This window comes from Halarsenatibacter silvermanii (genome assembly GCF_900103135.1).
Taxonomy (GTDB): Bacteria; Bacillota; Halanaerobiia; order Halanaerobiales; family Halarsenatibacteraceae; genus Halarsenatibacter; species Halarsenatibacter silvermanii.
Window position 1 is genome coordinate 57,672 of the sequence record NZ_FNGO01000002.1, and the last position, 57,671, is coordinate 115,342.

Genomic DNA, 57,671 nt, shown 5'->3' on the forward strand with positions numbered 1-57,671 from the left:
TGATCGACGGGCACCGCTTCAAAACTAGCTCCATTATGGGATACCAGATTTCCTTCGCTAAAACGATTATCGAGGGCGGGCTTAAAAACTCTGATCTGCTGATCGGCAAAACTGACTCTGCGAAGCCGGCGAATCAACTCCTCGCTCTTGCCGCAGTACATAGGTCCGGTTATGATTTCTATCCAGCCGCTGTTGCTGATCTCATACATTGAATCCCTGATCCTCCTCAAATAATATACGGTCCTGAAATAAACTCTCCCCTGCTGGTGCAGGGGAATAAAATATCAATAGGTGATAAATCTCAGGATACAAATACTGCCGTTAATATCGATTCAATTCCATAAAAAAAGCAGAGCCCCTCAAGGAAGCCCTGCCGCCATCAGTGAGCTTTTTATTCTTCTGCTTCTTCGGATGCTTCCATTTCGTTTTGATCGGTTTCTCCGGATTCTTCCTCGCTGCTGTCCCTTCCGTATTTGCGGTTGAACTGCTCAACCCGACTGCCCCGGGCTGTCTGCCGCTGCTTGCCTGTGTAGAAGGGATGACAGTTAGAGCACACCTCAACCCTCATATCATCACCGGTGGATTCAGTCTGATATTCTTCACCACAGGCACAGGTTATGACGGTATCGGTAGTCTCCGGATGTATTTCCTCCTTCACTGCGATCACCTCTTTCTATGTCGATAATTTTATTCGTTTAGTCAAATTTTTCAGCACTCATCCAGTCATTCAGATTATATCACAGCGATATTGCTCTTGCAAACAGCTCAATCCGAGAAGATTTGCTCCAGAACTTCCAGAAGCTCCTGATTATCATCGGTATTGTTTATTTGCGTGATCATCGTCTGCAAAACTTCAGCCTTGTCCATCGACTTGGTTTGACGGCGGAGCTTCCAGATGACCTCAAGCTCCTGCTCATTCAGAAGAAGTTCCTCCTTGCGGGTGCCGGAAAGGTGAATATCGATGGCCGGAAATATTCGCTGCTGGGCCAGCCTTCTATCCAGATGCAGCTCCATATTGCCCGTACCTTTAAATTCCTCGTAAATAACATCATCCATCCGGCTTCCAGTATCTATAAGTGCTGTTGCCAGCACAGTCAGGCTGCCCCCTTCTTCGATATTGCGGCCTGCTCCAAAAAAGCTTTTGGGGAAATGCATGGCGGTAGGATCCAGTCCCCCGGACAAGGTGCGGCCGCTGGGAGAAGTGGTTACATTGGCTGCCCGGGCCAGCCGGGTTATGCTGTCCAGAAGCACCACCACATCATGATTTTGTTCCACCAGGCGTTTGGCCTTGGCCAGGGCCAGCTGGGCAACCTGGATATGATCATCTGCAGGACGGTCAAAGGTTGAACTTATCACCTCAGCGTCAACAGAACGATCCATATCGGTTACTTCTTCCGGCCTCTCATCGATGAGCAAAATCATCATCCGGGCTGCGGGGTGGTTGTTGCTGACGCTGTTGGCTATCTTTTTTAACAGCACGGTCTTACCGGCTTTTGGCGGAGAAACTATCAATCCGCGCTGACCCAGCCCCACGGGAGCTATCAGATCCAGAAGTCGGGTGGAGACATCGCTGGAGCTGCGCTCAAGTTTGATCTTCTTTTGAGGATAGAGCGGGGTTAGATCTTCAAAATAAGCCCTATCGCGGGCTCTTTCCGGGTTTTGATAGTTGATGGCCTCAATCCTTAAAAGTGCAAAATACCTCTCGTTGTTTTTCGGCTCACGAACCTGGCCTGAAACTACATCGCCGGTTCTGAGGTCAAATCTGCGAATCTGCGAAGCCGAGATATAGATATCATCGCTGGAAGGAAGATATTTGGAGGGCCGGATGAAACCATAACCCTCATTTTCGATAACTTCTAACACCCCTTCCGCAAAGATATTCCCCCCTTTTTCCGTCTCCTGCTCGAGCAGGGCGAAGATGAGATCCTTCTTTCGCATGCTGGAATAACCCTCTATTGATTTTTCCTTGGCAAGCTCATGCAGCTCGGATATAGTCATATTTTCCAGTTCAGAAATATGCAAGCCTGAACGCCTCCTTAAATTTTTCATGATTCAAAGATAAAGCAGCAGCCAGAGAGTTCCTACATAAAGAATCAAAATCAGAGCTGGAGAGAACCCTATATGTAATAAACTGTGCCGGGTACGATAAAACAAACCAGACAAAAGCAGAACCGTCATGATTACGGTGACAAAAATCAAAATGAGATTGTGGAACGGGTCAGCTGCCAGCATACTCGAATAATAAAATCCATCTACAACAGCTGGTAAAACCAGATTGATCATACTGCTGCCCATAATTATCGCCGCCGCCATTTCGGGATGATCGCGTCCAGCCGCAGAAGCTGACGCGCTGAGCTCGGGGAGCGAAGTTATTACCGCAACCAGGCCGGCTCCTATAAAGGTGCTGCCCATACCGGTCATCAATACCAGCCGATCGCTCAAATATCCGAGCCTGATGCCCGACAATATGATTACAGCTGCCGAAGTCAGCAGGATCATATACTGTCCCACAGAAGATTCTCTCTCCCGGGCGGCCGCGCCCTCCCCGGGGAAAGGAACAATATTTTCCATTTCCTCGAAATCAATATCAAAATTTTCAACTTTATTTTCATTATTGATGCTTTTTTCAAAATTATATATCATTTTCAGGCCGGACAAAAATATCGCGAAGAGCACAAAACTTTCGGGAGCAAAGCGAAATTGTAGGGGAATAGCTGCGGTGAGCAAATACAATGTGAAGAATATTCCCAGCGAGCTGCTCATCATAATTGATATGAAACCGACGAGCAGGTGCGAAAAAGACAGGCTGAGAAGCAGAAAGCCAGGCCCCTGCCCAAGGTCGAGAAGAGCCAGCAGGGTAAAATTGAAAAGATTACTGCCCAAAAGGCCGGCCAGTCCAGATTCTATAGCTTCGAGCCTCACCGCTGTGACCGTGGTTGCCAGCTCAGGCAGCGAGGTAACAGCTGCCAGAATTATCATACAGGTCAACATCTGGCTGAATCCGACTTTATCAGCAATATTTTCCACCGATAAGACCAGATAATGACCCGACAGAGCAATCAGCAGAATCACAACCAGAAGTTCAACAGTTAACAGCAAATAAATCACCTGCAGGACCGATAAATTTCCACCGGCCTCCCGAATTTAATCCGGAAGGCCGGCGGTTTATTTACTGATCAATCACCAAAATGATAGATTATCTGTCAGGCTTTGTTCTGGCTGCCGAAAGTATGGATTTTTTCTTTAACTTTTTCAGCCATGGCATCCCGGGCCGGACCACAGTATTTGCGTGGATCGTAAAGATCGGGATCCTCATCAAAAAGCTCTCTGACCCTGGCGGTGAAAGCCTGCTGGAAAGCGGTATTAACATTTACCTTGCGGATCCCCAGATCTATTGATTTTTCGACATCGGCGCTGGGAACTCCCGATGCTCCATGTAAGACCAGAGGTATATCGACATTGTTATTGATTTTCTCCAGCCTCTCAAAATCGAGATCAGGTTCTCCTTTATAAACTCCATGGGCGGTTCCTATAGCCACAGCCAGACAATCGACACCGGTACGTTCGACAAATTCGGCTGCCTCTTCGGGGTCAGTCATGGCCGCCTCTTTTTCCGTAACTGTGACATCGTCTTCAGTTCCCACCAGTTTACCGAGTTCAGCCTCGACGCTGACTCCTACGCTGTGAGCAGCTTTAACCACTTCTTTTGTTTGAGCTATATTCTCCTCAAAAGGTTCTTTAGAAGCATCTATCATCACTGAAGACCATCCTTTTCTAATGCAGCGCATAGCGGCTTCGAAACTGCCTCCATGATCCAGATGCAGAGCTGCCGGCAGCCCGGTATTTTTCAGAAAACCTTCGACCATACCCACCACGTGATCGATCCCCATATAACTTATGGCACCTTCACTCGTGGCCAAAATGAGAGGAGAATTTTCTTCCTCGGCCGCTTTTACTATGGCCTGAAGTGATTCGAGATTGTTAACATTAAACCCCCCGACTGCATAACCCTCTTCATCGGCTGCTTCCAGAATTTCTGCCATCGGTACCAGCTGTGAAAGCATATTAACACACTCCTGTTATCAATTTTATTATTTCAGATAAGGTTCTTCTTATTAGCAGTTGATAGTTATCGTGTGAGATCATAATGGCTGGAAGACAATTCCAGGTCCTCCTGATTCCTGAGCCAGCTGACATCGGCCTCGCCGGCAGCAGGGACGCTCAACAGAGCTCCACAAAAACTGCAGGTCAGAGTTACCCGTTCAGAGTCCAGTTCGATATTTATGTCAAAATTACCGCACTCACAGATAATGCGACCGGCGGCGGCAAAATCGTGCAGTACATCGAGCACAGTCAGCATGGCTTCGGGATTTTCAAAATCGTCGAACCCGAGTCCATCGGCCAAAAGCTCAAGCTCCTGCTGCTGACGATCGACCCTGTGCTTGAGTTTGACATAACTGCCGCAGCATCCCAGCTGCAGACCCGAACGAGGACAGCTCAAATCTCTGGCTCCTTCTCTGCCCCAAAAAGACTGCTCGGGAATTTCCAGCCTGTGACGACAGTCGCAGACCAGACAGTAAGGCAGAAGTATTATCGAGCCGCCCTCCCGACTGATACTGATCTTTTCGACCCCGCACTGGCAGCGGTACTTAAGCTTTCGGTTTCCGGAAAGCTGAAAAATATTGACCTGGTTTATCTCCAATCTGCCGCAGGAAGAACAGCGTATGAGGAGTGATGATTTCTTTTCTATAAGCATAATTTTTTAGAATCTGCAGCGGGTTCAAAACCGATTGTTAAATCACCTGGCATTCAGGCAGATTCCGCACCTCCCCTATACCTAATTATTCTGCACAGAGGGTAAAATTCCTCTGTTCCAGCGGCAAATTAACTGCCGTCAGCAAAATTTAATCGTAGACGTAAAATCCCTGACCGCTTTTACGTCCCAGCTGCCCGGCCCTAACCTTTTTCTTTATCAGCGGGCAGGGCCGATATTTATCATCGCCAAATTCTTCGTGCAGAGTCTCCATGATCGAAAGACATACATCGAGGCCGATCAAATCCCCCAGCGCCAGCGGGCCCATGGGATGGTTGGCTCCCTTGCGCATGGCTTTATCGATATCGGCTGCTTCCGCCACCTGATTTTGCAGCATAAAAGCGGCCTCATTGATCATAGGGATTAAAATTCTATTTACTATAAATCCGGGAGACTCACGCACTTCCACAACTTCCTTGCCTGTGTCACTCATAAAACTGCAGACCCTGGAAAAAACACTGTCTTCAGTGGTAAGGCCCTCTACACATTCAACCAGTTCCATGATGGGAACCGGATTGAAAAAATGAACTCCCATCATTTTTTCCGGTCGATCAGTCATAGATGCCAGCTCGGTTATACTGAGAGCTGAGGTATTGGATGCTAAAATGGTTTCAGGGGGACAGATGGTGTCCAGATCCTGAAAAATTTTCTCTTTGATATCTTTCTTCTCAGAAGCAGCTTCGATGATAAGCTCTCTATCCTTCATGAGTTTGAGATCGGTTGTGGTCTCTATTGAATCAAGAATCTCATCCTTATTTTCAGAGCTCAGACGATCTTTTTCCACCAGCTTGTTCAAAGATTGTTCGATGTGCTCTCCGGCATCTTCCAGAAATTGCATCTTGATATCATGCAGCACCACATCACAGCCGGCCGCAGCCAGATGCTGAGCTATACCGCTGCCCATCGTCCCGGCTCCCACAACTCCAATCCTGCTCATTTCCATAATTTAATCACCCCTGCTAAGTTTTTTGGCGAAAGCTGTCAGTCTTTCCCCCAGCCTTTCAGCCAGCTTGCGGGCTTCCTCGTCATCGGAAATTTTTCGAAAGTTCCCGTCATCTTTCTTTCTCGTACCGACAACCCATCCCGGCTCGGTCACAGGATTATTTTTACCGCCTACGACCACCATGCCGTGCAGAAGGGCAAAACGATGAAGAAATTCTATAACATGCTCCCCCCCACCCTGTTTTAGGCCGGAACTGGCCAGAGCGGCGAAGGGTTTGTCGGCAAGTTTGTGTCCATCCATCTTGAGATAGCGGGTGCGGTCCAGAAAAGCTTTGAAATTTGCAGGAATAGAAGCAAAGTAGCTGGGAGCAGCAAGAATTAGACCATCGGCTGACTCCATACTGCTGGCTGCCCGGTGAAGATCATCCTCTATGACACACTGCTTTTCCCTCAAACAGCTGTCACAACCCCGGCAGTGCTCGATGGTGTAATCTGTCAGATCCAGCAGGGCGCTGTCAGCCCCCTGACTGCGAACTCCTTTAAGAGCACCCTCGAGCAGAAAATGGGTGCCTCTTTGAACCGGACTCCCCTGAATACCGAGTATTTTCATCTGTAAATCTCCCCTCTGAAAAAATATCCGGAAATATCTCCGGGATTATTTATTTCACGATAATATGATATTTCTGTCTGTTTGATCGGTTGATCGGTTGATTTTGGAGCTCAACTCTAAATATTTTCGTCAATGAAGCCCTTGGAATCTCTGATATTTTCTGGATAGTCCTCGCGGGCAAAGCAGGTACCGAAAGCTTCAGTTTCGTAACTGCTGCCGGAGAGATGCCCCTCGCGAATGCCGTGATTTATGGCCGACTTTATAAGCCCTACAGCTTCAGGAACATGATTGGCTATCTGTCTGCCCAGCTTGCGGGAGGAACGAAGAAGATCTCTGGGAGTGACCAGTCTGTTTATAAGCCCCACTTCATAAGCCTCGCTGGCATCAATTATTTTGCCGGTGAACATAAGCTCTTTGGCCAGTCCCATACCGACCATGCGGGGCAGCCGCTGGGTACCATCAAAACCCGGCACAAGCCCCAGTTTCACCTCCGGCTGACCGAATCTGGCCCGACTGGAAGCTAATCTCAAATCACAGGCCAGCGCCAGTTCAAGTCCTCCCCCCAGAGCATAACCATTGATCGCGGCCAGGACTATTTTGCTGCTCTGTTCTATGTCGCTGCATATAGATTGACCCAGCCTTGAAAGCTCGCGCGCTCTTCTCGGCGTAAGATCCTCAAGCCAGTCCAGGTCCGCTCCCACGCTGAATGATTTCGATCCCATGCCGGTAAGAATGATTATACGAATTTCATCTTCCTTGCGAATCTCCTCCAGTGCTCGCTGCAGTTCCAGGAGCATCTCCTTGTGATAGGCGTTCATGACTTCCGGGCGATTGAGAGTAATAAGGGAAAGACAGTCGTCCTTTTCCAGGCTTATATACTGATAATTCACATTATAACCTCCCAGGCTTTACTTTTCTTGCCCGATCTGACGGGTTTAGCCACTGAAATCGCTGCTCTCCTGATGATTTAAAGCGGCATCTATAAAACCCTCGAAAAGCGGATGAGGATCATTTGGTCTGGAGGTGAATTCGGGATGAAATTGAACTCCGATAAACCAGGGATGTTCCGGCAGTTCTATGATTTCCACCAGGCGTTCATCGGGGGAGAGGCCTGACATAACCATACCTTTTTCTTCGAGATCGCTGCGATATCTATTATTTAACTCGTAACGGTGGCGATGCCGTTCGTAAACTACCTCCTGGCCGTAAAGATTTCGGGCCAGAGTTTCCGGCTCGAGCCGACAGGGATAACGCCCCAGCCGCATGGTGCCTCCCATCTTCTCAATATCCTTTTGTTCGGGCATCAGATCGATCACCGGTTCTTCGGCCTCTGAATCCACCTCGGTCGTACCTGCTCTCTCCAGACCGGCCCTGCTGCGGGCAAACTCTATCACAGCACACTGCATTCCCAGACACAGCCCGAAGAAGGGAATCTCCTGCTGTCGGGCATATTTTATCGCTGACACCTTGCCCTCTATGCCGCGTTCGCCGAAACCGCCGGGAATGATAATCCCATCCAGATGAGCAAGCTCATCCTCCAGATCTGCCGAATCCAGATCATCCGATTCAATCCATTCTATCTCCACCTCGCAATCGTGAGGTATACCGGCATGATCTAAAGCTTCGATGATGCTTAAATAAGCATCGGGAAGCTCAACGTATTTACCTATCAATCCTATCCTGGCTTTTTTGGTCCGATTTTTCATCTTTTTCACCAGCCGGCGCCAGGATTCAAGATCGAGGTCCTCAGTCTCCAGATTGAGCTTATCTATAACGATTTCGTCAAGCCCTTCATCCTGCATATCGAGAGGAAGCTGATAAATATATTCCACATCGACCGCTTCGATAACCGCTTCTCTCTCGATATCGCCGAAAAGTGAAATTTTATCCTTAACTTCCTCGGTGAGCTCCCGATCCGCCCTGCAGACTATGGCATCGGGATGAATTCCAATGCTGCGCAGTTCTTTGACGCTGTGCTGGGTTGGTTTGGTCTTGAGTTCGCCGGCAGTGTCCAAATAGGGCACCAGAGTGCAGTGTATATAACAGACCCTGTCAGGACCCAGCTCACCCTTCATCTGACGGATGGCCTCAAGAAAAGGAAGGCCCTCTATATCTCCAACAGTTCCGCCTATTTCGGTGATAACAACATCGAAATTGCCTTCCTGTCCGGCCCGTCGCACCCGACTTTTGATTTCATCGGTGATATGAGGGATAACCTGAACGGTCGAGCCCAGGTATTCTCCTTTTCGCTCCTTGCTTATAACATTACCGTAGACCATTCCAGTTGTTACATTGTTATTCTGGCTCAAATCGGTGTCGATGAAACGCTCGTAATGTCCCAGATCAAGATCGGTTTCGGCCCCATCATTGGTTACAAATACCTCTCCGTGCTGATAGGGGCTCATAGTCCCCGGATCAACATTTATATAGGGGTCAAATTTTTGAATGGTGACTTTAACCCCTCTGCTCTTCAAAAGTCTGCCGAGAGAGGCAGCCGTTATACCCTTGCCCAGGGCAGAAACAACCCCTCCGGTTACGAATATATAGTCTGTCAATTTTATCTCCTCCTACATCTGCTCCGGCGCGGAAACGCCGATCAAATTAAGTGCATTGATCAATACCGTCCTGGTTACTTCTACCAGTTTAAGCCGGATGAGACTTTTAGAGCGGTCATCGCCCAGCACCTGACATTTATTATAGAATACGTGGAAGGCGTTTGCCAGATCATATATGTAGTTAGCCAGCCTGTGGGGAGCACGTCCCCGGGCGGCTTCCTTTACCTCCTCGGGAAAATATACCAGATGGCGCAAAAGCTCCAGCCCGGCCTCGCTGTCCAGAAGAGACCAATCGGCTGCGGACAGCTCCTCACAGAGATCATCGGCTTTCTCGATTATGCTGCAGATACGGGCATGCGAATACTGAATATAGTATACCGGATTATCTTTGGATTCCTTTTTGGCCAGATCGAGATCAAAATCGAAATGGCTGTTGGTGCTGCGCATTATGAAAAAATAACGAGCAGCATCCAGACCTATTTCATCCATGAGCTCACGCATGGTGACAAATTCACCCTCGCGTTTGGACATAGGCAGCCTTTCACCGCCGCGCAGCAGGTTAACTATCTGGACTATGATGATTTCCAGTTTATCCCTTTCATGGCCAAGAGCTTCGATAGAGGCTTTCATCCTATCTATATACCCGTGATGATCAGCTCCCCAGACATTTATTATTTTGTCAAATCCTCGTTCCAGCTTATCCTGATGATAGGCGATATCTGCGGCCATATAGGTGGGCGATCCATCTGATTTGATCATGACCCTATCTTTATCATCGCCAAATTGAGAGGAGGCAAACCATAACGCTCCTTCTTCTTCATAAATATAATCCTGCTCGCGCAGATAATCAACAACCTCCTCTATACGATCCTCCTCATGCAGACTTCTTTCGCTGAACCAGTTATCAAATTCTATCCCAAAATCGTTAAGATCCCGCCGGATGATCTTCAAAATTCGATCGTAGGCAAATTCCCGGCATATTTCAAAAGCCTCTTCCTCCGGTTTGTTCAGCAGCTCACGTCCGTATTCCTCCTTTAACTCCTCTGCTATCTCGATCAGATACTCGCCTCGATAGCTGTTTTTTGGCATCTCTATCTCCTGTCCGAAAAGCTCCTGATAACGCAGAAAAGTTGATCTGCCCAGAAGCTCCATCTGGTTGCCGGAATCATTGATCAGATACTCCCTCTCCACTTCATAACCTGCGTGGGAGAGAATGGAAGCTGTCGTATCACCGACAACAGCTCCCCGGCTGTGTCCTACGTGCAGAGGACCGGTGGGATTTACACTGACAAATTCAACCTGAACTTTCCTGCCGCTGCCGAAGTCGGTGCGCCCGAAATCCTCTCCAAGCTCTAAAATTTTATCGGCAGCCTCATAAAGCCAGCGGTCATCTAGCCAGAAATTGATAAATCCCGGCCCGGCAATCTCCGTTTTTTCGACCAAATCGCTGGAAAATTCCTCTTTTAAACCTTCGGCCACCTGGCGGGGATTCATATTCAGCCTTCCCCCCAGTGCCAGGGCCAGGTTTGTGGCATAATCTCCGTGATCGTCCTCGCGGGGCACTTCCACTTCAACCGGTGGCAGGTCGGAATTCGCGATATCGGGATCGAGAAAACTTTCTCTGGCCGAGCGAAGCTCTGCGATCAATTCTTCTTCAACTTCCTGGACTGGGTTAAACGACATCCTGTCCTGCACTCCTTCCTGAAATTGCTTAAATTCTTTCCTGTCCTAATTTTTCTCCGTCAGATTTCTTCTTGAGAGTTTCAAAATCTTTGACCACACAACCCTGCTTTTCGAGCTGTTCCATAAGTTTTTTTAATGCCCTGGTGCTGCCAATCAAAGAGGAAGTTATAAAGGCAAAAGCATCCTGACCCACGGTATGTTTGCAGCGATCGAGCGTGGGAGGAATATCTTCGGCCGGCCTTCCTTTTATCAAGCCTTTGGTAGGGCTGCCCACAACAACCAGGTCGTATTTATGAAAGCTGATTTCGTCTCCTTCTCCGGAAGCAGCCAGAAGTTCTGCTCTGTGCCCCTGAGATTCAGCTCCCTCTTTTATCCCACGGGCCACCTTTTCGGCAGCGCCCTCCTGCGAGTAAATGATGAGAATATTTTTCATTCCTATATTCTCTCCTTCCCGTGCTTCGACCCGGTTCTACATCTCTCTATTATTTATTTCCACTCTCACCGAAAAAATCCTGTATTTTTTTGCGGTACAATCAAGTGACAGCGATCGCTGCAGGGGAAATTTAATGAGAGGATTCACAAAACCGAACAGATAAACAGGAGGAAAGCATTAGCTGCCTGAAAGAAAATGCCAGCAAACTCCGGCAGCTCATGATTTCCCCCTGCTTTTGAGTGTTTAAATCAAATTTTGGTTCTTCCTGTTAAAAGTTACTGGGCGAGTTCGAGCTCCTTGAGCAGTTTGCCCTTGGGCATATAACCGACCAGTTTGTTATCAACTTCGCCGTCGTTGAACACAATCATGGTAGGGATGCTCATAACTTCGAATCTGGAAGCTGTTTCCTGATTGTCATCAACATTTAATTTGCAAACTTTCAATTCATCTTCGTAGTTTTCAGCTATCTCCTCGATCACCGGAGCCAGCATCTTGCAGGGACCGCACCATGATGCCCAAAAATCTACCAGCACCGGTCTGTCAGCCTCCAGCACTTCCTCTTCAAAATTCTCATCTGTTACTTCTATTGGTTCGCTCATATTTTAATCCTCCCAATTTAATTTGATGAAATAAAAATAGCGTTATAATCTTTATTTTCTACTATACTATCATAACTACTGCCGACATAAAAGTAAGTAAACCAGTATACAAGAAATTTCCGGCTTTTATTCCACTTTCTTTTTTGCTACCATTCCCAGCACAGCCACCGGATCTTTGGGTGTAGAATAGGGAGGAGCATAGCCGAGATCCATCTGGAAAAGGTCGTCAGCTGTCTGTCCGGCATAGATAGCGCTGGCCAGCACATCGATTCTTTTATCAACCCCATCTCTGCCCACGGCGGCAGCCCCCAGCAGCCTGCCGGAAGTGCGGTCAAAAACTCCACGCAGAGAAAAAGGTTCAAAACCGGGATAATAGCCGGCATGATTGGGCACCTTCACCGTAATCGGGACGGGATCATATCCGGCTTTTGCCGCCTCCTCAACCTGAATGCCGGTTGCGGCCACCGTAAAGTCAAACACCTTGGTGATGCCGGTTTTGAGGACACCGTAATGCTCGGCTTCTCCTCCGGCAGCATTTGTTCCTGCGGTTCTGCCCTGCTTATTTGCGGTTGAACCCAGGGGCACCCAGGCTTTTTTTCCGGTCACCAGATTGACAGTCTCCGCACAATCTCCACAGGCATAAACATTTTCGCGGTTTGTCTCCATTGCGGTATTTACCCGAATAGCATCGCTAACTCCCAGTTCGATGCCAGCCTCAGCAGCCAGCTCCGTGTCCGGACTGATGCCGATAGAATTCAAAACCAGATCGGTTGCCAGCTTCCGACCGCTTTCAGTAACCACCTCTCTCACTTTCTCTCCGCCGGAAAAATGGCTGACGCCATCATTCAACACCAGCTCAACTTCCTGGTCGCGCAGATGATCTTCGAGCTTTTCAGAGAGTTCATCAGGAATCAGAGGCAGCACATGTTCCTGCTGTTCAACCAGGGTTACTTCCATATCCAGCTCTGCAAACGATTCGGCCATCTCCAGTCCGATCAGCCCTGCTCCCACAATTGTCACTCGCTCCGGCCGGGAAGACTGGACGGTCTTTTTGATTCTGTCGGCATCGTTTACCCGCCGCAGAGTAAAGATATTGTCCAGATCTATACCGGGAATGGGAGGAATTATCGGAGAAGCACCGGTGGCTAAAATCAGCCTGTCAAAATCCTCACTTCCGGCAGTATTATCGCTGAGATTTTTGTATTCAACGCGGTGATCGTCCAGATTAAGAGAGGTAACTTCGTGACCGGTTTTTACCTCTACACCGTATTTTTCCGAAAACTCTTCCGGATAATTTGCGATCAGCTGATCGCGCTCGGGAATTACACCTGAGATATAATAGGGCAAACCACAGCCGGCATAGGAAATATCCTGATCTTTTTCCAGTATCACTATCTCGGCATCCTCCATCTCTCTGGATGCTTTGGCGGCCGCACTGGTTCCAGCAGCCACCCCTCCTACGATTACTATCTTCAAAATTTTTCCTCCTTTATATGAACCTCATTTAGCTGTACTGTAAGATATAAAGCTTCGTTCACAATGAAATTTTTCCCCGATCTTATACGATATCTATCAACTGATAACAAAAAGATCCAAAATTAACAAAAAGCAGCAGTTAATGGCGGCGACGAGTCCAGGATATCAGACGAAATACGGCAGCAAATCCGATGACAAAACTGATCAGCTCGGGAAAGCCGGGGCTGGTCGGAATCACACCGGCCACCGAGCCCAGAATCAAACCGCTGAGCAAAAACATAAGCTGGCGGCGATAACGCCTGATAAGCCAGCTCAAAAGCCAGGCAAAAACCAGCAGTCCAACGACGGTACCCAGTCCATAAACCAGTAAAACCAGAAACTGAAGTTCGGCTATTGCGGTGATTATCTGTCGGTATACGCCCAGAACCACAAACAGGCTGGCACCGCTGATGCCCGGCAGCAGCATGGTTACCGAACCCAGGATGCTGGCCCCAAAAATCATGAGGAGCGAAGCGGCAGCCTCAGTTTCTCCTTCGCCTGTTAAAAACAGAGCCAGGATGATTCCCAGAACTGCCAGCAGGGGATTAATTATTTTTATTCTCCCCCCGGAAAAATCCCGGCGGGCTTCATGCCAGGTAACCCTGAGAGAGGCTAAAATCATGCCGGCCAGAAGAGCCATCAAAAGATCGGGATATAGATCGAATACGCGATCGATCACGGTAGCTCCCAGCAGCGCTCCCAGTCCGGCTCCGGCTCCCAGAGGGATTAAAAAAAGCAGGTCCAGATTTTTGATAGCCAGAAGCAGCGGTTCGTAGATATAAAAGATGAGAGCTACAGTCCCTCCGCTCATACCGGGCAGGGTGTTGGCCACACCGAAGGGCAGCCCTTCTAAAAATAATCGGAGCCAGCCCGGTCGAGCGCCGGCATTTTTATTCTCCTCCGGGTTTTCGCCAGAACTGCTCGCAGGGTCATCCTGCGGTTTCATTCCTTCCGTCTCATCCATTTCGTTTTTCACCGCCGCTCAGCGGCACTTCAGCCGGCGAATCCCGGGTTATCCTGTGCTGATCTTCGTAAATCGTCAGAGTCAGCGGATCACCTCCGATTAATTCAACATCTATGCCGGATTCTGATATGGAAACCTGCAGCAGTGAATTTTGAAAGTTTAGATGAAATTGATAGCTGTCCCAGCTTTCGGGCAGCATGGGACTTATGCTGAGCTCTCCTCCTTCGGCCTTTTTGCCGGCAAACCCCTCAACGACAGCCATCCAGGTTCCAGCCATGCTGGTGATATGCAGGCCATCTTCGGTATCGCGATTTACATTTTCCAAATCCAGCCGGGCGGTGCGCAGATAAAGCTCATAGGCCTTGTGCGGATAACCGATCTCGGCAGCAATCACTGCATGAATACAGGGGGAGAGCGATGATTCGTGGACGGTGCGGGGTTCATAAAAATCAAAGTTTTTCTTTTTGGTCTCCCGATCATATTGATCGGAGAGAAAATAAAGCCCCTGCAGCACGTCCGCCTGCTTGACGTAGGGAGAACGGAGAATTTTATCCCAGGACCAGTTTTGATTTAGGGGTAAGTCTTCTGCATCGAGATCGGAGACCTTATCCAGCTTTTTATCGCGGTATCCATCCTGCTGCTCAAAAATTTCGCGCTCCTGCCAGCGGGGCAGATACATTTTTTCCGTTATATCGCGCCAGCGCTCTAATTCCTCTTCGGTAAGCTCCAGCCGGGATAAAAGCTTTTCACTGCGCTCTGGGTGCTCCTTCTCGAGATAATTTTTGACATCAAAGGCATAATTCAGACACCAGACTGCCATCCGGTTGGTATACCAGTTATTGTGAACATTATTTTCATACTCGTTGGGACCGGTGACACCGATTATCATATATTTGTCCCGGCGCGGATTATAATGAGCCCTATCGGACCAAAAACGAGCCACAGCAGCTATAACCTCAAAGCCATAATCAGCCAGATACTGACGATCGCCGGTATGGCGAATATAATTATAGATGGCATAGACTATGGCAGCATTGCGGTGAATTTCTTCGAAGGTGATCTCCCATTCATTGTGACATTCCTCGCCATTCATGGTAACCATGGGATAAAGAGCACCATCGAGTCCCAGCTTATCAGCATTTTCCCGGGCTTTATCGAGATGGTGGTAACGGTACAAAAGCAAATTGCGGGCTATTTCGTCGTCCTTGCTGTTGAGATAAAAAGGCAGGCAGTAAGCTTCGGTATCCCAGTAGGTGGCTCCCCCGTACCTTTCGCCGGTAAATCCTTTGGGCCCGATATTCAGCCGGGGATCATGACCTGTATAGGTCTGATTGAGGTGAAAAATATTAAAGCGGATGCCCTGCTGGGCCTTCTTATCGCCCTCTATTTTGATATCGTTATCCCGCCAGATCTCCTGCCACTCTCCAACGTGTTCGTCCAAAAGCCCGTCATAACCGCAGGAAGCAGCCTCCCTGACCCTATCTTCGGCTCTGGCCGCTGTCCTTTCTTTTTTATAATCGCGGTCCGTGGTTACCCCGATGTATTTGGTAAGATTTATCTCCTGACCGCGCTCAGCGCTGACCTGGATGTTCTCGGCTATGAATTTTTTGCGTTCGATAGGTTCTCTTTCAATCCCTGTTCCCTCTTCAACCTGAAGGCCGCTGAGCTCTGATCTCATGGCTGTGGCGACGTTAAATTCTGATTTCTTAGTGCGAAGAGTCAGCTGACCTCCGCCGGAATGGACCCCGCGGTCGACTTCCTCCCAAAATATCTCATCATAATTGGCATCTTCGTTCCTGATGTTGCCATCAATATGAGGGCTAAAACTGATATCAACCGGCTTCTCCAGCGGGGTGATGCTGTAAGAAATAGCAGCAACCTCGCGCCGGGCCAGGCTTAGAAAACGCTCGACTGAAACTTCGATACGATTGTCTTTTTCCGGCGAAGCTGCCGTAAACTCGCGCCGCAAAACCCCCTTCTGCATATTTAAAATTCGCTTAAAATCTTCCAGATGCCACTGTGCTAAATCCAGGCGCTCGCCTCCTATTTCAACATCGATACCGATAAAATCGGCCGCGTTGGGAACTTTGGCATAATACTCGGGATAACCAATTTTCCACCAGCCCACCACGGTTTTGTCGGGATAATAAACTCCGGCTATATAGGTGCCCTGCAGACTGTCGCCGCTGTAATGCTCTTCAAAATTGCCGCGGATACCCATGTGCCCGTTGCCCAGACTCATAACGCTTTCGGCAAAACGATTTTTATCCGGCGAAAAACCCTTTTCCACGATGCGCCATTCGTCTATCTGGAAATAATCTTCAAAGTCATTTTTATTATCTTTTCGCTCTTCGAAAGAACTTCCCATTTTTAATAAATCTCCTTTCCAATTTAAAAATAAAAAGGTAATATTCGAATCTATCTTTAAGATATTAAGTAGTAAAGCATACTAAAGAAATCACTCCATATAAATTAAGTTCTGATTGAAATTATAACATAAAATTACTCCTTAAGTCGAACTAAAAATTTATATATACAACAACAGGAGGTGTAAAGTTTGTCCTTTAATAATATAAAGAAATACCTTGAACAAAAAGGAGAACCTCAATATGTAATAAAGGACATCATAAGAAAAAGCAATATAATAAAATTTATCTGGTGTAATTCTTATAAAAAAGAAATCAAAAGATCCGATTTTTCTTCTCAAATTAAAAAAATTAACCTGCTCGATCTTCTAGAAAGAAAGAATTTAACAGAACTTTTATTGAATAGGAATATTAAAATCAAAAACTCTAAAATCACTAATTTTTACTATAAAGATTTTTCCTCTGAAAATTGTAAGCTGTTATATAAAGAATCTTTCAGAAAAAACTTTATAAAAAAAGGTGCCTGGGATAAAAATAAAATGGAGCTAATTCCGAATTTTTACGAAAAATTTGACTCCGTCGGACCAATAGCTTTTAAAAGCATGATCCAATTATTTGAAAATGATCTGCCCTATAATAAAACAAAAGAATTTAAGCATAAATTCAACAACGAAAATTTGAATGCAAACATCTGCGAAAAGCAGTACCACAAATTATATAACAAAATGAAAGAAGAAGGATATAAAAGCCAAAAAGAGATGGGCAACTATATAAAAGGGTCTAAAATGCTTGATGAAATTAGAATTGCAATTGATAGAAATGGAAAACCCGGTTTTATAGCCAGTGGTGGTAATCATAGATTGGCTATAGCAAAAATATTAAACATCGAAAAATTACCAGTTATAGTAGATGGAGTGCATTCTAAATGGGCCAAAAAATGCGTTGAAAAATACAATAAAAATGATGTTTTAAAGGCAATTAATCAGGGTCTACAAAATCTAGGTTCAAAATAAAGTTCTATTAAGATATCATTCATTTAATAGTAATTTTTTCTTCTCTTCTTCTTTCGGACGAAATCTTAAATTAAATAGTTTTTTTGCCATGTCTTCAGGGTATATATTTTTTTTAACCACAATCCAATCCTCTATATTTTTTGTATCCAGTAATTGATGTTTATTTGATACAGATAATTTATTCATGCTTACTCTATTATCATAAAGTACTACTGGAATTTCAGACCAGCCTAATGCAGCCAGGACAGCCGCTCTTCTTCTCCCACTGCAAATATGAACTTTAAATTCCCAATTGTCCTTTAAAATAACCCCCTGTATAAAACTGGAGTTAATAGTACTATTCCTTCCAAATTTATAGCCTTCTTTCTTAATTTTAGAAAATAAATTTAAAAGAGAATAAAAATCCTTCTTTTTGGGATAAAAATCTTTCTCGAAATGATAACCATGAAAATATTTTTCTTTTTTAATTTCTTTTTTATCAGCCTGAATCCAACCCCGATAAGGTATGCATGTTAAATTATCGAAATTATCCAACTGATTTTTTAAGCTATCAGGCACATATTCAGATAAATATATATCCCTATCTCCAAAAAAATTCTTTTCAAATTTTGATTTTTTAATCAAAGAAACAATATTTGATCTCATCTTTTTTATTAAGGAATCCTGGTATTTCATATCTTTTTTTCTTTTGAATTGTTTTACCTGTTCCACATACGGATTAAAATTTTTTAACGAAAACGACACCAGCCCCCCCATGCTTATCAAACAGTTTTTTATCGGAACATAAAAAACATTTTTGTTGAGCCTGGACACTTTATTCATTCTTCTAATTAATTCATTAAACAGAATTTTAAGCTTCAATTTTGTTATCCTCCTTGCTAATATCCAGTTAACAAATGGCGTCTTTATATAAACTAACAAATCCCGCTAATAAAAACATCAATATAGCCGCTGTACTCCTATTATGTATGGATAAATGTGTTAGAGTGTGCAAATAAAATGAAAACAAAATTATTAAAAAAGAGGATAAATATGCAGAGCCTAAATTTTTGATGGATTTAACACTTTTACAAGCCCGTATTGCCATAGTAAAAATATTAATCGTAAAAGCAGAAATGTAAATTAAACCTATCAATCCTAATTCTATAGCAAATTGAAGAAATAAATTATGGGTATGTCTTCTCATTCCTCCTGAAATGTCATATTCATATTGAGCATAAGCATAATAATTACCCGGTCCAACACCAAAAATTAAGCTTTTTCCTTCTAACATTTCTAAAGTCAAAGGCCACTTATCTATTCTTGAATCTTCTAATTCAATTATAGATCTAGCTCTATCAAAATAATCCTCCTGCATAAAAGGGACGCTTATCAGGAAAATCAAAATAATTATAATTAATATCTTTTTGTTATATAAAACTCCAAATAAAAGCAATCCACCAAATAAAGCAATCCAGGCTCCTCGTGTTTTTGTTATAATTATATTATAAAAGAAGTTTAAACTGGTTAAGCCATATAATATTTTATATTTTAACCCTATATCTTTTACCATATAAAAAAACAAAGGTATGAACAATAAAGAAATAAAATAAATTGCTCTTGTATTAACTCCCATTAAAGCATCAGCTCTTCTAGCATTAGTAAAATGATAATTCAAAATGCCATGAACACCTATTATAAAAGCACCGATCAAAAAATAATTGAGGATTTTCAAAAAATCTTTTTTATCTTTGACTATTTCAAAAAAAATCAAAAATGTAACAGTAGCCTGAAAAACTCTGCTCCATTTTCTAATAGCATAAGATGTATAATCAGCATAAAATATTCCAGCAAAAGAAATTAAATTAAAAACTAAAAACCATTTAACTAGAGGAATGTTTAAAAAATAATTTATCCTATTGCTTTTATTGAATACAATTATAATCCAACCCAACAAACCAAATAATAAACCTAAATAATGCAATGGATTAACAAAAGGAGCAAAAAATAATATTAATACAGCCCCAATTTCAATTAATTTCTTGCTTTTATCTAAATTAAATACATCCTGCACTAATCATCACTTCCTTTATTAGAATCTCGATATTTACGCCAATTTACTTTTTTATTCGTAAGTTCCTTCAATACTCGATTATATTTTTTTATATTCCATTTCTTATTATAATGACCCCTAAAAACATTTTTAAAAGATTTCTTCCACAATGATTCATAAGTAAAATTATATTTTTCAAATCTGTTCATAAATTTTGCCTTCAAACGGGCCAGCATATGAACTTTTAATCTTTCCGGCATAACCGGAAGTTTAAAAATATCATCAAAGTCAACCAAAAAAACTCTGGGTTTCTCATGAGGTTTTTGAATTAAAAAGTTGCCAGGGGCCGGGTCCTTATGAAGGAAATTATTATTAGCAAGTTTGACAATTAAATAAACAACCTGAGTAAACAAACTTTCTAATTTTTCTTTCTGCATATCATGTTGGATTTCTTTCCTCTTAATCAAATAACTACAATCAAAGCCACTCTCAATACCTTTACTTACGAAAATACTCGGTACATTGCTCAACAAATTATTTTTTCCCGTTATAGCAAATTCAGGTCTTATAGAAGGTATATTTAATTTATTTAATTCATAAGAGAGCTTCAGCTGCTTTATTGCTTCAATAGAAAAAAATTTTTCCTTCAAGATATAACTTGGCCTCTGGTAATCATATTTTTTTAAATAATAATCTTGATTGGACAGACAAGCTTTATACACTTCAACGTTTTTACTGCCCTGCCGGTTAATTAATTCAGCTTCTTTACTCCCCTTTTTTGAAGCTAACATATCAACGGCAATTTCGAGAATCTTATTATTAATATTCTCATTAGAAACGGGATAGTATAATTTTAGACCTGGAGAGATTTCTTTTTTTGCAAATTCATTATTTTTCACCGTGAAAACACTTCCCGTGTTTTTTGTCTTTCTAATTTTGTAGTATATTAGTTTATTTAGCTTTTGTTTTTTAATTTTTCACGAGTAATTTTTTCTATTTTATTTTTTAACTTTTCTTTGTCAAGATTTTTATTGATATTTTTTGTAAAGTCATCCAAAAACACTCTTTTATATTTATCTCTAATTTTAAAATTGAAAGCTCTTAAAAAATATTCATGGAGCCTGGCAATACTTCGTTTTTTCATAAAAAAGGGTAAATAAGGGTAGAAATATACGTTATCTATGTCTACTAAATTAATTTTAAAATCCTTTTGAACAAAAAAATTTGCCGGTTTAGGGTCAAGATGCAATATGTTATTATTTAATAATTTAGCCCAAATAACACCTAAATTACCGGCAATTTTAAGTTTTTCTCCGTTTGAATTTATTGATGGCGTATTGTTACAATAATTAGATAAACTAAATCCTTCAATTTCTTCTGTGACAAATAAACTGTCTTTCACAAAGAAAGAACGTTGGAATGTCATAGCTAATAAAGGATTAACCGTATTTATACCTCTTTTTTTTAACCTTTCTGCAGTTTTAAAATGCCTTATACCTTCAACTGAACGAAAAAGGTTTTTGAATATTTTAGATACTTGTGTATGCGAATAATACTTAACATAATAAACCTTTTTTTCATAATGTAATTTCAGAACCCCTCCCTTTTTTCTGGGTTTAACTGGTTCTATTTTGGAAAAATGACCCAAACAATCCCATTTCAGCTTCCCTTTTTCCCAAATTGTTTGAAGCAGATAGTTGGCAATATTTCGGAGCAAATTATTTTTATTGCATTCTTCCGGATAATATAGATTAATCCTTTTTTTGAGATTCTCTTTTTCAAATTTCATTCAACGTCAACTCCACTTTCAATAATTGAAAACAAATCATTCACATCTTTTGGCGTATTTTAAAAACGAATAATAAGAAAGCAACATCGATAAGATTAAGCCTTCTTTTCCCGAAAGAAACCCCAGCTGAAAAAGATATCTTTTTATAAATTCCAGTATAGGTCTGATAAACAATACGAAAAGATTGGGGCAGCTAGAATTTTCTTTAGCTAAATCGGTGTAATAATTTATTTTGTCAACAAAATCATTTATATCTTTGTATGTTTTGTGAATTAATGGGGTTTTTAGTTTGCCAGCTTCTCCTTTAAAGGATAGAGTTTCATGTACCTGTCCTGAATATCGATGTTCAGAAATGTTATAAAATAACCTTACTGTATAATCAGGATACCAGCCGCAGTGCTTCATCCATTTTCCCATAAAAAAATTTTTGCGAGGAAATTTAAAAACTTTTTTTTCAGGATCACTTGAAATCACGGTACTAATCTCTTGTTTTAATTCTTTAGGAATACGTTCATCAGCGTCAACGATTAAAATCCATTCAGCAGTTATTTTATTTATGCCAAAATTTCTTTGCGAAGAAAAATTGTTCATTTCTTTTTGAAATATCTTATCAGTATATTTTCTACAAATTGATATAGTAGAATCATCACTAAAAGAATCAACAATTACAATTTCATCAACCCATTTTATTGATTCTAAACAAGATTCAATCATATCTTCTTCATTATAAGTCAAAACTAATGCTCCTAAAGACATAGTTTCCACCTCATAATATGATTTATAACATTTTACATATCACGAATAATTTTTTTCAAATTCTTTGTGTTTATCAATTACGTCATAAAGACCCCATTTGAGCAATCTGTCATAAACATGCTTCATCACTTTTTTCATGAAGTCATCGGAAAAATCCTTTTTTAAATTACTCACAATTTTTTCTAGCAGGATCTTTTTTTCTTCAAAAGTAATTAATGTATTTCGTGCATACATGATGGCCAATAATTTAGAAATATTTCTTTTAATGAAATAAACAGGCAAAAATCTTAGTTTTTTAACATTGTCCAAATCCAGCAAAACCAGTTCAAACTTGCCTTTGTTTTTAATAATAAAATAATTTATAAGAGAAGGATCACCATTTAAATATCTATAATTTAACATTAAAGAAAATTTCCTCGCAAATAAATTTAAAATTTTTCTTCTAAGATTTTGGTAGCTAATATTATTTAAAAAATCTTCAATATTTATACCTGGAACAAAGTTGGATAATATAAAGCTTTTCTTTAAAAACTTGCTATCAGAATAATCCCCTGCCAGCAAAACAGGCAGAGTATTAATACCTTTATCTTCCAGACCACTTCTTATCTTAATAATTCTTTGTGCTTCAGATGCTCTGAAAGTATTTTTCAATCTTCTTTTCCAGTTTTTATCAGCATAAACTTTTAGAAAAAATATTCTTCCCTTAATTTCCAAACGAAATATTTTATGCCCTTTATCAACTTTTAATAATTTCATATTCATATCACTTTCATAAATTGATGAGCAATTTCCAGAGACATCAATATCCAGACAGGAATAAATTGTTTGAAATACTAAAGATTCATAATTTAATTCACTAAACATAACTGATTCGTAATGCCAGTTCAATTTATTATAAAAGCTCATGATTGATCATCCGCAAAAAAAATATTTTTGAGACTGTTTTTAAAAGATTTTCTTTTATTGATGCTATTAAGGTGCTTACGTATCAGAGTTTCAAGCTTTTTTGTATCTTCTTTTCTATAAAATGATAAAAATAAATTGATTAAATCATCTGGAAGCCTTAATCGGGAAAGATCTTTAGCTATAATTTTGTCCGAAAGGTCTTTTGCCCTACTCGCTCTATTAAAGTCCAGTAAATATGTCTGTATTTTTTCTTTTTCTTCCTTATTAGTATGTTTAGTAAAATGAATGTTATTGGGCTGAAGATCACCATGAATAATTCCGGAATCATGCATTTTTTTCAACAATGTAGCCAGATTAAACAACAATAATTTTTGCCTCTTTCTAGATGCCTTCTGATAGACTGTCCAAAGATTGAAATCAAAGTCTATAAACTCACATACATAAAATGAGTTTATAAGCTTTCTAAAATTCTCTCGAAATTCTACAGCAACAACTGGTTTAGGAACATTTATTTTTAGTTCTTTTAAGGAATATGCTGTGCTTAAAGATCTTACCGCTCTAGAAGAAAATAATCTAAATCTTATATTATCGTAAAAATTATTTTGCCCAAATTTTTTTATTACCAATCGTCTGGAGGGTATATTGAACTTTGAAGAAATCGGAAAAGATCTCAGTACATTTCTAGAATTTTTATAAACTAATTCACCTTCATCCGAAAAGTTAAAAATCATTTCTATTATTGCATTAAAATCTGTCCTCTCAACGTTTGATCCGCCTCCAAAAAACAATGCTTTAGTGCTGGAATCAATATTAAGCGAATATATGTTTTCAACATCATTGGGATATTTATAATGATAATTAAACTTTTCTTTCAAGCCCATAACACTTTAATCTCCTCAAAAACCTCTCCTGGTTGAATTTCCTTAAGACAGCGATGATGCTCCCGCGGACACTCATGTTCACCGCAGGGACGACAGTCTATATCTCGTTTTAAAATACGAGATTTATTCTCAGAAGCGAAAGGATGATACTTTCTTTCATCGCTGGGACCGAAAATAGTTAGCTGTGGGGTGCCGGCCAGAGCTGCCACATGAGCCGGACCGGTATCGCCGCTGATCACCACCCTGGCTCTGGACATTAAGGCCAGAAGTTCGGGGATAGAAGTTCTGCCGGCTGCCTGGAATATCGAGTCCCGTAAATTTTCCTCAACCCTGCGGGCAATCCCCTGTTCAATCCTGCTGTTTCTCTCTCTGTCGCTCTCTCCACCGGTAATTACTATTTTCGCGTCCAAACGGGTCAATACCTGCCTGCCCAGCTCGATAAATTTTTCCACAGGCCAGCGTTTGCCCGGCCAGCTGCCGCCGGGATTTAAAATCAACAGTTCATTCCGCCAGTCAGAGGAGAAGTTGTCGTTTAACATGTGATCGATATTTATTCCGGCTGATTTTGGGGGTTCGACGCCGGGAAGCTGCGGATTTTCCGGTACTTCCAGCCCCAGCTCGTTCAACCAGCGCAGCTGATAATCAACAATATGTTCCTCTTCCGGGCACCAATCTCTGGCATAATCCAAAAACAAACTCTGGAAGGTAAAGCTTTCCCGCGCATAACCGGCCTTTGTTTTTGCGGAAATCGCCTGCTGAAGCAGAAGACTGCGCCAGCTGCCATGTATATTCAGACTGAAATCATATCCTTCCTTTCTCAAACTGCGAACAACCCTCACTGCCTCACTGATCCCGGCTTTTTTGTCGCAGGCAATCAGTTCATCGACAAAATCAGCCGCAGCCAAAAGGGAGGCAAAGGGTTCTAGAGCCAGAAGATGATATTCTTTCCGGGGGCACTGACTTTTGAGCTCCTTCAGAAGCGGCAGGGAAAAAATCAAATCCCCCAGATATAATAAATTTATGACCAGAACCTGTCCGGCGGATTCAAAATCTTTATCAATGTTCATCTATATCAGCTGCTCTCTCAGATAATAAATTTTTGATCTCCTGTAAAACTCCATCAACACTGAGATCCTGCATACAGCGATGATGCCCCTGAGGGCATTTTTTTTCACCGCAGACCAGACAATCAAGCTTTTTATTGCGAATAACTCTGCTGGTACTGCAGTAAGGACCATATACCTCCGGATCTGTAGGTCCCATGATGGCAGCAACTTTTGTATCTGCCGCAGCAGCCAGATGCATGGGACCGGTGTCAGCTCCCAGAAAAAAGTCAACTTCTTTAAGAATTCCATAAAGTTTTAGAAGATCTATTCTGCCGGCTGCGTTATATATCCGTCCGGAATGGCTCTCCTGCTGAAGTGCAGTTACTGTGCCCTGTAATCTGCCCCGCTGCTCGTTGCTGCCGCTGAAAATTATCTTCCAGCCGGCTTTCAGCAGCTTTTGAGCCAGCAGCCTGTATCTTTCCATAAGCCAGTTTTTGCTGGGCCAGGAGGAAAGAGGATGAATAACTCCTATCGGAGTCCGAGTGCTGCCCCTGTTTTCTTCCTTTTGCGGGGAAGAAAAATCGAGCAGAGCGCGCAGCTCTGCCGGCAGATCTTCATACCAGCCCTCCGGCAGTTTTATTCCGTAATCGATATCACTATAATCCGGAACTCTACAGCCTAAAGCAGAGGCCATCAATTCCAGATTTTCTTCCACTTTGTGTCTCACATCTTTTTCTTCAAAAAATCTGAGCAGCCGTTTATAAAACAGTCTGCTCCCCTCTTTTCCGTCACAGCGACCATAACTTATATCGCCGCGGGCAAATGATGAAGGCAGAGCGCTTTTGAGAATACCGTGGATATCGAAGGTCAAATCATAGCCGGGATCATCCATCTCCCGCAAAAAACTGCATAATTTTTTGAGCCGCTCGATCCCTTTAAGTCTATTTCCACCCCGGAGTTCATGGCGGGGAAAAACTCTGGTTTTATCCACAAAACTGCTGTTTTTGACCAGGGGAGCAGCCAGGGGCTCCACCAGCCAGTGCAGCTCATATTTTGAACGCTTTTTGGCCAGCAGCGAGAATGCCGGCAGAGTGTGAATAACATCTCCCAGAGCGCTCAATCTGATAAGGAGAACTTTCTTTTCTTCCCGGCTTAAGGGTAAAAGTGAAAATATTTCCTCTATCTGATCTCTCACCCGTTGACCTTGGCGATGCAGGATCTTTTGAGCGGAATCAGAACCGGTAAAATTAGATATATTTTCGCTTTCCAGAAACTCCTGCATTTTTTCTGTCAGTTCTTTTTCCCCGGAAACCAGACTCAGCGAATGGCCGTCGGCAATGCTTTCAAATTCCTCCAGATCATCTTCAATTTCATATATACTCGGCCCTAAAATCACGGGAATACCGCAGGCGAGCGGTTCGAGAAAATTATGCCCCCCTACCTCGGCCAGAGTGCCTCCTATAAAGGCCAGATCGGCCTCTTTGTAGGCTCCTATCAGCTCTCCAATGGTATCCAGCAAAAATACTTCTGTCTCCTCTTCGATCCGGCTGACACCCTCACTGCGCTGCTGCCAGTTAAAATTTTCTGCTTCCATCAAAGAAATTATCTCATCTCTTCTCTCGACGTGTCTGGGGGCTAAAATCAGGAGCGGTTTCCTGACTTTATCCTGATCTTTCAGCTTCTTTAATATGCGCAGCAAAATCTTTTCTTCCGGATCATGAGTGCTGCCGGCGACGATAACAGGACGATTCCCTCTGAGCTCAAAATCGGCTTCAGCCCTGCTGGCCTCCTCCAAAGCTCCCGAGTACTTAATATTGCCGCTGAGCTTTACTTTTTTCTCCGGAGCTCCCAGTTTTTTGATCCGCTCACAGTCCCGCCGGGACTGCATAAAAAACCGGGTAATCAATTTGACAAAAGGAGCGAGCAGGAATTTGATTTTGCGGTAACTGGAGAAGCTGTCATCGCTAATTCTTCCGTTGAATACTGCCACCCGGGTGCCTCTTCTAATTGATTCGCGTATTACGCCCGGCCATAGTTCGGTTTCCAGAAGCAGCAGAACGTCGGGCTGAAGCCGGCGTATAAAAAAGTAAATTAAGGGAGGAAAATCAGCCGGCAAATAGCAGATATGGTCGGCTTTCGTCAGCTGATTTCGGGCCAGCCTGCGTCCCTGCGGAGTCATGGTCGTCACCAGAAAATAATAATCATCCTCGGCCCTGTCCTGCAGTTCTCTCATCACCTCGCCGGCTGCCTTCATCTCTCCCACCGAAGCTCCGTGCAGCCAGATCACCTGGCTCCCATTTAATTTCTGACTATCGGCAAAATCCGTTACTCCCAGCCGTTCGCCAATCTCGTCTTTTCTTCCCCGGGCCAGCAGATAAATTAAATAGGGACTGAAAATCAAAATCGCAGCCAGAGTAATTATATTGTATATGAAATAAATCAGTGCTCTTTTCATCGTCGTTCAGCATCTCCTCGGTTGATCATACTTTCCAGCGGCGGTGAAGCCAGAGCCACTGCTCGGGATTTTCGGCTATCTGCTCCTCGGTAATCCTCAGCAGTCTTTTCAGCCATTCCTTTTCAGTCTCCAGATCAAGATCCTTCGGCACTTTCAGCGCCGGTTTTATTTCCAGCCTATAACGGGCAAAACCCGACCTTATCGAAAAAGCAGGAACTATGGGAACATCATAGCGAGCTGCCATCTTAACCGCCCCTCTGTGTACGCTCGCCGGGCGGCCAAAAAAGTCCATGGGCAGGCCTTTGGAGGCGTGCTGATCACCTATAATTATCAGCAGATCGCCTTTATTCAGCGCTTTGATGGAATCTTTTATTCCTTTTTTGCGGTCGACAAGGTCGACTCCGTGACTTTCTCTCAGTTTATTTATACGCTCATTAATCGCTGCTCGTTTATGAGTTCTGGCTATGGCGGTGACAGGATATCCCAGTTCAGAGATGAGACAGCCCATCCATTCCCAGTTGCCCAGATGGGCGGTATAAATGATGACCCCGCCGCTTTCGCTCATATTTCTGGCTGATTCGATATATTCTTCGCCTGTAATATCAAAATGCCGGCGGAGAGAGCCCTGTTTACTCTTTAACAGCAGGAATTCAATCGCTGCCTGCCCCAAATGTTTATAGCAGCCTTTGAGCCTGGAGTCTATCTCCTTCGCATCAAGCTCATCCAGAGCCTTTTCCATGTTATCTCTGGCTGTCTCGCGGCGAACTCCCAAAATGTAGCCAATTTTGCCCAGTAAACTGCCGGTCCCTGCCAGTAATTTCTCCGGCAGAAAATTTACGAGAATGCAGACAGCGTCAAAAACCGCTCCCGCAGCTCTATTTTTAACTCCAGCCAGCAAATTCTTGTGGTTGTCATTTTTAGCGGCCATATATTTCATCCATCTCCAGTCCATTTTATCTTTATTTTTTAAATTGAGCAAAACCAATATATTAAGAGGGCTTTTTTACCAGACTCTCGCTCGGAGCAGATCCTGAAAGTTCAGCATGCCCACCGGACAGCCTTCTTCATCGGTAACCGGCAGATGATTTATCTCCCGGTTTTCCATCAGTTTAAGAGCTTCAGCCGCCAGCACATCGGGCTGGACGGAGATGGGTGAAGGCGTCATCACTCTCTGCACATTTTCCTGCAGCAGATCCTGGCTCTCATTTCTGACAGCACGGCGCACATCTCCGTCGGTTATAATGCCGACCAGTTCGCCTTTCTCATCTATAACCGAGGTCGAACCCATTCTGCTGTCCGTCATGACAAAAAGAGCCCGCTGCACGGTTGCTTCGTCTTCTACCCGGGGGTTTTGCTGTCTAATCTCCAGCACATCATCCACCGTGGTCAGTAATCTGCGGCCCAGACTGCCTCCGGGATGGTAAAGGGCAAAATCGGAAGAATCCAGTCCCCTTAAATAGGCCAATCCCATGGCCAGAGCATCTCCTAAAGCCAGGGCAGCGGTGGTGCTGGAGGTGGGAGCCAGATCGAGATGACAGGCCTCTTCTTCAACGGTATTTTCCAGCACTAAATCGGCCCTGTCAGCCAGCGTCGAAGCGGGATTGGAGGTGAGCACAAAAAGTTCAGCTCCAATTCTTTTTACCGCGGGCACCAGTTTGAGAAGTTCCTCGGTTTCTCCGCTGTAGGAAATGGCCAGCACAATATCATCCTCGGTGACCATGCCGAGATCCCCGTGCAGGGCCTCGCCGGCGTGAATAAAATAAGCAGGCGTGCCGGTGCTTGACATGGTGGCGGCAATTTTCTGGGCAATAAGCCCTGATTTGCCCACCCCTGTCAGCTGCATTCGGCCTGAACTCGCCATTATTTTTTCGAGCGCCCGGCGAAAACTGCCGTCGATTGATTCGGATAGTTTCCGGACGGACTCAGCTTCATCGAAAAGAACCTGCCGACTTCTTTCCAGAGCTCCTGCCAGGGAAACTTCGTCCGGCCTGCCGGATTTATTCTCCATTCTATCGTTCACCACCCCGTCTGCTGATCATATCCAGCTCCTTGACCTCTTTAAGCAGTTCTTCCATATTGTCCAGCGGCACCATATTGGGACCGTCACAGAGCGCCTGCGAAGGCTCGGGATGAGTCTCTACAAAAAGGGATTGAATGCCGACTCCAGCTGCCGCCCGGGCTAATGGCCTTACATATTCTCTTTCGCCGCCGGACCGATCACCCTGTCCGCCGGGAAGCTGGACGCTGTGGGTGGCATCGAAGACCACCGGATAACCGGTTTCCTGCATGCGCACCAGAGATCTCATATCTACCACCAGATTGTTGTAGCCGAAAATTGCCCCTCGCTCGGTTAATATGATCTTATGATTGCCAGTACTCTCTATTTTTTCGACCACCTGCTCAATATCCCAGGGAGCCAGAAACTGTCCCTTTTTGACGTTGACTATTTTCTGAGTCTCGCCTGCAGCTAGAACTAAATCGGTCTGACGGGATAAAAACGCCGGAACCTGAACTATATCCAGAACTTCGCCGGCTATTTCAGCCTGTTCCGGGCTGTGAATGTCGGAAAGAACCGGCAGGGAAAATTTTTCTTTTATATCTGCCAGAATTCTCAGACCTCTATCCAGCCCCGGTCCTCGAAAAGAATCTATAGAAGATCTGTTAGCTTTATCGTAGGAAGATTTGAAAACATAGGGAAAGTTGAGTCTTTCGGCGATCTCTTTCATGCGGCTGGCTGTGGTCATGGCCAGCTCCCGGCTTTCCAGCGAACAGGGCCCGGCCAGCAGCACGGGCGGGCTTTCGGGATCTCCAAAAATTATATCATCATTCAGCTTTATTCTCTTCGTCATCTGTTATTCCCTCCTGGGCCAGAAGTTTTTCCACGGATTTGATGTCACCGGGTCTGTCCACTCCCGGTCCGTGATGTTCGCAGACACCCACCCTTATCCTGCAGCCGTTTTCTAAAGCCCTGAGCTGTTCCAGCGATTCGCATTTTTCTAAAGGGGTGGGATCGAGTTCGGTAAAGTCAAGCAGAAAATCTCGACGGTAAACGTACATACCGATATGTAAAAGCGGTCCTCCCTCCGGTTCCGCCAGGCTTTTCTCTCGCCCGGGAGGGTCAGAATTCTCCGGATGAGAGGGTATGGGAGCGCGAGAAAAATAAAGGGCATAACCGTCTCTATCCCTGACTACTTTGACCCGGTTTTTATCTTCTATTTTTTTCCGGGAAAGCGGCGAGGCTAGAGTCGACATGACCGCTTTCTCGTCTTCGCGCAAAAGCCTGAGAGCCTTTTCTATCATCTCCGGGCGGATAAGCGGTTCATCTCCCTGCACATTAACGACCAGCTCACAGTCGAGCCCGGCGGCCACCTCGGCTATCCGGTCGGTGCCGCTGCTGTGCCCGGGATCGGTCATAACAGCCCGACCGCCGAAATCCTCCACTTCTTTTTTTATTCTATGATCATCGGTGGCCACGATAACATCATGCAGACTTTCCGTTTTGGCCGTGCGCTGATAAACTCTTTCGATCATACTTTTACCGGCTATTTCAGCCAGCGGCTTGCCGGGAAACCGGTTTGAGCCGTAACGGGCCGGTATGATGCCAGTGCTTTTCATTAATCCGATTCCTCCAAATAATTTTATTCAATTCCGGGCTTCAGCCGCTGCCTGCTCCAGAGCGGACAGCATTTCACCCGCAAAATTTTCATATTCCTCTTTGCCTTCCTCATCGATAAATTCCAGCCTGCCCTCTACTGCCAAAAGCCTTTTATCATATCTTTGAAAAAATTGTTCTATCTCAGGAGTTATTCTGGTCATATCTTTTTCCGTGGTCACCACCAGCCCTGGAGAATCCTGATCCAGCAGGCGGGATTTCTCTGCTCCTTTGCCGATAAATTTCTGGACAAAATCTCCCCTGGTATAATCATGGTGGTCTGAAAAGGCCACCTCTTCGAAAATATTGCTTCCCAGCTCCTGCAGAGTCTGTAAAAAAGCTTCATGATTGCCGATGCCGCTGAAAGCTATTATGCTGCTGTCCTCCAGCAGCTCAGGCGAGTAATGACTGCCGGCCGGATCGTATAGACTTTTAACCTTATATCTGCTCAAACAGAGGGGAATATCAGCATTTACCTTTTTGATCCTGGTCTTTATATAATCCAGACGTTTATTTTCCACCTGATCTGACCTGGTAATCAAAATTCCATCGGCTCTCTTTAATGAATTCACTTTTTCCCGCAAAAGACCTCTGGGAAGCAGATGGCCGTGCCCAAAAGGAGCGGTGGCATCGAGCAGTACCAGATCATAATCTCGAGCCAGAGCACGATGCTGAAAACCATCATCTATTAGTATGACATCAACTTCTAAATTATCTGCAGACCAGCTGGCAGCTCTGGACTTGCTGTTGCAGGCCACCACGGGAATCTTTTCCAGGCGGGAAGCCAGCATAAAAGCTTCATCGCCGGCTTTCTCCGGGCCCGCCCGAACCGATTTTTGATCCGATACCAGCAGCGGCTTTTCAATATTGCGGCCGTATCCTCGGCTGACAACAGCCGGCTTATATCCCTGTTTTTGAAATCTTTCCGCCAGCGCCATAACGGCAGGCGTTTTGCCGGTGCCGCCCACAACAATATTACCGACACTTATTACTGCCGGCTCCACTAAAGCAGAAGATATGAAGCCTTTATCATAAAAAAAATTGCGGACAGCCACCGCCAGACCATAGATTACAGCCAGCGTCCGCAGGAATGCAAATAGCGGCAGCCAGACAGGAGAGGGATTATCACTGGATATCAGTTTCTCAAGTCCTGCTTCGAGATCCACAAATTTTCACTCCCCGGAACATCAACTCTTTCCGCGGCAAAAAAAAACAAATCAACTGGTTTGTTCGAGCAGCTTCTCAGCCTGTTCGTGTGCCTGCTCCATTCTGGTTTCTACATACCGACAGGCCTCTTCTTTGCCATGATCAGCGAGTTCTGTGATCGGCTGGCCGAAGTAAATCGAAATTCTGCTGCCCGGCCAGGGCAGCCGAAACTCATCCCAGCTGGAAAAAGTATAGGCGCGGTCTACCGCCGTCCCCACAGGTATCATCGGCAGCTCTGATTTTCTCTGCAGCAGCACAGGCCCCGGCTTGATCCTGCGGGGAGGTCCTTTGGGACCATCAGGGGTGATAAAAACCCGGCGCTCCTCGGCCAGCTCATTGAGAAGCTTGCGCAAGGATTGTATGGCACCGCGGCTGCTCGAGCCGCGCACAACTCTCCAGTCAAAGCGATGGAGCACATCCGTTATCAGCTGGCCGTCCTCGCTCATGCTGGCCAGAGTAACGAAGCTGATCCCCTCTTCTCTGGCTCTGAGGGTGAAATAATGAACCAGAGGCCAGATAAAACAGTGCCAGACCAGAAAAATACCGCCCTCTTCGGTCTCTCTGCGCGCTCTCTCCCAGTTAGGAGATCGGCGGCGGTAGGTAAGGTGAGTTAATCTGATCAATTTTTCCAGCAGCAGAGCTCGACTCATACAGTCTGCTCCTTTAAAAGCTGATTGCGATATAAAGAAGCGTATTTATCGTCGCGATCTATCAGAGTTTCGTGATCACCGCGTTCGATCATCCGGCCATCCTCCAGGACCACGATATTGTTGACATTGATTATGGTGCTGAGTCTGTGGGCTATGATAAAGGTAGTTCTGTCCTCCATCAGCCGCGCAAGAGCATCCTGGACCATCTGTTCAGATTCGGCATCCAGCGAAGAGGTCGCCTCATCGAAGATCAAGATTTTGGGGTCTTTGAGCAGCGCTCTGGCTATTGCCACCCGCTGCTGCTGACCTCCGGAGAGTCCGGCTCCGCGCTCGCCCACCCTCGTCTCGTACCCGTCGGGAAATTCGCTGATAAAATGATGGGCATTGGCAGCCCGGGCGGCCTCTTTTATCTCCTTTTCTCCGGCTTCAAAATTGCCGTAGGCGATGTTTTCCTGGATCGTGCCGCTGAAAAGAACAGTCTCCTGGGGTACGATACCTATATTGGCCCTGAGCCAGTCCATGTCAAGTTCCCGGACATCATTGCCGTCCAGGCGCACCTCGCCCTCGGTGGGATCATAAAAACGGGGTATTAGATCCACCAGGGTGGACTTGCCGGCTCCGCTGGGGCCAACCAGCGCGATGGCCTCGCCGGGTTCAACTTCAAGATTTATATTTTTTAGCACCCGCTCGTCCTCCCGGTAGGCAAAGGATACATCATCGAAAACGACCTGACCTTCTATGGTTTCAGGCTTTAAGCCGGACTGCGGCGGCGTTATAATATCATCATAATCCAGAGTTTCGAAGATCCTCTCCCCTGCTGCCAGCGCCTTCTGTATCTTGGCATTTATCTGCGAAAGCGATTTGATGGGGCCGGTCATGGCCAGCAGCATGGTGAAGAAAGCTATCAGCTCGGAAGCGGCCATATTGCCGCGAAGAACCTCCAGTCCGCCGTACCAGAGAATGATAGTAAAGGCTATAGAAGCTACAAATTCCACCAGCGGCGAGAGCATAGCTTTGTACTGTGATCCCTTGAGTCTGGCCTTAAAATCTCCCTCATTGCTCTCAGAAAAGCGTTGATATTCATAATCTTCCCGGCCGAAGGATTTTATTACCCTCATAGAAGATACAGTCTCCTGAATAACATCGGAAACATCAGCTATCTTGACCTGAGCTCGCCTGCTGACCCGGCGAATTTTTGTGTTGAAAACCTTGATAATATATGCCACGGCCGGAAGCACAATTAAGAGAAAAAGAGTTAACCTCACATTGAGATAAAGCAGATAGATTATGCCCCCTATGACCGTAAAAAGCTTGTATATAAAGGTTACAGTGGTCTTGATCAGAGCTTTTTGAACCACCTTAACATCGTTGGTCAACCGGGAAATTAGTTCACCGGTTTTGTGCTGATTATAAAAACTGAGAGATAGCCTCTGCAGATGAGCGTACAGATCGTTGCGGATATCGAGCATTACCCGATGGGAGACATATTTGCTCAAATACTTTTGAAAATAATAAACGACTCCTTTAATAAAATATACGATCAGCATCGCGGCAGCAATCATGGTCAGCACGGTAAAACCTTCGCCCTCTTCGGCCAGCCCCGAAATAATCGTTTCGATCAGCTCCTGAAAGACGCGGACGAAAAACACGGTGACAAAAGAATGAATCAGCATGCAGAGAACCGCGAGAGCCGCTCTTTTTTTATATGATTTTATATATTCGAAAATCCTCAGCGCAATATCCATAATAATTTTCCCCTGCTTTCCCTGCGGATTGCCAGAACTAAATATTTTGCCTTAAACACCGTTGAGATGAAAGGTGCCGTTGACAAGCCTGACCACCGGCTTGCCCTCATAAAAATCAATTCGGGATATGCTGCCGTTATTGAAATAAAGCCTGGTATAGCGCTCCAGCGGAATCCCCAGAAGATGAATAAGATATATCCTTAAGGCTCCACCGTGAGCAACCACAGCTATTTTTTCTTCGCCGTTCCCGCTTAGAATCTCTGTCAGAGCGCTGCTGACCCTGTCCATAAATTCGTACATGTCCTCTCCTCCCGGCGGAGATACTTCTCCCGGATCATCCAGCCAGTTATCAAACCGATCGCCGTATTCCTCGCGTATCGTCTCGTAATTCTTTCCTTCCCAGCGGCCGAAATCGATCTCGCGCAGACCGGGATATTCTTTTACCTCCAGCTGACGCGATCTGGCTATTGCCGCCGCCGTATCCCGGGCCCGGCTGAGATCGCTGCTGCATACTTTGTCAATATTTTCCTCTGCGATAAATTCAGCAGCCCGCCTGGCCTGCTGACGGCCGGTATCATTCAAAGCTACATCTTCCTGGCCCTGATACCTTTTATTTTTATTCCATTCTGTCTCTCCATGTCTGATCAAAATCAGTTCTTTCTTTTCGCTCATGGTAATGTGGGATCTCCTTCCCAAAAATATATGATTGTTTTTTCATCCTTTAAAACAACACCTTTAGGCTGCCCCGGAGCGGCGAAATATCACTGCAGACCCAGCAGGACAATCAACACGATAAGTTCATCAACCTCATTCAACATACCGAAGATATCGCCCGTCATCCCGCCCAGCAGCGAAATTACACCGCGACTTATCAGCACCGTAAAAACCAGAGCTGTCGCAGCAGAGATAATTATAACATGGAAAGGGAGTAAATCAAAAGTCGGCAGCAGCAGGATCAGCGCCAGTGCCGCAGCAGCCAGATGAAGCATCCGGGCGAAATTGAGTCGGGCAGAAAAGACTTCAGCCAGGCTATCAGAAAGCACCGGCAGTTTGATCAGCCCCACGGCCATGATCAGACGACTTATAACCGGCATAATTATCAGTCCACCGATCCGCCAGCTATCAATTAGAAGCCAGAAACAGAGAAACTTGAGCAGCAGATAAATGATAGCGGCCAGCACGGCAAAAGCACCTGAGCTGCTGTCGCGCATTATCTCAGGAATCTTTTCAGGAGGACGTCCGCTGAGCAGGCCATCGGCGCTGTCCATAAGTCCATCAAGATGCAGTCCTCCGGTTAAAACAAGATAAAAAAGCAGCAGCAGGCCTGCTGCCAGCGGCCGCGGGAAAATCAGAAGCAGCGGCCGATCTATCAAAGCCAGAATTGCACCGAGCAGCATTCCTACCACGGGAAACCAGTAAAGAGACCTGCGAAAATCCAGACGGGCATTTTGATCGTCCATCCGGGCATGGATAAAATCGGGCAGCGGCAGCCTGGTTAAAAAACTGATTCCCGATATTAAAGCACGCAGCTCGCGGTTGACCGACGAATCAAACTTAAAAGATCTTTTTTTGCTCATAAAATTTCATCTCCGGTTAGCGGGGAAGCGGATATTTCTTCCAGATTGACAGGACGGCCGGAGATCATAAAATAACTTTTATCGGCCATCTGCTCCATGCGCCGGTTTATTCTTCCGGCCACATCCCGGAACAGACGCCCCAGCGAGCTGAGAGGAACCACGCCCAGACCGACCTCGTTGGCCACCATTATGAGAGCAGCATCTTTATCCTGGCTAATATCTGTCAGTCTATGCAGAGAGTCGATAATTCTTTCTGTCAGTTCTCCCTCGTCGGCAGTAATCTCATCGGAGTCAGAAACAGCTCCGATATGATTGCTGATGAGCAGGGTTATGCAGTCCAGAATCAGGGTGTCTTCCCGGCTCAGGCCTTCAGGCTGAGCCAATTCCTTCAGCGGCCCGGCCGGATTGAGCTCTTCCTCGACGGTCAACCAGGAGTCCGGGCGTCTTTCTCGATGAGCGGCTATCCTGCTGCTCATCTCATCATCTCCGGCCGAAGCTGTAGCAAGATAGTAAACATCCCCCTCCAGTTCTTTTTGACGCTGATGAGCTATTTTCTCCGCCAGCCCGCTTTTGCCGCTGCGGGCTCCGCCAGAAATAAATATGATCATCATATGTCCTCCAGTTCATCGGTCAGCTGAGGGTGAACTGCTCCGACCAGCTCTTTCAAGCCATCTATAACCCTGGGACCGGGTCGGCTGAGGCGGTCCTGATCTGCCATATGCACTCTGTCCTCCTGGACAGCTGTAAGTGCAGAAAAATGTTCTCTGTTTTTTATTCCCTCCGCGGATACATTGTTCTCCCCGCTGTGAGGAGTGGAAATGTAAACCTCCGGATCTGCCAGCAGAAGTTTTTCGAGGTTAAACTGCGGCCAGCCCGAACCTGCCTCGGCCCCTACATTTCTGCCGCCGGCCCGCTCGATCATATCATCTATAAAGGTATCTGCTCCGGCTGTCTGCAGGGGCTCACTCCAGATCTCATAAAAAACCCCCGGCGTTTTTTCCCGCCCGGCTACCAATTCTTCAATTTTGCTCAGTTTATCCTGCATCTCATTCTTGACCTCGCCAGTTGTCTCTCTATAACCGGTCATTTTGCCGGTCCTCTCAATAACAGAAAAAGTGCTTTCCAGATCAGCAGGATCAAATCCTGCCACCACCAGATCGAGTTCTCTGAGTCTGATGATATCTTCGACCGGATTAATTCCTGCTGCCATAATCAAATCAGGCTGCAGCTCCACTATCTTCTCTATATTGGGATCCACCGTGGTTCCGATTGTATCGACCTTTCCCTCCCTGACTTCAGCCAGCATCTTTTCAGGATGGTCACATACCTCGGTTACTCCGACAACCTTATCCCCCAGACCTATACCATAAAGCATTTCTGTCAGGCTGGGAGCTAAAGATACGATTCTTTCCGGCGCTTCTGTGAGTTCTATCACCTCGCCCAGATCATCTGTGATCTCCTGGGGCTCGAAAGCTTCAGCAGAGAAACCCAAAAAGCCCGGAAGAAGTACTGCTATGATTGCCAGAACTACAGCGGTACAAAAAACTCGTCGATCTGCAGAAAATACACCGGAAATCATCAACAGAGATACCTCCTGTCTCTAAAAAATTGGATGCTCAAAAATTATTTTCCTCTCCGATAAAGAAAATAAGCAAATCCAAAAAATACAAAACTCATAATTATCGCCTGAAAGGGTTCCATAATCTAATCCCCTCCGAGAATTTTTTCTCTCGCCGGTACAGGCGGAGGCTCAATTTTATGTCTGGTAGAATCTTTCATTTTTTTTATTCTTTCCTCCAGCTCCGGCTCAGCCTCACCGGTCAAAATATACCTGTCGAGAGTTTTGTAGCTGAAACCCATCTCCTTCTCGTCAGATTGATCCTGCCAGAGGCCGGCCGTCGGTTTCTTTTCTATAATTCGCTCCGGTATGCCCAGATGCCGGGCCAAAACTCTGATCTCGTTCTTGACCAAACGGCCCAGCGGTGCGATATCGACGCCACCATCGCCGTGCTTGGTAAAATAACCGGTGGTCAACTCACTCCAGTTGTCGGTGCCTATCACGAGAGCATCACGGCGGGCAGCCAGATAATAGAGGGAAGTCATCCTGAGTCTGGGCTTGATATTGGCAGAGGCCAGCCGGTCCTCACCCGGTTCCAGCTTCCGCAGTTTAAAAAGGAGGTTATCATAGACTTCGTCGAGCTGCAATTTTTTTACATTTATACCGATCTTCTTTGCAACCAGCTCAGCATCCTCGATGCTGTCAGCGCTGCTGCCGCAGGGCATTATGACCGCCAGGCTGTTTTCGGGAAAAACCCGCTGTATTAAAGCTGCGGTCACCGCAGAATCAAGTCCGCCGCTCAAACCCAAAACCCCTCCGCTTTTACCGGCATCCTCAACCCTATCAACAATCCAGCTACAGAGATTTGCAGCTATTTCATCATAGTCATGAGCCTTATTATATTCCAGATCATCAGCAGAATCCACCAGTTAAAACCTCCCAATCTCATTCGATCGATATCGAATTTTAATCCTCGCTTTCTTCCACTCTGGGCAGCTCGCCCTGGATCACATTTTCCATAAAACCTCGCATCTGCTCAATCTGCCAGCGTCCATCTGCTTCCCGCAGATATATCTCGTCCTCAGCCTGCCAGCGAACCACCTCTTCCTCTCTCTGGAAGAAAAAAGTATAATTTGCCTCTATAATCGGCGGATCTTCCTGACTGTGTTCAAGCTCGAGATCCTCAACGCCGAAAAGGGTTTCCAACCTTTCCTCCAGATCTTCCTCAGATGGCTCTTCTCCATTCTCCTCTATCTCATCAAGATGATAAAACTGCTGCACTGTTTCCATAACATGGGTCTCTGAGACCATTCTTCTCAGCTCCCCGAGATCCATGCCGGTCGTGTCTTCGAGAAGATTTACATTTTTTTCATTGACCGCCTGATAGTAGTATTCCGCTACCTCTTCGGGCTCGTGTTGAGGTGTGATAAATTCCTCCGGGCCGGCTGTAAAGAAAAAAAGCGGCAGGCCTATCATAAGAATCCCGATAACCGCCATCACCGGCCATTTGCGCCGAACCTGATAGCGCAGAAACTTTTTAATATTAAATATTTTATGCTGTCTTTTGAGTTTATCGCGATCGATTTCATTTTCAGATTTAACTACCTCTCCTTCTTCCAGCTCAGCCAGTTTTCTGCTGAGCTCGGAAAAATCAGGCCTTTTTTCTGGTTCCGCTTCCAGACAGGAACGCAACAGATCTCGAAATTCCTCGGCGAGCTCGGGCCGGGAAAATTCGACCGGTTTCATTCTTCCTTTTCTAACCCTTTCGACTATTTCAGATCTATCCCTGCCAGCATGGGGAGATTCTCCCGTTAACAGATAATAAATTATCACAGCCAGATTAAAAACCGCTACTTTTTCCGCATTCAAATTCTCCCTCTCTCTGCTGATCAGTTCAGGAGGGCGATAGCTTTCCTCCGACAGCCGGGGTCTGTCATCTTCGCTGTACAAAAGCAGATAATCGGCGGTGCTGGGAGGCAGAAGTTTTATATCTCCCCCTTCACTCCAGCGCAGATGCTCGATCTTTATGAGAGGGATATCCTCGCCCTTCTCCTCAACTTCGGCCGGCAGCGCCTCTGCCAGAGAAGCAGATATCCTGCGCCACCAGCGCCAGATGAGCTCGGGTGACAGCTTCTGATCCGCGCTGAAAGTAAGCTGCTCCTGCCGGCATTCCTCGGGAAAAATAAGATAATAATCACCCTGATGCCGAATAACCCCTTCGATTCCCATGAAGACTCCCCTATCATCCGAGGGCCACCAGCTTAGCTCATCCTCGATCTCTTCCACAACTTCTTTCATTATACGGGAGCGGGGCTGCTGACCCGAGAAAATAGGGCGGGCGTAAAATTTATCTCCCCGTATTTCTATCTCGATGTATTCATCCCTCTCAGTCACAATTTCCACCTCCGCCAGCTGTCAGACTATCGTTATATGGTATACTTCGATTCTGACCGGGACTGCTGTTCAAATTCTTCTTTCTTATCCTCATAACCTTCCCGCCCCATTACTCCATAGGTATAATTTTTACCCAGCTCAACTCCGGGCTGATTGAAGGCATTTATATCGAGCAGTTCCCCGACCAGTGCGGTTTCAAGCTCCAGCATATAAAAAAGCTGTCCCAGAGTATGGGGATTTACTTCCGGCATCTTAATTGTACAGTTAAGCCGGCCGCGTTGAGAGAGCGCCATCTCTGTAGCACGCTTTTCGATATTTAGAAGCTCACCCAGACTGCTGCCGCCGAGATAATTCACTCCATCCAGATCATCGTAAAACCCGGGAATTTCAACATCTCGATCGTGTTCTGCAACCTCGATAAAATTGACAACTTTATCGCGGGGCCCCTCCATATAAAGCTGAAGCTGAGAATGTTGATCGGTAGCTCCCAGGGCTTTGACAGGTGTCTGACCGGCATTTATCTGCTGACCTTCCCTGGTTTCAGCCTTGCCCAGCGACTCAGCCCACAGCTGTCGATACCAGTCGGCAACATCTTTAAGCTGATGACTGTAGGGCATCATCACGGAGATATCCTTGCCCTGTTGATAGGCCAGATAATGCAGAAGTCCGTGCATATAGGCGGGATTATTCCACACATCTTCCTCCTGGCAGCGACGGGCCATGTCGGCTGCTCCGGCCAGCAGTCCTTCAATATCAACACCGCAGAAAGCCGATGATACCAGCCCCACGGGGGAAAGAACAGAAAATCTGCCTCCCACATCTTCGGGGATATAAAACTCGGGAAAGCCCTCCCGCTCGGCTATTTTAAGAAGATAACCGGAAGAGGAGCTGGTTGTGGCTATAAAATGATCCTGTACTTTTTCTTCTCCCACCTCCTGAGCCACCCTGTCCCGGGCGATAAGATAGAGGCTCATGGTTTCAGCGGTGGTGCCTGATTTTGATATTACGTTGAAAATTGTCCTGCTTAAATTCAGGTTATCGAGAAGCGAGGCAAAACGCACTGGATCCACGTTGTCAGGGACGTACAGGCGAGGGCTTGCTCCTCTAAATTCACAATTCTCGTTGTAATAAGGGGGGTTGAGAGCTGTCTGGACTGCTATATTGCCCAGGGCAGAACCCCCTATGCCCAGAACTACAAAATTGTCCACCTCTTTGATCATCGCATCTCTCAAATCTTTAATATCATCGACGACCTGGTCCTGTTCGAAGGGAAGTTTCATAAAACCCGGTTGTTCCCTTTCAATGCAGCTGTGAGCATCGCTGACAGCCGCTTTTTTTTCCTCTATGTCATCGGTGTTAAAACCGTAATCCCCCTGCAAATTCTCCCTGAACATATTGCTGACATCCAGCTCGATAGCAGAATGACTGTCTTCAGAGCTCATCAATTTATACCCCCATTTTTGGAATTGTGATTACTGACATAAAAAAATTAAAATAGACCGCATTATCAGCTGTTCTGCCAGGCTCAATCACCATAAACCTGAAGTCGTCTGTAAGCCAGAGCCAGAGCTGCTCCCAGTCGAGCATTTTTTTCCAGCAGCAGCATTTCAGCCTCTGGATATTCTCCGCTGCCATTTTTCCCGGGCCAGGACTTCCCCTTGCCGGTCTTTTTTGCGAAATCACTGATGAGCAGCATGCCCGTCTGCATATCAAGCTGCCGCTGAGTTCTAAAAATTTCAGCAGCTTCCTGAACCGAATTGACCGAATTGGGCAGAGCTTCGTTCCCTTCTGAATTCTCACCTTCCGAAGGATCATCGGTTCTAAAACCTACAACTTCCACGCCCCGACTTTTCAATCTCACATAAATTTGATCAGCATCGGAAGACGGTTGAACTCCAGAAAAAATAGTCAGCAGCGGCCTTCGAGCTAGCTCCTGCAGCACCGCAGCAGGAAAACTTTCATGATCACCTGCAAAAGTATCACCCTTGAGGCCATTTTCTCCCGTCAACAGAAAATTAAATCCGGCTGATTCCGCCATAAAAATTGCTGCGTCAGCAGCGGCCCCGCCCGATCGGCTTTTGGCTGCAGCAGATGCCAGATTACAGCGGTCAACTCTGGCAGTCTTTTCCTTTGAAGCTAATACCTTCAATTCTTCATCGGTCAATCCTACCTTCGGCTCACCTTCATAAACTCCGACACCGGCGGCAAGCGCCCCTTCTTCTTCTATGATTTTCTGAAGCCGGAGAAAAAACTCTAAATTTTCAGGATGAGGAAGCCCGTGGATCAATGATGCTGTTTCCAGCGTCACCACCGGCCTGCCGGTTTTGTATATTTTTCTTTCCAGCTGTTCAGAAACTTTTATAGCTGTCAAGTTAACCCACCTCATTGATTTATTCCAGATATCTGGCTGTTTTCCTCTATCGATAATCGAAAAATTACCCGCCTCTCCGGGAAACCCGCGAATTGAACCAAAATAAAAACCGACCCTTTCGGGCCGGAATCGTTAAATTTCAATTTTATATGAAATCCATATTATCGCTATCAAATAATTCGAACTGCGGCACCGCACCCTGCCAGAGCAAAACTGCAGAAAGGAGATGCCGGTTTTACTCTACTGTGATCTCCTTGGCAGCTTCCCATTGGCCGTGAAGGTTACAGAACTCAAAAGCTCTCAGTGTACAGGATTCTTCCAGCTTTATCATCAGCGTGGCACAGGCCTGAGTCTCGGGAGTGAAATCGACTCTGGCTATCTGATAGTAATCAGCATAAAGTTCCAGATACTGGATGAAATGTCCCTCTTCCATGGGATGATCTATTTCATTACCCATTTTTACGGTGACTTCAAAGAGTTCTCCAGCTTCGACTGTATCGGGGGCAACTATGTGAGGTACATGCTTTTTCTCCAGAGTAGTCTTATCAGCAGGATCATCGAGCTTTTGGATATCATAATAACTCATAATAATTTTTCCCTCCTGGCAAATTTTTGAATCGCTTATCTTCTCCCCAAACTGCGGGAGCATTGATGTTGGAGCTCTTTTTTAAGAAAACTTTTCAAATTCGTCGTGAGATTCGCCACAGATAGGACAGTAGTCCGGAATCTCATTTTTGATGGTAAAACCGCAGACCTCGCAGACGCCGAGATAATCTATATCATAATCGGAGCCGCGCTCTACCGCTTCTTTGGCCTCGCTGAAAAGATCAGCGTGTGCTTTTTCAGCTTCCAGAGCATAATGAAATGTCTTTACAGCCTCATTTTCCTCCTGATTTTTTGCAACCAGGGAATAAGCAGGATACATTTGATCTATTTCATGTCTTTCTCCCTCGATAGCTCCGGCCAGATTTTCCGCTGTGTCGTTGAGGCCGAACACTGCGCCGGAAGCTACCAGGTGATCTCCCTGAACATTATCCATAGCCTCAAAATGATTGCGAGCATGAACCTGTTCAGCATGAGCAACTGCTTTGAAAAGAGTCGCAACCATCGGATAGCCTTCCTCGTCAGCTTTGCTACCCCATACCTGATATCTCTGATAGGCCTGACTCTCTCCGCCAAATGCCGAACGCAAATTTTCTGACGTCATATCGTTCTCAACCATGCTTTCACCTCTTTTATATGTTGATGTATTTACCAGGTTCTGCTTAATAATAATTATTTCTCTGAAAGTATAATAACATCGAAACCGTTATTTGTCAAGATTTTTCACTGATGACTATTTTAACTGCAATGCCAAAAAATTATTCTCATATCAAATTTTGAGCTCCAGTTTGAGCCCGCTGGACAGTTTTACTTCTGTAAAAAGTGTTAGCTCGCCTTTCTGCAGAGTATAATCCTCAGCTCCGACCTCGTCTCCGTTCAATTTGATCTGCTCGGGCGGCTGTTCCAGCCCGGCGCAGACCAGCTCGATCTTCTCAGGTGAGTCGGAAAAGCCGGTATGAACGGTTTCAAGTTCCATGGTAAAGCTTCCGGACCGGCTGACAAGCTGAACTTCGTAAAGATCATATTCTCCCTGCTGATGATCAAAACTAATACCATCGTCCAGATAAAGATGTGTGCTGTCGCGGCTTTCAACTCTGCCGGGAAATAATCTAAACCTCAGCCTTTCAAAACCACCTGCAGGTGCCTGCATGTCAGGATCGGGATCTTCAAAGATCACAGAGTTCTCTTTTATGAACAGGGGCATTCTCTCCAGGGGAGCTTCCATCACCCAGCTCTGTCCGCCGCGATAATAATCACCGGTCCAGTAACTATACCAGCCGCCTTTGGGCAGATACACCCGGCGTTCACGAGAGTCCGGACGGCATACAGGTGCGGCAAGCAAGCTTTCACCGACCATTATCTGGTCGTTGATATTGTGAAGCCGATCGTCTTCCGGATAATGCCAGAGCGGCGGCCGCCAGATAGGCATTCCTTCCCTGCTCATAAGATAGAATAAGCTGTATATATGGGGCAGAAGTCTGTAACGAAACTCAATATAGCGTCTAATTATGGAAGTAAAGGGCTCCCCAAAAGCCCAGGGCTCCTGAGCTCTGGTGCCTATGCAGGTATGATTGCGGAAAAACGGCATCAGAGCTCCCAGCTGAGTCCAGCGTGCCAGCAGTTCTCCGCTGCAGTCATCGGAAAAACCTCCCACATCACTTCCACAAAAACCAACACCACTCATCCCCAGGTTGGCCAGCATCGGTATATTCATCTCTAAATGCTGCCAGAAGCTGCGGTTATCACCTGTCCAGATGGCAGCCTGACGCTGGATGCCGGCAAATCCGGCTCTGCTCAAAACAAAAGGTCTTTCCTGTCTCTGTTCGCGGATGGCTTTTCGCGTGGCTTTAGCCTCGAGAAGAGCATACAGGTTGTGAAAGCGACGATGAGAATCAGCATCTCCATCGTTATCATGAAGTACATCATTCGGCAGAGTCCTGCGCTCGTTGAAATCTGCCGGTTCGTTCATGTCATTCCAAAAACCGCGCACTCCCTGTTCCAGATAATTTTCGTGCAGTTTCTTCCACCATTCCCGCACTTCTTCTCTGGTAAAGTCCGGGAAAACGCTTTCTCCCGGCCAGACTTCACCGGTGTAGATTTTGCCATCAGAACGGCGCAGAAAATAATCCTCCTCCATCCCCTCTCTATAAACATCATATTCGGGATCCTTTTTAACTCCGGGGTCAATAATGTTTATGAGGTTGATACCGCTCTGTGATAGTTCTTCGGCCAGAGTTTTCGGATCGGGAAACCGCTGCTCATCCCAGGTGAAAACCCTGAATCCATCCATATAATGAATGTCCAGATGGATGGCATCGCAGGGAATATTTTCTTTTTCCATTCTGCTGGCCAGCTCCCTTACTTCCGACTCCGGATAATAGCTGTAACGGGATTGATGATAACCCAGCGACCACAGAGGCGGCAAAGGATGTCTGCCGGTAAGCCAGGTGTGTTTTTTGACGACTTCGGCCAGCTCCGGTCCAGCATAAAAGTAATAATCTAAATTGCCGCCCTCACAGGTATAAATAAGCTGTCCGGAGCGTGAATCAGCCACATCGAAGCTGGATGGATAACTGTTGTCAAAAAATATTCCGTAGCTGTATTCAGGTTTAAAGCCAATATAAAAGGGAATAGAAACATACAGAGGATCAGTTGAAGGTACATGAGGGGAAGCTTCATCGGTGTTCCACATCCGGTAGGTTTTCCCTCTTTTATCAAGAAAACCTGTCTTCTCGCCCAGACCATAAATTCTTTCTTCGGTCCTGAGCTCCTTACAGGTCCTGAATTCATCTCGACGGCTGCCGAGAGCCGAACCGGGAACATCGGCGTGGATTAGTTCATCGTTCTTATCGTAGAAATTGATCTGGAAAGGACTTTTACAGACAATCACCGTCAAATCCGGACCGGAGAGTTTCATTTTTTCATCAGTTTTTTCATATGTTATCTCCGGAGATTCGACCTCAGCACTAACAGCCGGGGTTGAATCCCGGGAAAATTCTTCTTTTTTCCCGGCCACCACCCGGACTATACCCCGGGCCTGCCAGATCACTTCCAGACGATGTTTATCCAGATCTACTGCTCCTCCCCGAGCCAGCTCGGCAAAATCAAGCGCGCGATATTGATACTGAAAAGGTCGCTCTGCCTGTCCCTGAGCTTTAAACTCCTGGCTGTCCATTTGATTACCCCCCGCCGTTAAAGTTTATCTCTACAAACTCCGACTGTCCCAGCAGTATTTCAGTCAGCTCTTCCAGATTTTCAGCATCTCTGCTGTCAAAGCGTTCCAGTTGGGGACTGTCAATATCCAGAACACCGATCAATTTTTCACTTTTTTTCAGAGGAATCACAATCTCCGATTTAGACCGGGGATCACATGCTATGTGTCCGGGAAAGTCATGCACATCTGGCACCACCAGGGTCTTTTCTTCGACCAGGGCGGTTCCGCATACTCCCTCACCCGGTGGGATGCGTGTACAGGCCGGCCTTCCCTGAAAAGGCCCCAGCAGCAGAGTTTTATCCTGCCGACACAGATAAAAACCCGCCCAGTTAATTCCGGGTAGCCTTTGAAAAATAAGAGCTGCTGTGTTGGCCAGATTTGCCAGCCAGTCCCTTTCATCTTCAACCAGATTTTTGAGTTCCAATTTGATCTCTTTATAAAGTTCTTTTTTCATCGGATAATCTCCTGCTTCTATCTCTTCATTATTCTTCTCAGACATTTTTACCTCCTCCACTTTAAAGGTTATTCCTGTTATCAGTTGAGAGATATCGTATAAGATCACCAACATGAAAATAATAGCTGGATCCACGTAAAATTTGAAACCGACCGCAATAAAGGATTTCTCAGGACATATACAGAATATATTAATATGGGAAAGGAGGGGTGGTTAACCATGGCCGAAGATAAACATCTCGATCGTCAGCCATTTGACAGGGAACAGCTTCAGAAAGATCTGCACAACTATACCGAAGACTTTGTTCTGGATAAAATGGAAGAACTTATCATGAAAGAAGAACAATTTGAAGATGTATGTACATGCCGCAGCTGCCTTTTAGATATAGCTTCGTACACATTGAATAGAATTCCGGCCAAGTATATAGCGAGTCCCCAGGGCAGCCTGCATGCTAAATTGATAGAGTTTGAACACCAGGTAAATGTCGATATCGTCTCGGTGCTTACTAAAGCAATCAGAATCGTTTCCAAAAACCCCCGACATGATGAGGATAATTCCAGCCCGAAAAAACCCGGTGCTGATAAAAGCTAAAAAATGATAACAGACCATCAAATAAAGGCCCCCTGTTGTCAGGGGGCCTTTTTATCAGCTCTGAAAATTAGCCGGTGCCGGTTTCAATTTTTTTGTTTTCCAGCTTCGGAAAAGACATCCGGTCTGTAAACTCCTGTTGAAATTCAGTTGAAGTCGATAGCTCCAGGTATTCAGTTTTTTCCTTATAATCCGCCGCTTTATCTGCGAGATTTTCATTGAGCAGCATCATTCTTGCTCCTGCTCCTGCTCCATTTCCTGCCTGATAGATCCTGTCCTCCAGCTTTTCCGGTATCATCCCTACTTCACAGGCATGTCTCTTATCCAGATAATTGGCAAAACCGCCGACCAGATAAACCTCATCAATCTGCTGCGTACCTATCTCAGCCCTATCCATCAGGATTTCTATACCTGCTCGAATGGCCCCTTTGGCCAGCTGCATCTGCCGCACATCTTTTTGTGTGAAAAATAGAGGCCTTTCCCGTCCTGATTCATCTTCCGTAAAGAGTTTGAGCCGGGCGATATCATTTTTTCTTTCATATCTCCGGCGCCAGAAGTCAGGCAGCTTTTCTTTATCCTGGAAAGAGCCGGAAGCTGTCACAACCCCTGCTTTCAGCAGGCCGGCGGTGAGATCAAGCAGACCGGAACCACAAATTCCCACAGGTTTTTGGGCATCGATGGTGGTATAATCAAATCCATCCTTCCGAACCTCAAAACTATCAGCTGCTCCCGGCATAGCGGCCATGCCCTCACTTATATTTCCTCCTTCAAAGGAGGGGCCTGCAGCCACAGAACAGGCATAAATTTTGTCGCTTTTTCCCAGAGCAACTTCTCCGTTGGTTCCTATATCGACAAGCAGGTTGTAATTTTCGGTGTCGGCCAGATCAACTGCCAGCATATCAGCAACTATGTCGCCGCCTACATATCCCGAGATAGAGGGAAGTATCTCTATCTCCCCCTGCGGATTAATATCGAGTCCAGGATCTGAGGGAGAAAACTTCTGCTGATCACAGATGGTGGGGATAAAAGGAGAATTGGCGATATCTTCACTGTTAAGCCCCAGAAAACTGTGCAGCATTATTGTGTTGCCGGCAAAAACCATGCGATATATATCATCGGTCTCCAGATCCATCTTTTCAGCTAATCCGGCCAGACTGCTGTTCAATTTTTCCACCAGCATCCGCTGCAGTTTCCGCCAGCCGTCTTTCTGATCCCTGGCAGCCTGAATCCTGCTGATGACATCAGCCCCCAGTTCTTTCTGAGGATTGTAGAATGAATCTACCGCCAGTTCCCGTCCGGATTCCAGATCGAGCAGATAAACGACCACCGTAGTTGTGCCTATGTCCACCGCCGCTCCTGCAGCTCTTAGAATTTCCTCCTGACTGCCGATGCGGGCAAGGTATTCATCTTTGCCCACGGCGACAATTTCATTCTCTTCACGTCTTTTTTCCAGCTGCTTGATCGCTGAAAGCGAAGTTTCCTCCATATCCCCCCTGTCAAAAATTCGGCGCAGATAACTGCGCTGATCCTCCAGACTGGGCTCCTCAAAATCATAAATATATCTGTTCCAGCCGTTATCAATCTCGCAGCTGACTTCCTCCTCACCGGCCAGAATGCTTATTTCTCCGCCTTTTTCTATTTCTACAGTGAGATCTTCCTCAACGGTGTGAAGGCAGGCCAGCCTGATACCCTCTTCCAGCTCTGAATTTTCCAGAAGGTTTCTCTCGCGAGCTTTAGGAGAAGGAGCTGGTTTTATAAGAGCTTTGCATTTACCGCAGGTGCCCTTTCCCCCGCAGTAGCTGTCCAGTTCCAGGCCGCTTTCCTGAATGACTTTCAACAGCGGCAAACTCCCGGAGACATTTTTTGTTTCTTTTCTTTCGCCCTGTATTAACTCGACTTCAAATTCCATGAAAATTTAGCCCCCCTAATAGTTACGGATCTCCTTGTTGTATAATACCACAGCAGGATCAAAAAATATGTAATTTTGTTACACTTTCAGAATGAAAAATCAGCAGCAAAGCCGGACAGTATGCAAACTGTCCGGCCGCTGCCTATGATCCCGCTTATGGGAGGATCAAATGAGGGCTGTGCTCAAGCGATTTATTAGAAGAGACCGCTTATCTTGCCGTCCTCATCGATGTCTATATCTTCCGCAGAAGGTGTCTCAGGCAGTCCAGGCATGGTCATAACCGGACCGGTAATCGGGACGAGGAAGCCGGCTCCGGCCGAAATATTTATTTCTCTGACGCTCAAGGTGAATCCGGTAGGACGGCCCTTCAGATGAGGCTTATCTGAGATAGAATCCTGAGTTTTGGCCATGCAGATGGGCAGATCATCATAGCCAGAAGCTGTGTATCTCTCGATCTGCTCTTCAGCCTGATCGCTGTATTCGACTCCGTCGGCACCATAAACCTCGGTGGCGATGGTTTCTATCTTTTCCTTGATAGATTTATCAGCTTCGTAAAGGAAGTCGAATTCTGATTCTTGATTTTCCACCAGATCCAGCACTTTTTCGGCCAGCTCTTCTCCACCTTCGCCGCCTTTAGCGAAAACCTCGGAGAGAGCAACCTCTACGCCCATATCCTCGCAGCGCTCACGGATGAGTTCGAGTTCTGCTTCGGTGTCATGGGGGAAGCGGTTGATAGCAACAACCAGCGGCAGGCCGAACTTCTGAATGTTCTCTATATGCTTTTCCAGATTTTCAATGCCGCCGGACAGAGCATCCAGATCCTCATCTTCCAGCTCATCCAGTTCTTTGCCGCCGTGCATCTTGAGCGCTCGGGCGGTGGCAACCACAACGGTGGCCTCCGGACTTAGATCACCATAACGGCATTTGATATTGAAGAATTTCTCGGCTCCCAGATCGGCACCGAAACCTGCTTCAGTGATGGTAATATCGCTCACTGCCATGGCCATCTTGGTAGCTGTCAGGCTGTTGCAGCCGTGAGCTATATTGGCAAAGGGTCCGCCGTGAACAAAAGCCGGAGTGTTTTCTAGAGTCTGAACAAGGTTCGGCCTGATGGCATCTTTAAGCAGCGCTGCCATAGCCCCATGTACGTTCAATTCTTTTGCCGCTACGGGTTCATCGTCAAAGGTATAACCTATGACTATTTCACCCATGCGCTCTTTGAGCTCGGCGATATTGTTGGCCAGGCAGAGGATAGCCATAATTTCTGAGGCCACAGTTATCATGAAGTTATCCTCTCTGGGCAGACCATAGCCACCCAGACCGACAACAATATTTCTCAGAGCCCGGTCGTTCATGTCAACCACCCGGGAAAAACCGACCTTGTTGGGGTCCAGGCCGAGCTCGTTGCCCTGGAACATATGATTATCGATAGTCGCTGAAAGCAGATTATGAGCTATCCCGATCGCGTGAATGTCGCCGGTAAAATGAAGGTTGATATCCTCCATAGGAATTACCTGAGAATATCCACCTCCGGCAGCTCCACCTTTAACGCCCATGGCGGGGCCCAGAGAAGGTTCCCGGATCGCTATCGCGCAATCTTCACCGAGTCTGTTCATCGCCTGTCCCAGACCGACAGTAGTGGTGGTCTTGCCTTCTCCAGCTGCTGTAGGGGTCATGGCGGTGACCAGAACCAGATTGCTGTCCAGATCTCTTTCCTCGAGAACATCCATATTGACCTTGGCTTTATTATCCCCGTACTGCTCGATATCGTCCTCTGTCAGGCCTACCTTTTCCGCTATGTCGACGATATGTTCCTGTTCGGCTTCCTGAGCAATTTCAATATCATTCTTCATACTGATTAATTCCCCCTTATTTGTTTTGGTCTAAATCACATTGATTTTATTTGATGAAAAATTTATATGCCGCTTCTGCTTTCCAGGTCATTAATATAATTCTTGAGCTCCTCCACAATTCCTGCCGGCAAATCCGGCGCCTCAAAATCTTCCAGGATTTCCTGCCGTTTCTGATAGGCTCTTTCCCGGGCGATAGGCTGATCTTTTTCGCTTGAATATTTACGGCGCGAACTCAGATTGGGAGTCCGCAGATCTTCCATATGAGAAAATGTGTGGTCATGAGTAATGTAATTGCCTCCAGGACCTACCTCGTTGATAACTTCTTCAGCTATAGTATCTTCATTGACCTCGAGGCCGGAAGCATAATTTCCTATCATGCCCAGAATTTCATCATCGATAACAAACTTCTCGTAGGACATAGCCATATAATTTTCCAAAAGCCCCGCACTATGAAGCATGAAGTTAAAACCGCTTTTAATCGCTGAAAAAATATTCATCATGGCCTCATAGCCTCCCTGAGCATCAGGGAAAAGCGAATCTGTTAGGGCTCCTCCGCCCCTCACCGGCAGATCATATCTTCGCGCCAGTTGAGCGGTTCCGTTAAACATCTTGGCTGTTTCCGGGCTGCCCAGCGCCATATCCGCTCCCCGCAAATCGAGCAGGCTTGAGGCGGAACCATAGATCACCGGACAGCCGGGGTTTATTATTTGAGCAAGAAGGATGCCCGTCAATACCTCCGCATTTTGCTGGACCAGCGTGGCCGGGATGGTAGCAGGAGCCGTCGTGCCGCTCATGCTCATCGAAGCCAGACATAAAGCCTGGCCATTTTCCGCGTAAACTTCCAGGGCATCTGTCATCCGCACATCCAGCTGCAGAGGGCTGTTGGCATTGATCAGAGTTATCAAAACAACATTATCCGCGACATATTTTTTGCTGCCGAAAAGTATGGCGGCCATATCCAGAGTTTCCCGGGCTTTTTTCCTCCCCATGGAACTTCCCATGAAACACTTGTCGCTCAACTTTATGGCCGCGGAAAACATGCGAGCATGTCTTATTCTGTCGGGCACATCGTTGGGCTCGACCAGGACTCCCCCGACAACATCCAGATTATCACTACATTGAGTGAGTTTGGTGAAATTGCGATAATCGGCAAAGGTTGAATTTCGCCTGACGCCTTCATAATCCATCACGAAGGGAGCTCCATAACCAGGGACGAAGACTGTGTTATTTCCTCCCACTCTGATGTTATTGGCTTCATTTCTGGCCTTGATTTCAAAACTTTCCGGAGCTTTTGCAAGAAACTTTTCCAGATCGTCCTGACCCGGGTGCACCCGATTGCCATCCACCTCGATTCCAGCCCTCTGGAAATGTTCCCGGGCCCTGGAAGAGACGATCTCAACACCGGATTCTTCCAGAACCCGGAGGGTGGCTTCATGCAGGGCATCCTCCTCCCCGGGGGTGAAAATATCCTGATTCCCCAGTTTTCTCTTAAACAAAAATCAGCACCCCCTAATATTCATCCGGCATCTCTTTTAACTGGCTGTAGGTAAATACCGGTCCATCACAGCATACATAGCGGTGACCAATATTGCATTTTCCGCACTTACCCATGCCGCAGTCCATCCTCATCTCCAGAGTTGTAATGATGTTTTGCGGTTTGACACCCAGTTCGGTCAATTTATCGATGACTGCTTTGATCATAATCGGCGGACCACAGGTGAAATAAAGAGTATCCTCGGTTGTACATTCTAGCTCATCCACTATCAGGTTATGGGGGAAGCCAACACAGCGGTCCCAGCCTTTGCAGGGCTCATCGATGGTAAATTTGACGGTTGTGTTGGGGGCATTTTCCCACCTGCGGTGATCGTAGGAATAAAGCATATCATCTGGAGAGCGAAAACCATGCAGCATCTGGATGTGCCCGAATTTATCACGGTTTTCAGGATCGAGAACATATTCCATCAGAGATCGCAGGGGCGCTACCCCGATACCTCCTCCTACGAATACGATATCTTTACCTTCAGCTTTTTCGACCGGGAAGCTGTTTCCGTAGGGACCGCGCACTCCTAAATAGTCGCCTTCTTTCATATCATGCACTGCAGAGGTTACTTTGCCAACTTTTTTTACCGATATCTTAATATATTCATCATTCTCCGGCGAAGAGGCGAAACCATAGGGAGCTTCTCCCACCCCGTAGGCGGTGAGCATCAAAAACTGGCCGGGTTTGAAGTCGAGAACATTTTTATCATCATCTGCAATCCTGAGATGGAATGTTTTGATGTTCAGATTTTTGCCTGTCTCCTGGATTATATCAACAATTTCCGCCTTATGAGGCATATAATTTTCTTTCTTCACCTAATTACCTCCTTTCTCGGCCAGCGTTGTCTCGACCTCGTGAATGACCCTTCTTATGTCCAGATTTACCGGACATTTTTCCACACACCTTCCGCAGCCAACACAGCCGGGCGAGCCATCATAATGAGTTGGATGATAGGAGAATTTATGCAGGGCCCGCTGACGCCAGCGCTGATCCTGCTCTTCCCGGGGGTTATGCCCGGATGCGTGAGCCGTAAAAAGAGAGAACATGCAGGAGTCCCAGGAGCGCTTCTTCTCCAGCCCCTCCCAGTAAAACTTAAAACAGAAACATGTGGGACAGTAAAAGGTACAGACTCCGCAGCCCAGACAGCTGGCTGTAGGATTTTCCCAGTCGACTGATTCAAAAGCTTCCATTTCAGGATAGGGAAGTTCCTGATCTATGCTGAATTCACTGTTTTCCGGCAGTTTTTGACGTCTTTTATCGGTCAGTCCGGCCCAATCTTCTTCAGCATCGTCCAGGGCCTCAGCTGCCTCCAGAAAAGCTTCATCAGCCATCTCTTCATCTATTCTGAGGTAAAAAGTATCATCATCCTTCAGCAGATAGGCCGGAGCATCATCATTGTCGGCCGGGTCGATCTCCACCTGGCGGCAGAAGGACTGGCGGGAGGGTTCAAGACAGGAATAACCTACCAGCATGCTGTTTTCCCGCCGGGCCTGGTAGAACTGGTCTATAAAATTTTCTTCCATAAAAACGTCATCGTAGAGTTTCATGCCCTGAACATCACAGCTTCTAACCCCCAAAAATAGCCGGGGGCAGTCAGACCAATCGTCCGGTTCATGGTCTGGTCCGGTGGTTTCCCGACCCAGCCTGTCATCCCGGGGAAGATAATATTCTTTGGGAGAGACATCAGGCTGTTCTTCCAGATAGATCGAGTCTATCTCGTCTCCGGAATGAACATCACTGTAAATAACTTTTTTCTCATCCCCCTGCCTAACTCGAAATGGGGCTACTACCTGGTAATTTTCGCTGAGATCTTCGATAAAATCTTTTAACTGCCGGGGATTTAAGGATTTTAACATTTATTTCACCTCCTAGTCCAGAAAGCCTGGTTCTTCGTCATCTTTATCATAATCCGAATAAAGCGTCAGCTGGTCAGGATCCATCCCCGGCCGATAATCATACAAATCTCTGGCCTTATGATAGAGATGGGAGGTCAGGGATCTCATCTCAATTCCTTCAGGACAGGCCATTTCACAGGCGCCGCAGTTGACACATCTGCCCGGCATATGCATGGTTCGCATCAGATGAAAGACCATATCGTTCTCTGTATCGCTTCCCTCTCTCAGCCACTCCGGCTGATTGCTCTCTACAAAACAATGATCACAATAGCAGACAGGACAGGCATCCCGGCAGGCATAACATTGAGTACAGCGGGAAAATTCCTCCTGATAGTGTTTTTTCCGCTCCTCAGGAGAAACTTCCTCAAGCAGATAGCTGTTTTCCGCCAGCTCTGCCTCGATTTCCTCCTGATCCATCTCTTCTCCCACAGTATAATCGGCAATGACCGGATTGCGGGTATCGCACTCATCGCAGGCAGAGTTGCCGTCAATTCCGGGACAGCCGTTTATGCCGATGACCACAAGATCTTCTCTCTCCATCAAATCTTCCGACATATAATAGGCCATAGCCCTGGAATCACAGGGTTTGGCCACCACTGCCTGCCTGGCCGGATGATATTTGTGGATATATTTGGCCAGCATGGGGGAAGCATCAGCAGTGAAAGAAAGTTTTTCAGCTTGCTCGGGAGAATCTATAAATACCGGTTCAATGAGCTCAGAAAACATACCGGGAGCGAAGCCGACCAGATGTTTAATATCATGCTCTTCCAGCACCTGACCGGCCACCTCTCTGAGCTCTTCCGTTATCTGTTTATAGGAATTGCTCATAATCTATTTCACCCACCCTGTCTTCTTCTGTAATCTGTGAATCATCTATAAAACCTTCCCAGGCGCCCACACTCTTAACCCTGTCGACAACCCGGGTTACTATCTCGGCAAAGCGTTTGCCTTCGGCCGCTGAACACCAGGTAAAATTGAGTCGCTCGGGCTCGACACCGGCAAACTCCAGCATCTCTTTTAACATGGTAAAACGGCGGCGGGCATAATAGTTGCCATCTATATAGTGACAATCTCCGGGATGACAGCCAGAAACCAATATGCCGTCAGCCCCTTTCTCCAGAGTTTTGATTATCAGAAGCGGATTAATCCTTCCCGTACAGGGAATTCTAACCGTCCTGATATTGGAGGGGTACTGCAGCCTGCTGCTTCCAGCCAGATCAGCCGCTGCATAACTGCACCAGTTGCAGAGAAAAGAAACTATTTTTGGCTCGAATTCTTCCCTATCTTTTTGGTTATCTGCCGCTGCTTCTGTTTCCGCTTTTGCCTCCAATTTACATCCCTCCTGTCTCTACAGGTTCATTAACCGGAACCTGTTCTTCCCCATCTTCGCTCAAAAGAGCATCTATCTCGTCGATCAACTTGGAATTGCTGAAGCCTTTGAGATCAACAGCATGGGGACGGCAGACTCCTGTGCAGTTTCCGCACCCCTTACAGAGTACCTCGTTGACCTCGGCGACTTCATCTTCAGGATCGACCTCGATCGCTTTATATACACAGACCCGTTCACAGTCACCACAGCCGATACAGAGGTTTTCATCGACTTCGGCCACCATTGCCTCCGTCAGGAGGTATTCACGGGCCAGAATAGATGCGGCTCTGCCGGCAGCAGCCCTGCTCTGAGAGATCGATTCGCTGAGATTTTTGGGGCCATGTGCCAGCCCGGTCAAAAAGATGCCATCAGTAGCCGAATCGACCGGCCGCAGCTTCACATGAGCCTCCAGGAAAAATCCGTCCTCGTTGAGAGGGGTTTTGAGCATCTGACTGATTTCCTGGTTATCTTCGTTGGGAAGAATTGCTGGTGCCAGAACCAGCATATCAGCTCTATCCTCAACTTCTTTTTCAGTAAGAGGTTCTTCGTAGCAGATTTCCATACCGTCTTCTGCTGCCCTGACTTCCGGTTTGTCATCCTCTGTATAACGGCTGAAATTAACGCCCAGATCGCGGGCTTTGCGGTAAAGATCTTCAAAATAACCGTAGCTTCTCATCTCGCGGTAGAGAATGTTAATCTCAGTTTCAGGGCTTCTTTCCTTGATGTAAATTGCATTGCGCAGAGCCTGGCTGCAGCATATGCGGCTGCAGTAAGGCCGATCATCCTCGCGAGAACCCACACATTGAATCATATAGATGCTGTCAGCTTCGGGAACTCCATCCTCCAGTCTTTCGTCCAGCTCTAGCTGGGTTACGACTTTATCGCTCATCTCATAATCATACTCCTGCGGAGTGTGTTCCTCGCCGCCGGTGGCGACGACGACGGTACCGCCTTCGACCTCTATCAGCTCATCCTCTTCACTCCTGGCCTCATCAACAACAGGCGGGTCGAGTTCCAGGGTGAAGTTGCCGACAAACCCGGATATATCTTTTAGCTCGTGACCGCAGTAAAGATCGATCAGTTCATGCTCTCTGACCTTCTGTTTAAGCCGGTCAATATGAGGTTCTACCGGTCTGCCCTCAAGCGATTGTTTGAGCTTGTTGGCATGACCACCCAGCTCTTTTTCCTTTTCGACCAGGGCGACGGGAAAACCCAGCTCGGCCAGTTCCAGGGCCGAAGTCATTCCGGAGACGCCTCCTCCGATCACGAGACCGCGGGCGATATTATCGACCTCACCCCGCTGCAGGGGTATGGCGTTTTTGACCGAAGAAACTGTCCCTTTTATCAGCTCAAATGACTTTTCGGTGGCTTTTTCCGGCTCCTCTTTATGCACCCAGGAACCCTGGTCGCGTATATTGGTCATTTCCATCAAATAGGGGTTGAGTCCGCTGCGTTCTACAGCATCTCGGAAGAGAGGTTCATGAGTTCTGGGAGTGCAGGAAGCTATTACAACCCTGTTCAGTTCATGTTCCTCTATTCTATCCGCGATCAAATCCTGGCTGTCAGAAGAACAGAGATAAACAACTTCTTCTGAATGTTCGACGAAAGGTATCTCGGCAGCTCTTTCGGCCACCTCCTCTACGTCTATAACCCCGGCTATATTTGTGCCGCAGTGGCAGACAAAAACCCCAACGCGTGTTCTTTCGTTCTCCACTATTCTATCCTCTTTGACTTT

Annotated in this window: 54 protein-coding genes (2 of these 54 cut by a window edge); 2 read left to right on the plus strand and 52 right to left on the minus strand. The window is 46.1% G+C overall.

Annotation, left to right across the window (positions count from 1 at the left end):
• From BLT15_RS01250 to BLT15_RS01325, 16 genes are all read right to left on the minus strand, one after another.
• A protein-coding gene (locus BLT15_RS01250; RefSeq protein ID WP_089757883.1) for a thymidine kinase crosses the window boundary here: on the minus strand, positions 1–209 show its 5' end (the start). 367 nt of this gene lie to the left of the window's left edge; 209 of the gene's 576 nt are visible here — the first part of the coding sequence; its start codon is at positions 207–209; its stop codon lies beyond the left edge, outside the window.
• Positions 210–391: 182 nt separating this feature from the next.
• Positions 392–658 (minus strand): 50S ribosomal protein L31, encoded by a 267-nt coding sequence (gene rpmE / locus BLT15_RS01255; RefSeq protein ID WP_089757885.1) that lies wholly within the window; start codon positions 656–658, stop codon positions 392–394.
• A gap of 107 nt (positions 659–765) precedes the next feature.
• The gene (rho, locus tag BLT15_RS01260; RefSeq protein ID WP_234985452.1) at positions 766–2,022 is read right to left on the minus strand and encodes a transcription termination factor Rho; all 1,257 of its coding nucleotides are present in this window, start codon (positions 2,020–2,022) and stop codon (positions 766–768) included.
• 30 nt (positions 2,023–2,052) lie between these two features.
• Complete coding sequence (locus BLT15_RS01265) at positions 2,053–3,108, minus strand: sodium:calcium antiporter (protein WP_089757889.1); 1,056 nt, start codon at positions 3,106–3,108, stop codon at positions 2,053–2,055.
• Between the two features lie 95 nt (positions 3,109–3,203).
• Complete coding sequence (locus BLT15_RS01270) at positions 3,204–4,064, minus strand: class II fructose-1,6-bisphosphate aldolase (RefSeq protein WP_089757891.1); 861 nt, start codon at positions 4,062–4,064, stop codon at positions 3,204–3,206.
• A gap of 65 nt (positions 4,065–4,129) precedes the next feature.
• Entirely contained in the window at positions 4,130–4,756 is a 627-nt protein-coding gene (locus BLT15_RS01275) for a hypothetical protein (protein ID WP_089757893.1), read from the minus strand.
• 148 nt (positions 4,757–4,904) lie between these two features.
• On the minus strand, positions 4,905–5,750 hold the full coding sequence (locus BLT15_RS01280; protein ID WP_089758089.1) for a 3-hydroxybutyryl-CoA dehydrogenase: 846 nt from the start codon (positions 5,748–5,750) through the stop codon (positions 4,905–4,907).
• 9 nt (positions 5,751–5,759) lie between these two features.
• Complete coding sequence (locus BLT15_RS01285) at positions 5,760–6,365, minus strand: flavodoxin family protein (protein WP_089757895.1); 606 nt, start codon at positions 6,363–6,365, stop codon at positions 5,760–5,762.
• A gap of 116 nt (positions 6,366–6,481) precedes the next feature.
• Positions 6,482–7,255 (minus strand): enoyl-CoA hydratase-related protein, encoded by a 774-nt coding sequence (locus BLT15_RS01290; protein WP_089757896.1) that lies wholly within the window; start codon positions 7,253–7,255, stop codon positions 6,482–6,484.
• Positions 7,256–7,300: 45 nt separating this feature from the next.
• On the minus strand, positions 7,301–8,920 hold the full coding sequence (pyrG, locus tag BLT15_RS01295; protein ID WP_089757898.1) for a CTP synthase: 1,620 nt from the start codon (positions 8,918–8,920) through the stop codon (positions 7,301–7,303).
• A gap of 12 nt (positions 8,921–8,932) precedes the next feature.
• The gene (gene argS / locus BLT15_RS01300) at positions 8,933–10,603 is read right to left on the minus strand and encodes an arginine--tRNA ligase (protein WP_089757900.1); all 1,671 of its coding nucleotides are present in this window, start codon (positions 10,601–10,603) and stop codon (positions 8,933–8,935) included.
• 28 nt (positions 10,604–10,631) lie between these two features.
• Complete coding sequence (locus BLT15_RS01305) at positions 10,632–11,036, minus strand: flavodoxin family protein (RefSeq protein ID WP_089757901.1); 405 nt, start codon at positions 11,034–11,036, stop codon at positions 10,632–10,634.
• Between the two features lie 275 nt (positions 11,037–11,311).
• Positions 11,312–11,635 (minus strand): thioredoxin, encoded by a 324-nt coding sequence (gene trxA / locus BLT15_RS01310; protein ID WP_089757903.1) that lies wholly within the window; start codon positions 11,633–11,635, stop codon positions 11,312–11,314.
• A gap of 126 nt (positions 11,636–11,761) precedes the next feature.
• The gene (locus BLT15_RS01315; RefSeq protein WP_089757905.1) at positions 11,762–13,111 is read right to left on the minus strand and encodes an FAD-dependent oxidoreductase; all 1,350 of its coding nucleotides are present in this window, start codon (positions 13,109–13,111) and stop codon (positions 11,762–11,764) included.
• A 139-nt stretch (positions 13,112–13,250) separates the two neighbouring features.
• On the minus strand, positions 13,251–14,126 hold the full coding sequence (locus tag BLT15_RS01320; protein ID WP_143422988.1) for a DUF368 domain-containing protein: 876 nt from the start codon (positions 14,124–14,126) through the stop codon (positions 13,251–13,253).
• Positions 14,107–16,482 (minus strand): family 65 glycosyl hydrolase domain-containing protein, encoded by a 2,376-nt coding sequence (locus BLT15_RS01325; protein WP_089757909.1) that lies wholly within the window; start codon positions 16,480–16,482, stop codon positions 14,107–14,109. The genes BLT15_RS01320 and BLT15_RS01325 overlap by 20 nt, the downstream gene beginning before the upstream one ends.
• 189 nt (positions 16,483–16,671) lie before the next feature.
• Between BLT15_RS01325 and BLT15_RS01330 the strand changes: the two genes are divergently transcribed.
• Positions 16,672–17,493 carry a hypothetical protein gene (locus tag BLT15_RS01330; RefSeq protein WP_089757911.1) on the plus strand — a complete coding sequence of 274 codons (822 nt, stop codon included), beginning with the start codon at positions 16,672–16,674 and terminating at the stop codon, positions 17,491–17,493.
• A gap of 15 nt (positions 17,494–17,508) precedes the next feature.
• Here BLT15_RS01330 and BLT15_RS01335 read toward each other — a convergent pair whose 3' ends face one another.
• From BLT15_RS01335 to BLT15_RS01470, 28 genes are all read right to left on the minus strand, one after another.
• The gene (locus tag BLT15_RS01335; RefSeq protein WP_089757913.1) at positions 17,509–18,354 is read right to left on the minus strand and encodes a hypothetical protein; all 846 of its coding nucleotides are present in this window, start codon (positions 18,352–18,354) and stop codon (positions 17,509–17,511) included.
• 28 nt (positions 18,355–18,382) lie between these two features.
• Positions 18,383–19,546: an O-antigen ligase family protein gene (locus tag BLT15_RS01340; RefSeq protein ID WP_089757915.1), complete on the minus strand. Its 1,164-nt coding sequence runs from the start codon at positions 19,544–19,546 to the stop codon at positions 18,383–18,385.
• Positions 19,546–20,424: a lipopolysaccharide kinase InaA family protein gene (locus tag BLT15_RS01345; RefSeq protein ID WP_089757917.1), complete on the minus strand. Its 879-nt coding sequence runs from the start codon at positions 20,422–20,424 to the stop codon at positions 19,546–19,548. The genes BLT15_RS01340 and BLT15_RS01345 overlap by 1 nt, the downstream gene beginning before the upstream one ends.
• 56 nt (positions 20,425–20,480) lie before the next feature.
• A complete protein-coding gene (locus BLT15_RS01350; protein WP_089757919.1) occupies positions 20,481–21,314 on the minus strand; it encodes a lipopolysaccharide kinase InaA family protein in 834 nt (277 codons plus the stop codon).
• A 36-nt stretch (positions 21,315–21,350) separates the two neighbouring features.
• Positions 21,351–22,070 (minus strand): glycosyltransferase family 2 protein, encoded by a 720-nt coding sequence (locus tag BLT15_RS01355; RefSeq protein ID WP_089757920.1) that lies wholly within the window; start codon positions 22,068–22,070, stop codon positions 21,351–21,353.
• Between the two features lie 39 nt (positions 22,071–22,109).
• The gene (locus tag BLT15_RS01360) at positions 22,110–22,976 is read right to left on the minus strand and encodes a hypothetical protein (RefSeq protein WP_089757922.1); all 867 of its coding nucleotides are present in this window, start codon (positions 22,974–22,976) and stop codon (positions 22,110–22,112) included.
• Positions 22,973–23,857: a lipopolysaccharide kinase InaA family protein gene (locus tag BLT15_RS01365; protein WP_089757924.1), complete on the minus strand. Its 885-nt coding sequence runs from the start codon at positions 23,855–23,857 to the stop codon at positions 22,973–22,975. Before BLT15_RS01365 ends, BLT15_RS01360 begins: the two co-directional genes overlap by 4 nt.
• The gene (locus BLT15_RS01370) at positions 23,848–24,924 is read right to left on the minus strand and encodes a glycosyltransferase family 9 protein (protein WP_089757925.1); all 1,077 of its coding nucleotides are present in this window, start codon (positions 24,922–24,924) and stop codon (positions 23,848–23,850) included. The genes BLT15_RS01365 and BLT15_RS01370 overlap by 10 nt, the downstream gene beginning before the upstream one ends.
• Complete coding sequence (locus BLT15_RS01375) at positions 24,914–27,358, minus strand: glycosyltransferase N-terminal domain-containing protein (RefSeq protein WP_089757927.1); 2,445 nt, start codon at positions 27,356–27,358, stop codon at positions 24,914–24,916. Before BLT15_RS01375 ends, BLT15_RS01370 begins: the two co-directional genes overlap by 11 nt.
• A gap of 25 nt (positions 27,359–27,383) precedes the next feature.
• Positions 27,384–28,337: a lysophospholipid acyltransferase family protein gene (locus tag BLT15_RS01380; RefSeq protein WP_143422989.1), complete on the minus strand. Its 954-nt coding sequence runs from the start codon at positions 28,335–28,337 to the stop codon at positions 27,384–27,386.
• A 24-nt stretch (positions 28,338–28,361) separates the two neighbouring features.
• A complete protein-coding gene (locus BLT15_RS01385; protein WP_089757930.1) occupies positions 28,362–29,366 on the minus strand; it encodes a KpsF/GutQ family sugar-phosphate isomerase in 1,005 nt (334 codons plus the stop codon).
• Position 29,367: 1 nt separating this feature from the next.
• Positions 29,368–30,207, minus strand: a complete 840-nt coding sequence (gene kdsA, locus BLT15_RS01390; RefSeq protein ID WP_089757932.1) for a 3-deoxy-8-phosphooctulonate synthase — start codon at positions 30,205–30,207, stop codon at positions 29,368–29,370.
• Positions 30,182–30,973: a 3-deoxy-manno-octulosonate cytidylyltransferase gene (gene kdsB, locus BLT15_RS01395; RefSeq protein ID WP_089757934.1), complete on the minus strand. Its 792-nt coding sequence runs from the start codon at positions 30,971–30,973 to the stop codon at positions 30,182–30,184. The genes kdsA and kdsB overlap by 26 nt, the downstream gene beginning before the upstream one ends.
• A gap of 27 nt (positions 30,974–31,000) precedes the next feature.
• Positions 31,001–32,176 carry a tetraacyldisaccharide 4'-kinase gene (gene lpxK / locus BLT15_RS01400; RefSeq protein ID WP_089757936.1) on the minus strand — a complete coding sequence of 392 codons (1,176 nt, stop codon included), beginning with the start codon at positions 32,174–32,176 and terminating at the stop codon, positions 31,001–31,003.
• Between the two features lie 51 nt (positions 32,177–32,227).
• A complete protein-coding gene (locus tag BLT15_RS01405; RefSeq protein WP_089757938.1) occupies positions 32,228–32,866 on the minus strand; it encodes a lysophospholipid acyltransferase family protein in 639 nt (212 codons plus the stop codon).
• Complete coding sequence (locus tag BLT15_RS01410) at positions 32,863–34,611, minus strand: ABC transporter ATP-binding protein (RefSeq protein WP_089757940.1); 1,749 nt, start codon at positions 34,609–34,611, stop codon at positions 32,863–32,865. Before BLT15_RS01410 ends, BLT15_RS01405 begins: the two co-directional genes overlap by 4 nt.
• A gap of 51 nt (positions 34,612–34,662) precedes the next feature.
• The gene (gene cobC, locus BLT15_RS01415) at positions 34,663–35,283 is read right to left on the minus strand and encodes an alpha-ribazole phosphatase (protein WP_089757942.1); all 621 of its coding nucleotides are present in this window, start codon (positions 35,281–35,283) and stop codon (positions 34,663–34,665) included.
• Between the two features lie 89 nt (positions 35,284–35,372).
• Positions 35,373–36,188, minus strand: coding sequence for an adenosylcobinamide-GDP ribazoletransferase (cobS, locus tag BLT15_RS01420; protein ID WP_089757944.1), 816 nt, complete (start codon positions 36,186–36,188; stop codon positions 35,373–35,375).
• Complete coding sequence (gene cobU, locus BLT15_RS01425) at positions 36,185–36,796, minus strand: bifunctional adenosylcobinamide kinase/adenosylcobinamide-phosphate guanylyltransferase (RefSeq protein WP_159429756.1); 612 nt, start codon at positions 36,794–36,796, stop codon at positions 36,185–36,187. The genes cobS and cobU overlap by 4 nt, the downstream gene beginning before the upstream one ends.
• Complete coding sequence (locus BLT15_RS01430; RefSeq protein WP_089757947.1) at positions 36,796–37,767, minus strand: ABC transporter substrate-binding protein; 972 nt, start codon at positions 37,765–37,767, stop codon at positions 36,796–36,798. The genes cobU and BLT15_RS01430 overlap by 1 nt, the downstream gene beginning before the upstream one ends.
• Before the next feature lie 125 nt (positions 37,768–37,892).
• The gene (gene nadE / locus BLT15_RS01435; protein ID WP_234985455.1) at positions 37,893–38,672 is read right to left on the minus strand and encodes an NAD(+) synthase; all 780 of its coding nucleotides are present in this window, start codon (positions 38,670–38,672) and stop codon (positions 37,893–37,895) included.
• Between the two features lie 40 nt (positions 38,673–38,712).
• Positions 38,713–40,149 (minus strand): serine/threonine-protein kinase, encoded by a 1,437-nt coding sequence (locus BLT15_RS01440; protein ID WP_159429757.1) that lies wholly within the window; start codon positions 40,147–40,149, stop codon positions 38,713–38,715.
• Positions 40,150–40,172: 23 nt separating this feature from the next.
• Positions 40,173–41,582, minus strand: a complete 1,410-nt coding sequence (locus BLT15_RS01445) for a glucose-6-phosphate isomerase (RefSeq protein WP_089757951.1) — start codon at positions 41,580–41,582, stop codon at positions 40,173–40,175.
• Between the two features lie 83 nt (positions 41,583–41,665).
• Positions 41,666–42,511, minus strand: coding sequence for a pseudouridine-5'-phosphate glycosidase (locus tag BLT15_RS01450; RefSeq protein ID WP_159429758.1), 846 nt, complete (start codon positions 42,509–42,511; stop codon positions 41,666–41,668).
• 235 nt (positions 42,512–42,746) lie between these two features.
• Entirely contained in the window at positions 42,747–43,097 is a 351-nt protein-coding gene (locus BLT15_RS01455) for a class II SORL domain-containing protein (protein ID WP_089757954.1), read from the minus strand.
• Positions 43,098–43,178: 81 nt separating this feature from the next.
• On the minus strand, positions 43,179–43,733 hold the full coding sequence (locus BLT15_RS01460; RefSeq protein ID WP_089757956.1) for a rubrerythrin family protein: 555 nt from the start codon (positions 43,731–43,733) through the stop codon (positions 43,179–43,181).
• 150 nt (positions 43,734–43,883) lie between these two features.
• Complete coding sequence (locus tag BLT15_RS01465; RefSeq protein WP_089757958.1) at positions 43,884–46,289, minus strand: glycoside hydrolase family 31 protein; 2,406 nt, start codon at positions 46,287–46,289, stop codon at positions 43,884–43,886.
• A gap of 4 nt (positions 46,290–46,293) precedes the next feature.
• Entirely contained in the window at positions 46,294–46,827 is a 534-nt protein-coding gene (locus BLT15_RS01470) for a GAF domain-containing protein (RefSeq protein ID WP_089757960.1), read from the minus strand.
• Between the two features lie 174 nt (positions 46,828–47,001).
• Between BLT15_RS01470 and BLT15_RS01475 the strand changes: the two genes are divergently transcribed.
• Positions 47,002–47,373 carry a late competence development ComFB family protein gene (locus tag BLT15_RS01475; protein WP_089757962.1) on the plus strand — a complete coding sequence of 124 codons (372 nt, stop codon included), beginning with the start codon at positions 47,002–47,004 and terminating at the stop codon, positions 47,371–47,373.
• A gap of 67 nt (positions 47,374–47,440) precedes the next feature.
• Here the strand turns inward: BLT15_RS01475 and BLT15_RS01480 are convergent, their stop codons facing one another.
• The 8 genes from BLT15_RS01480 to BLT15_RS01515 all read right to left on the minus strand — a co-directional run.
• Positions 47,441–49,279, minus strand: coding sequence for an ASKHA domain-containing protein (locus tag BLT15_RS01480; protein ID WP_089757964.1), 1,839 nt, complete (start codon positions 49,277–49,279; stop codon positions 47,441–47,443).
• Between the two features lie 194 nt (positions 49,280–49,473).
• A complete protein-coding gene (locus tag BLT15_RS01485) occupies positions 49,474–51,132 on the minus strand; it encodes a formate--tetrahydrofolate ligase (RefSeq protein WP_089757966.1) in 1,659 nt (552 codons plus the stop codon).
• Positions 51,133–51,194: 62 nt separating this feature from the next.
• A complete protein-coding gene (locus BLT15_RS01490; protein WP_089757969.1) occupies positions 51,195–52,628 on the minus strand; it encodes a trimethylamine methyltransferase family protein in 1,434 nt (477 codons plus the stop codon).
• Positions 52,629–52,641: 13 nt separating this feature from the next.
• On the minus strand, positions 52,642–53,487 hold the full coding sequence (locus tag BLT15_RS01495) for an FAD/NAD(P)-binding protein (protein WP_200769664.1): 846 nt from the start codon (positions 53,485–53,487) through the stop codon (positions 52,642–52,644).
• Positions 53,488–54,528 (minus strand): 4Fe-4S dicluster domain-containing protein, encoded by a 1,041-nt coding sequence (locus tag BLT15_RS01500; RefSeq protein WP_089757972.1) that lies wholly within the window; start codon positions 54,526–54,528, stop codon positions 53,488–53,490.
• A gap of 12 nt (positions 54,529–54,540) precedes the next feature.
• Complete coding sequence (locus BLT15_RS01505) at positions 54,541–55,395, minus strand: 4Fe-4S binding protein (RefSeq protein WP_089757974.1); 855 nt, start codon at positions 55,393–55,395, stop codon at positions 54,541–54,543.
• Positions 55,379–55,897, minus strand: a complete 519-nt coding sequence (locus BLT15_RS01510) for a hydrogenase iron-sulfur subunit (RefSeq protein WP_089757976.1) — start codon at positions 55,895–55,897, stop codon at positions 55,379–55,381. The genes BLT15_RS01505 and BLT15_RS01510 overlap by 17 nt, the downstream gene beginning before the upstream one ends.
• Position 55,898: 1 nt before the next feature.
• Positions 55,899–57,671: the 3' portion of an FAD-dependent oxidoreductase gene (locus BLT15_RS01515; RefSeq protein WP_089757978.1), read on the minus strand. The gene runs 1,314 nt beyond the window's last position; only the last 1,773 of its 3,087 coding nucleotides appear in the window; its start codon lies beyond the right edge, outside the window — the gene reads right to left on this strand; it ends in the stop codon at positions 55,899–55,901.

Excerpts from the sequence above, each read along its gene's own strand:
- BLT15_RS01365 (WP_089757924.1), bottom strand. The coding sequence starts at position 23,857 with ATGGGCTTGAAAGAAAAGTTTAATTATCATTATAAATATCCCAATGAT.
- BLT15_RS01325 (WP_089757909.1), bottom strand. The coding sequence starts at position 16,482 with ATGGGAAGTTCTTTCGAAGAGCGAAAAGATAATAAAAATGACTTTGAA.
- BLT15_RS01285 (WP_089757895.1), bottom strand. The coding sequence starts at position 6,365 with ATGAAAATACTCGGTATTCAGGGGAGTCCGGTTCAAAGAGGCACCCAT.
- BLT15_RS01355 (WP_089757920.1), bottom strand. The coding sequence starts at position 22,070 with ATGTCTTTAGGAGCATTAGTTTTGACTTATAATGAAGAAGATATGATT.
- kdsB (WP_089757934.1), bottom strand. The coding sequence starts at position 30,973 with ATGAAAAGCACTGGCATCATACCGGCCCGTTACGGCTCAAACCGGTTT.
- BLT15_RS01275 (WP_089757893.1), bottom strand. The coding sequence starts at position 4,756 with ATGCTTATAGAAAAGAAATCATCACTCCTCATACGCTGTTCTTCCTGC.
- BLT15_RS01445 (WP_089757951.1), bottom strand. The coding sequence starts at position 41,582 with ATGAGCTCTGAAGACAGTCATTCTGCTATCGAGCTGGATGTCAGCAAT.
- kdsA (WP_089757932.1), bottom strand. The coding sequence starts at position 30,207 with ATGACGAAGAGAATAAAGCTGAATGATGATATAATTTTTGGAGATCCC.
- cobS (WP_089757944.1), bottom strand. The coding sequence starts at position 36,188 with ATGAGCAAAAAAAGATCTTTTAAGTTTGATTCGTCGGTCAACCGCGAG.
- BLT15_RS01385 (WP_089757930.1), bottom strand. The coding sequence starts at position 29,366 with ATGGAGAATAAATCCGGCAGGCCGGACGAAGTTTCCCTGGCAGGAGCT.
- BLT15_RS01475 (WP_089757962.1), top strand. The coding sequence starts at position 47,002 with ATGGCCGAAGATAAACATCTCGATCGTCAGCCATTTGACAGGGAACAG.
- argS (WP_089757900.1), bottom strand. The coding sequence starts at position 10,603 with ATGTCGTTTAACCCAGTCCAGGAAGTTGAAGAAGAATTGATCGCAGAG.
- cobC (WP_089757942.1), bottom strand. The coding sequence starts at position 35,283 with ATGAGCGAAAAGAAAGAACTGATTTTGATCAGACATGGAGAGACAGAA.
- BLT15_RS01430 (WP_089757947.1), bottom strand. The coding sequence starts at position 37,767 with ATGATTTCCGGTGTATTTTCTGCAGATCGACGAGTTTTTTGTACCGCT.
- BLT15_RS01375 (WP_089757927.1), bottom strand. The coding sequence starts at position 27,358 with ATGAAAAGAGCACTGATTTATTTCATATACAATATAATTACTCTGGCT.
- BLT15_RS01410 (WP_089757940.1), bottom strand. The coding sequence starts at position 34,611 with ATGGATATTGCGCTGAGGATTTTCGAATATATAAAATCATATAAAAAA.
- BLT15_RS01505 (WP_089757974.1), bottom strand. The coding sequence starts at position 55,395 with ATGAGCAATTCCTATAAACAGATAACGGAAGAGCTCAGAGAGGTGGCC.
- BLT15_RS01455 (WP_089757954.1), bottom strand. The coding sequence starts at position 43,097 with ATGAGTTATTATGATATCCAAAAGCTCGATGATCCTGCTGATAAGACT.
- BLT15_RS01305 (WP_089757901.1), bottom strand. The coding sequence starts at position 11,036 with ATGAAAAATATTCTCATCATTTACTCGCAGGAGGGCGCTGCCGAAAAG.
- BLT15_RS01350 (WP_089757919.1), bottom strand. The coding sequence starts at position 21,314 with ATGAAATTTGAAAAAGAGAATCTCAAAAAAAGGATTAATCTATATTAT.
- cobU (WP_159429756.1), bottom strand. The coding sequence starts at position 36,796 with ATGATCATATTTATTTCTGGCGGAGCCCGCAGCGGCAAAAGCGGGCTG.
- BLT15_RS01485 (WP_089757966.1), bottom strand. The coding sequence starts at position 51,132 with ATGAAGAATGATATTGAAATTGCTCAGGAAGCCGAACAGGAACATATC.
- BLT15_RS01270 (WP_089757891.1), bottom strand. The coding sequence starts at position 4,064 with ATGCTTTCACAGCTGGTACCGATGGCAGAAATTCTGGAAGCAGCCGAT.
- trxA (WP_089757903.1), bottom strand. The coding sequence starts at position 11,635 with ATGAGCGAACCAATAGAAGTAACAGATGAGAATTTTGAAGAGGAAGTG.
- BLT15_RS01460 (WP_089757956.1), bottom strand. The coding sequence starts at position 43,733 with ATGGTTGAGAACGATATGACGTCAGAAAATTTGCGTTCGGCATTTGGC.
- BLT15_RS01500 (WP_089757972.1), bottom strand. The coding sequence starts at position 54,528 with ATGTTAAAATCCTTAAATCCCCGGCAGTTAAAAGATTTTATCGAAGAT.
- BLT15_RS01370 (WP_089757925.1), bottom strand. The coding sequence starts at position 24,924 with ATGAACATTGATAAAGATTTTGAATCCGCCGGACAGGTTCTGGTCATA.
- BLT15_RS01405 (WP_089757938.1), bottom strand. The coding sequence starts at position 32,866 with ATGAGTCGAGCTCTGCTGCTGGAAAAATTGATCAGATTAACTCACCTT.
- BLT15_RS01465 (WP_089757958.1), bottom strand. The coding sequence starts at position 46,289 with ATGGACAGCCAGGAGTTTAAAGCTCAGGGACAGGCAGAGCGACCTTTT.
- BLT15_RS01470 (WP_089757960.1), bottom strand. The coding sequence starts at position 46,827 with ATGTCTGAGAAGAATAATGAAGAGATAGAAGCAGGAGATTATCCGATG.
- BLT15_RS01480 (WP_089757964.1), bottom strand. The coding sequence starts at position 49,279 with ATGGAATTTGAAGTCGAGTTAATACAGGGCGAAAGAAAAGAAACAAAA.
- BLT15_RS01280 (WP_089758089.1), bottom strand. The coding sequence starts at position 5,750 with ATGAGCAGGATTGGAGTTGTGGGAGCCGGGACGATGGGCAGCGGTATA.
- BLT15_RS01360 (WP_089757922.1), bottom strand. The coding sequence starts at position 22,976 with ATGAGCTTTTATAATAAATTGAACTGGCATTACGAATCAGTTATGTTT.